The 57,671-nt window shown below is 43.9% G+C and carries 57 protein-coding genes (1 of these 57 only partly in view); 43 read left to right on the forward strand and 14 right to left on the reverse strand.

What is annotated here, in order from left to right:
* Positions 1-588: the 5' portion of a VOC family protein gene (locus IFO66_RS09745; RefSeq protein ID WP_192024964.1), read on the reverse strand. It extends 258 nt beyond the left edge of the window; the window shows 588 of its 846 coding nt (coding positions 1-588); it begins with the start codon at positions 586-588; its stop codon lies beyond the left edge, outside the window.
* Between the two features lie 304 nt (positions 589-892).
* On the opposite strand from IFO66_RS09745, the gene IFO66_RS09750 reads away from it, so the two are divergent.
* The 19 genes from IFO66_RS09750 to racE all read left to right on the forward strand — a co-directional run bounded on the left by IFO66_RS09750 (position 893) and on the right by racE (position 16,934).
* The gene (locus IFO66_RS09750) at positions 893-1,333 is read left to right on the forward strand and encodes a VOC family protein (protein ID WP_192024965.1); all 441 of its coding nucleotides are present in this window, start codon (positions 893-895) and stop codon (positions 1,331-1,333) included.
* 70 nt (positions 1,334-1,403) lie between these two features.
* Positions 1,404-2,003, forward strand: a complete 600-nt coding sequence (locus IFO66_RS09755) for a TetR/AcrR family transcriptional regulator (RefSeq protein ID WP_192024966.1) — start codon at positions 1,404-1,406, stop codon at positions 2,001-2,003.
* Positions 2,004-2,101: 98 nt separating this feature from the next.
* Complete coding sequence (locus tag IFO66_RS09760) at positions 2,102-2,566, forward strand: 2-thiouracil desulfurase family protein (protein WP_192024967.1); 465 nt, start codon at positions 2,102-2,104, stop codon at positions 2,564-2,566.
* A gap of 290 nt (positions 2,567-2,856) precedes the next feature.
* The gene (locus IFO66_RS09765) at positions 2,857-3,687 is read left to right on the forward strand and encodes a stalk domain-containing protein (RefSeq protein ID WP_192024968.1); all 831 of its coding nucleotides are present in this window, start codon (positions 2,857-2,859) and stop codon (positions 3,685-3,687) included.
* A 346-nt stretch (positions 3,688-4,033) separates the two neighbouring features.
* Positions 4,034-4,930 carry an AraC family transcriptional regulator gene (locus IFO66_RS09770; protein ID WP_192024969.1) on the forward strand — a complete coding sequence of 299 codons (897 nt, stop codon included), beginning with the start codon at positions 4,034-4,036 and terminating at the stop codon, positions 4,928-4,930.
* 118 nt (positions 4,931-5,048) lie between these two features.
* On the forward strand, positions 5,049-6,014 hold the full coding sequence (locus tag IFO66_RS09775) for an N-acetylglucosamine kinase (protein WP_192024970.1): 966 nt from the start codon (positions 5,049-5,051) through the stop codon (positions 6,012-6,014).
* Between the two features lie 36 nt (positions 6,015-6,050).
* A complete protein-coding gene (locus IFO66_RS09780; protein ID WP_028596381.1) occupies positions 6,051-7,361 on the forward strand; it encodes a 6-phospho-beta-glucosidase in 1,311 nt (436 codons plus the stop codon).
* A gap of 231 nt (positions 7,362-7,592) precedes the next feature.
* Entirely contained in the window at positions 7,593-8,288 is a 696-nt protein-coding gene (locus IFO66_RS09785; protein ID WP_192024971.1) for a hypothetical protein, read from the forward strand.
* Positions 8,289-8,497: 209 nt separating this feature from the next.
* Positions 8,498-8,908 carry a phage holin family protein gene (locus IFO66_RS09790; RefSeq protein WP_036605536.1) on the forward strand — a complete coding sequence of 137 codons (411 nt, stop codon included), beginning with the start codon at positions 8,498-8,500 and terminating at the stop codon, positions 8,906-8,908.
* Between the two features lie 133 nt (positions 8,909-9,041).
* The gene (locus IFO66_RS09795) at positions 9,042-10,001 is read left to right on the forward strand and encodes a methyltransferase domain-containing protein (RefSeq protein ID WP_192024972.1); all 960 of its coding nucleotides are present in this window, start codon (positions 9,042-9,044) and stop codon (positions 9,999-10,001) included.
* 139 nt (positions 10,002-10,140) lie between these two features.
* On the forward strand, positions 10,141-10,575 hold the full coding sequence (locus tag IFO66_RS09800) for a DUF86 domain-containing protein (RefSeq protein WP_192024973.1): 435 nt from the start codon (positions 10,141-10,143) through the stop codon (positions 10,573-10,575).
* Positions 10,576-10,667: 92 nt separating this feature from the next.
* On the forward strand, positions 10,668-11,324 hold the full coding sequence (locus IFO66_RS09805) for a helix-turn-helix domain-containing protein (RefSeq protein WP_192024974.1): 657 nt from the start codon (positions 10,668-10,670) through the stop codon (positions 11,322-11,324).
* A 625-nt stretch (positions 11,325-11,949) separates the two neighbouring features.
* On the forward strand, positions 11,950-12,393 hold the full coding sequence (locus IFO66_RS09810; RefSeq protein ID WP_337912848.1) for a GNAT family N-acetyltransferase: 444 nt from the start codon (positions 11,950-11,952) through the stop codon (positions 12,391-12,393).
* Positions 12,394-12,827: 434 nt separating this feature from the next.
* Positions 12,828-14,048, forward strand: a complete 1,221-nt coding sequence (locus IFO66_RS09815; RefSeq protein ID WP_192024976.1) for an amidohydrolase — start codon at positions 12,828-12,830, stop codon at positions 14,046-14,048.
* Positions 14,049-14,205: 157 nt separating this feature from the next.
* Positions 14,206-14,331 carry a hypothetical protein gene (locus tag IFO66_RS24080; protein WP_273015244.1) on the forward strand — a complete coding sequence of 42 codons (126 nt, stop codon included), beginning with the start codon at positions 14,206-14,208 and terminating at the stop codon, positions 14,329-14,331.
* A gap of 111 nt (positions 14,332-14,442) precedes the next feature.
* Positions 14,443-14,718 (forward strand): hypothetical protein, encoded by a 276-nt coding sequence (locus tag IFO66_RS09820; RefSeq protein WP_192024977.1) that lies wholly within the window; start codon positions 14,443-14,445, stop codon positions 14,716-14,718.
* A gap of 276 nt (positions 14,719-14,994) precedes the next feature.
* The gene (locus IFO66_RS09825; RefSeq protein WP_192024978.1) at positions 14,995-15,462 is read left to right on the forward strand and encodes a hypothetical protein; all 468 of its coding nucleotides are present in this window, start codon (positions 14,995-14,997) and stop codon (positions 15,460-15,462) included.
* A gap of 68 nt (positions 15,463-15,530) precedes the next feature.
* Positions 15,531-15,893 (forward strand): YtxH domain-containing protein, encoded by a 363-nt coding sequence (locus IFO66_RS09830; protein ID WP_192024979.1) that lies wholly within the window; start codon positions 15,531-15,533, stop codon positions 15,891-15,893.
* Positions 15,894-16,124: 231 nt separating this feature from the next.
* Positions 16,125-16,934, forward strand: coding sequence for a glutamate racemase (gene racE / locus IFO66_RS09835; RefSeq protein ID WP_028596366.1), 810 nt, complete (start codon positions 16,125-16,127; stop codon positions 16,932-16,934).
* A gap of 93 nt (positions 16,935-17,027) precedes the next feature.
* Here the strand turns inward: racE and IFO66_RS09840 are convergent, their stop codons facing one another.
* Positions 17,028-17,573, reverse strand: a complete 546-nt coding sequence (locus IFO66_RS09840) for a GNAT family N-acetyltransferase (RefSeq protein WP_192024980.1) — start codon at positions 17,571-17,573, stop codon at positions 17,028-17,030.
* Between the two features lie 113 nt (positions 17,574-17,686).
* Entirely contained in the window at positions 17,687-19,021 is a 1,335-nt protein-coding gene (locus IFO66_RS09845; RefSeq protein ID WP_192024981.1) for a YncE family protein, read from the reverse strand.
* Positions 19,022-19,258: 237 nt separating this feature from the next.
* Between IFO66_RS09845 and IFO66_RS09850 the strand changes: the two genes are divergently transcribed.
* From IFO66_RS09850 to IFO66_RS09870, 5 genes are all read left to right on the forward strand, one after another.
* The gene (locus IFO66_RS09850) at positions 19,259-20,467 is read left to right on the forward strand and encodes a M14 family metallopeptidase (RefSeq protein ID WP_192024982.1); all 1,209 of its coding nucleotides are present in this window, start codon (positions 19,259-19,261) and stop codon (positions 20,465-20,467) included.
* A gap of 144 nt (positions 20,468-20,611) precedes the next feature.
* The gene (locus IFO66_RS09855; RefSeq protein WP_192024983.1) at positions 20,612-20,857 is read left to right on the forward strand and encodes a YkvA family protein; all 246 of its coding nucleotides are present in this window, start codon (positions 20,612-20,614) and stop codon (positions 20,855-20,857) included.
* A gap of 89 nt (positions 20,858-20,946) precedes the next feature.
* The gene (locus tag IFO66_RS09860) at positions 20,947-21,171 is read left to right on the forward strand and encodes a YuzB family protein (protein ID WP_036605534.1); all 225 of its coding nucleotides are present in this window, start codon (positions 20,947-20,949) and stop codon (positions 21,169-21,171) included.
* A gap of 245 nt (positions 21,172-21,416) precedes the next feature.
* Positions 21,417-22,094, forward strand: a complete 678-nt coding sequence (locus tag IFO66_RS09865; RefSeq protein WP_192024984.1) for a hypothetical protein — start codon at positions 21,417-21,419, stop codon at positions 22,092-22,094.
* A gap of 182 nt (positions 22,095-22,276) precedes the next feature.
* Complete coding sequence (locus tag IFO66_RS09870; protein WP_192025087.1) at positions 22,277-22,561, forward strand: hypothetical protein; 285 nt, start codon at positions 22,277-22,279, stop codon at positions 22,559-22,561.
* 74 nt (positions 22,562-22,635) lie between these two features.
* Here IFO66_RS09870 and IFO66_RS09875 read toward each other — a convergent pair whose 3' ends face one another.
* Together IFO66_RS09875 and IFO66_RS09880 are read right to left on the reverse strand one after the other, a co-directional pair.
* Entirely contained in the window at positions 22,636-24,597 is a 1,962-nt protein-coding gene (locus IFO66_RS09875; protein WP_192024985.1) for an LTA synthase family protein, read from the reverse strand.
* A gap of 46 nt (positions 24,598-24,643) precedes the next feature.
* Positions 24,644-25,804 carry a THUMP domain-containing class I SAM-dependent RNA methyltransferase gene (locus IFO66_RS09880; protein ID WP_192024986.1) on the reverse strand — a complete coding sequence of 387 codons (1,161 nt, stop codon included), beginning with the start codon at positions 25,802-25,804 and terminating at the stop codon, positions 24,644-24,646.
* Between the two features lie 84 nt (positions 25,805-25,888).
* Here IFO66_RS09880 and IFO66_RS09885 point away from each other — a divergent pair, with 84 nt between their 5' ends.
* The 3 genes from IFO66_RS09885 (at position 25,889) to IFO66_RS09895 (ending at position 29,439) form a co-directional block, all read left to right on the forward strand.
* On the forward strand, positions 25,889-26,533 hold the full coding sequence (locus IFO66_RS09885; RefSeq protein ID WP_192024987.1) for an O-methyltransferase: 645 nt from the start codon (positions 25,889-25,891) through the stop codon (positions 26,531-26,533).
* Positions 26,534-26,674: 141 nt separating this feature from the next.
* A complete protein-coding gene (locus IFO66_RS09890; RefSeq protein ID WP_192024988.1) occupies positions 26,675-28,009 on the forward strand; it encodes a sodium-dependent transporter in 1,335 nt (444 codons plus the stop codon).
* 77 nt (positions 28,010-28,086) lie between these two features.
* Complete coding sequence (locus IFO66_RS09895; protein WP_192025088.1) at positions 28,087-29,439, forward strand: sodium-dependent transporter; 1,353 nt, start codon at positions 28,087-28,089, stop codon at positions 29,437-29,439.
* Positions 29,440-29,567: 128 nt separating this feature from the next.
* Here IFO66_RS09895 and IFO66_RS09900 read toward each other — a convergent pair whose 3' ends face one another.
* The 4 genes from IFO66_RS09900 to IFO66_RS09915 all read right to left on the reverse strand — a co-directional run bounded on the left by IFO66_RS09900 (position 29,568) and on the right by IFO66_RS09915 (position 34,568).
* Positions 29,568-30,779 carry an MFS transporter gene (locus IFO66_RS09900; RefSeq protein ID WP_192024989.1) on the reverse strand — a complete coding sequence of 404 codons (1,212 nt, stop codon included), beginning with the start codon at positions 30,777-30,779 and terminating at the stop codon, positions 29,568-29,570.
* A 122-nt stretch (positions 30,780-30,901) separates the two neighbouring features.
* Positions 30,902-32,002 (reverse strand): Ger(x)C family spore germination protein, encoded by a 1,101-nt coding sequence (locus tag IFO66_RS09905; RefSeq protein WP_192024990.1) that lies wholly within the window; start codon positions 32,000-32,002, stop codon positions 30,902-30,904.
* Positions 31,999-33,168, reverse strand: coding sequence for a GerAB/ArcD/ProY family transporter (locus IFO66_RS09910; protein ID WP_192024991.1), 1,170 nt, complete (start codon positions 33,166-33,168; stop codon positions 31,999-32,001). The genes IFO66_RS09905 and IFO66_RS09910 overlap by 4 nt, the downstream gene beginning before the upstream one ends.
* Complete coding sequence (locus IFO66_RS09915) at positions 33,168-34,568, reverse strand: spore germination protein (RefSeq protein ID WP_192024992.1); 1,401 nt, start codon at positions 34,566-34,568, stop codon at positions 33,168-33,170. The genes IFO66_RS09910 and IFO66_RS09915 overlap by 1 nt, the downstream gene beginning before the upstream one ends.
* Positions 34,569-34,888: 320 nt before the next feature.
* On the opposite strand from IFO66_RS09915, the gene hemE reads away from it, so the two are divergent.
* From hemE to IFO66_RS09945, 6 genes are all read left to right on the forward strand, one after another.
* Positions 34,889-35,947, forward strand: coding sequence for a uroporphyrinogen decarboxylase (gene hemE, locus IFO66_RS09920; protein WP_192024993.1), 1,059 nt, complete (start codon positions 34,889-34,891; stop codon positions 35,945-35,947).
* Between the two features lie 21 nt (positions 35,948-35,968).
* Positions 35,969-36,916, forward strand: coding sequence for a ferrochelatase (gene hemH, locus IFO66_RS09925; protein WP_192024994.1), 948 nt, complete (start codon positions 35,969-35,971; stop codon positions 36,914-36,916).
* 60 nt (positions 36,917-36,976) lie between these two features.
* Positions 36,977-38,434, forward strand: a complete 1,458-nt coding sequence (gene hemG, locus IFO66_RS09930; RefSeq protein WP_192024995.1) for a protoporphyrinogen oxidase — start codon at positions 36,977-36,979, stop codon at positions 38,432-38,434.
* A gap of 194 nt (positions 38,435-38,628) precedes the next feature.
* The gene (gene moaA, locus IFO66_RS09935; RefSeq protein ID WP_192025089.1) at positions 38,629-39,630 is read left to right on the forward strand and encodes a GTP 3',8-cyclase MoaA; all 1,002 of its coding nucleotides are present in this window, start codon (positions 38,629-38,631) and stop codon (positions 39,628-39,630) included.
* A 6-nt stretch (positions 39,631-39,636) separates the two neighbouring features.
* Positions 39,637-41,121, forward strand: a complete 1,485-nt coding sequence (locus tag IFO66_RS09940; protein WP_192024996.1) for a molybdopterin molybdotransferase MoeA — start codon at positions 39,637-39,639, stop codon at positions 41,119-41,121.
* A gap of 52 nt (positions 41,122-41,173) precedes the next feature.
* The gene (locus tag IFO66_RS09945; protein WP_192024997.1) at positions 41,174-41,653 is read left to right on the forward strand and encodes a DUF1579 family protein; all 480 of its coding nucleotides are present in this window, start codon (positions 41,174-41,176) and stop codon (positions 41,651-41,653) included.
* 126 nt (positions 41,654-41,779) lie between these two features.
* Here IFO66_RS09945 and IFO66_RS09950 read toward each other — a convergent pair whose 3' ends face one another.
* From IFO66_RS09950 to IFO66_RS09960, 3 genes are read right to left on the reverse strand one after another with little or no spacing between them, the layout of a single operon-like run.
* The gene (locus IFO66_RS09950) at positions 41,780-42,925 is read right to left on the reverse strand and encodes a GNAT family N-acetyltransferase (protein WP_192024998.1); all 1,146 of its coding nucleotides are present in this window, start codon (positions 42,923-42,925) and stop codon (positions 41,780-41,782) included.
* Positions 42,900-43,835, reverse strand: coding sequence for an N-acetylmuramic acid 6-phosphate etherase (gene murQ, locus IFO66_RS09955; protein ID WP_192024999.1), 936 nt, complete (start codon positions 43,833-43,835; stop codon positions 42,900-42,902). Before murQ ends, IFO66_RS09950 begins: the two co-directional genes overlap by 26 nt.
* A 5-nt stretch (positions 43,836-43,840) precedes the next feature.
* Positions 43,841-44,788 (reverse strand): N-acetylglucosamine kinase, encoded by a 948-nt coding sequence (locus tag IFO66_RS09960; protein WP_192025000.1) that lies wholly within the window; start codon positions 44,786-44,788, stop codon positions 43,841-43,843.
* A 198-nt stretch (positions 44,789-44,986) separates the two neighbouring features.
* On the opposite strand from IFO66_RS09960, the gene IFO66_RS09965 reads away from it, so the two are divergent.
* From IFO66_RS09965 to IFO66_RS10005, 9 genes are all read left to right on the forward strand, one after another.
* Entirely contained in the window at positions 44,987-46,189 is a 1,203-nt protein-coding gene (locus IFO66_RS09965; RefSeq protein WP_225445647.1) for an anhydro-N-acetylmuramic acid kinase, read from the forward strand.
* Between the two features lie 103 nt (positions 46,190-46,292).
* Positions 46,293-47,507: an exo-beta-N-acetylmuramidase NamZ family protein gene (locus IFO66_RS09970; protein ID WP_225445648.1), complete on the forward strand. Its 1,215-nt coding sequence runs from the start codon at positions 46,293-46,295 to the stop codon at positions 47,505-47,507.
* 62 nt (positions 47,508-47,569) lie between these two features.
* Entirely contained in the window at positions 47,570-48,922 is a 1,353-nt protein-coding gene (locus IFO66_RS09975) for an ABC transporter substrate-binding protein (protein ID WP_192025001.1), read from the forward strand.
* A gap of 200 nt (positions 48,923-49,122) precedes the next feature.
* Entirely contained in the window at positions 49,123-49,998 is an 876-nt protein-coding gene (locus IFO66_RS09980) for a carbohydrate ABC transporter permease (RefSeq protein ID WP_225445649.1), read from the forward strand.
* 21 nt (positions 49,999-50,019) lie between these two features.
* Positions 50,020-50,853 (forward strand): carbohydrate ABC transporter permease, encoded by an 834-nt coding sequence (locus IFO66_RS09985; protein ID WP_192025003.1) that lies wholly within the window; start codon positions 50,020-50,022, stop codon positions 50,851-50,853.
* A 12-nt stretch (positions 50,854-50,865) separates the two neighbouring features.
* A complete protein-coding gene (locus IFO66_RS09990) occupies positions 50,866-51,972 on the forward strand; it encodes an ABC transporter ATP-binding protein (RefSeq protein WP_192025004.1) in 1,107 nt (368 codons plus the stop codon).
* 83 nt (positions 51,973-52,055) lie between these two features.
* Complete coding sequence (locus IFO66_RS09995) at positions 52,056-52,733, forward strand: DUF2189 domain-containing protein (protein WP_192025005.1); 678 nt, start codon at positions 52,056-52,058, stop codon at positions 52,731-52,733.
* A 39-nt stretch (positions 52,734-52,772) separates the two neighbouring features.
* Positions 52,773-53,621, forward strand: a complete 849-nt coding sequence (locus IFO66_RS10000; RefSeq protein ID WP_144988106.1) for a MurR/RpiR family transcriptional regulator — start codon at positions 52,773-52,775, stop codon at positions 53,619-53,621.
* 240 nt (positions 53,622-53,861) lie between these two features.
* Complete coding sequence (locus IFO66_RS10005; protein ID WP_192025006.1) at positions 53,862-54,488, forward strand: hypothetical protein; 627 nt, start codon at positions 53,862-53,864, stop codon at positions 54,486-54,488.
* 267 nt (positions 54,489-54,755) lie between these two features.
* Here the strand turns inward: IFO66_RS10005 and IFO66_RS10010 are convergent, their stop codons facing one another.
* Entirely contained in the window at positions 54,756-55,169 is a 414-nt protein-coding gene (locus IFO66_RS10010) for a hypothetical protein (RefSeq protein ID WP_192025007.1), read from the reverse strand.
* A 187-nt stretch (positions 55,170-55,356) separates the two neighbouring features.
* On the opposite strand from IFO66_RS10010, the gene IFO66_RS10015 reads away from it, so the two are divergent.
* Positions 55,357-56,448, forward strand: coding sequence for a ThiF family adenylyltransferase (locus IFO66_RS10015; protein WP_192025008.1), 1,092 nt, complete (start codon positions 55,357-55,359; stop codon positions 56,446-56,448).
* Between the two features lie 76 nt (positions 56,449-56,524).
* Here IFO66_RS10015 and IFO66_RS10020 read toward each other — a convergent pair whose 3' ends face one another.
* Complete coding sequence (locus IFO66_RS10020) at positions 56,525-57,322, reverse strand: molybdenum cofactor biosynthesis protein (RefSeq protein WP_192025009.1); 798 nt, start codon at positions 57,320-57,322, stop codon at positions 56,525-56,527.
* Positions 57,323-57,671 lie beyond the last annotated feature (349 nt).

Here is a 57,671-nt window from a genome sequence, read left to right on the forward strand (position 1 = left end):
GCGATTTACCACTTTAAATCCAAGTCCTTTTATATAAAATTGCTCTGCTCTAGCTAAATCCGCAACATGAAGATGAATATGCCCCATAATCGTACCCTCTGGAAGGCCGCTCCATTTTCCCGTTTCATTGGTCATAAGCTCAGGGAAATTTAATGCCTCTGTTGTCATGGCCACGATATCATTATGCCATTCCCACGCATTAGGGTTACGATCAGCATAGATCTCAATTCCATTTCCGTCTGGATCAGATAAATACAGAGCTTCGCTTACAAGGTGATCGGCCGATCCAATCTGGATATTAAGCTCTACAAAGTGACGTACAACATGAGCTAGATCCGAGCGCTCAGGCAGCAGTAAGGCGAAATGATAAAGTCCAGTAGTTCTTGGTTGCTTCGGTAGAACGTGCTCGGGTTGCTCTATTTTTAACAGAGATGTTTTGCCGTCAGCAGTCAATTCTGCACTTTTATCAGACCGGTTTAGTACTTTAAACCCAATGACTTCTTGGTAGAAAGTAAGGGAGCGTTCTATATTTTGCACCTTTAGGTTGACTTGGCCTACAAAAGTGTTCGGTTCGCGATGGAATTGCATAATGATTACCTCCTTGTGTATATTTCATATATTCCGTGTATAGTGGCATTTAAAAATGGGTCCATTACAGGTCATATCTGCATGTGATCTACTTACTTTTAGTAATGAAATAACTATAACTTATAAAATGGATGTCGTCAAATACAAAAATAAGTTCGCTATGAATGAACCGAATTCCGATTTAATCTCCCCACGTGTGTTTGTGAAAGAAAAGTTAAACATATTTAAATAAATACATAATTTACATACATTCAGTATGTATGTTAAATTGAAATCATCCTAAATAGTGGAGGAGAATGCTCGTATGAAATTATCCAGCTTTTATCCTGTCCTTTTGTCCGAACAAGTTGCTGCAAGCTCTGTCTTTTACAGGGAGTACTTCGGTTTCGAGGTCGTTTTTGAGTCAGATTGGTATGTAAGTTTGCGATTGTCTAACGGTGATTGCTCGTATGAGCTAGCCATTATGGACCCTGCTCATGCAACGATACCTGCTGCTTTTCAACATAAAGTACAGGGCTTACTTTTAAACTTTGAAGTAGATGATGTGGACGCAGAGTATGAGCGATTAATTCAAACAGCGAAGCTGCCCCTTCACTCGGATATAAAGGATGAAGCGTTCGGTCAGAGACATTTCATCACGGCTGATCCGAATGGGGTATTGATCGATGTCATCACAATCATTCCTCCTTCAGAAGAGTTTGTAAGTCAGTATAATGAAAGCGTTTGGAAGGAAAGCGAAACATAAAGAAAATGAAACAGAACATAGATATATGTGGGGATAACATTATAAATCGAATGGAGATATCTATTAGGAAATGAAGAGAAACAAAGCAGATACGGATGAAACGATACGTCAGTTGATTGAAGTGGGCAGAGTCCATTTTACGGAGCATGGATATGCAAATACGTCTTTGGAATTGATCGTTCAGGAGGCAAAGTTAACGCGCGGAGCACTTTACCATCATTTTGGAAATAAAAAAGGATTGTTCCGCATCGTGCTTGAATCTGTCCAGGCAGAAGTTGCCGAGCATGTAGAGCAAGCAGCTTCCACGAGTGAAGATGTATGGGAACAGCTTCATCTTGGGTGCCGCGCGTTCGTCATAGCTGCCGTAGAGCCTCGGCGTAAACATATTATGCTTATCGATGGTCCATCCGTCTTAGGCTGGGAAGAATGGAGAATGCTAGACGGGAAGCATTCGATGCGTCTGCTGCGTGAGCAGCTTCACATGATGAAGGAACGGGGATATATCCAGCCTGTCTCTATCGATGCGATTACCCATTTTCTATCAGGAGCATTAAATGAAATCTCACTGTGGAATGCGCAGCATTCGGACTCGGAGCAATCGATGGATGACACAATGGAAGTTATTTCCCTGTTCTTAGAAGGATTTAAACGGAGATCGTCTAATATGTAGATAATGTCATGCCGCAGCTTGTCTATACGATGATAAGGACCTATATCGTCTTGGAACAACAACACGGCATATCGAAATAGGCGAAAGAGGTATCCAATATGATCATGGTTAGTTCTTGTCTTGCAGGCTTGGAAGTCAGATATAATGGTACTCATTGTTTACATGATAAGGTAAAGCAGCTAGTGGAGAATAATCAAGCTGTAACGGTATGTCCTGAGCTTATGGGAGGGTTACCGACACCGCGAGAGCCAGCTGAAATTGTTAATGGTGATGGCTATGATGTGTTAAATGGATTGGCTATCATTCGGGATCGTGCCGGCGTAGATGTGACTGCTGCTTATATGGAAGGGGCTATGCGAACACTTGAGTTGGCGCAACAACTTCAAGCTACGTTTGTTGTACTGAAGGAGAACAGTCCATCTTGCGGCAGTTCCAAGATTTATAATGGCAAGTTTATAGGTGAGAAAATAGCGGGGAACGGAATTACCGCTGCTTTGTTGAAGAAGCATGGCTTTAACGTTATATCTGAAGATGACTTTGTGCAGATGCTGGATGAACTTTAAGTAATATAGCGTGTACCTTTTATAGCTTATAAGGTTTACCTTTTCATTAAGATGCGCAATCCTAGTTGAAATAACGAACAGGGGCAAAGATATTTCTTTAGCCTCTTGTTTTTATGCTTGTTGATAGAATTGATCCAATATTAAAATAGTCTAAATGGATCAAAAAGTAATGGAAGAGAAGGAAAAGTCTTGTATTTTATCGGTATCTATCGCAAAATATAAATATTACATATGAAAATAATAGAAATTATGTTCTATTTTAAAATTGTACAAAAGGGGTTAATTCGCTCATGAAAATGGTCAAAATGAAGAAGTCTATTTTTATCGCAACTATGGTTTCTGTAAGTCTTATGTCTGGTGCAGTAGCTGTCGTTGCTTCAAATGGTATGGAGAAAATTTCGGCGTTCCTGAATCATAAAGTGCAATTCAAAGTAGATGGGAACGAGTGGACACCTAAAAGTGATAACGGTAGCAAATTGGCTCCTGTTGTATATAAAGGGACGACTTACTTGCCAGCGCGTGCAGTTGGTGAGGCTGTTGGTGCTGAAGTGAAATGGAATGGTACTACGCAAACGATTACGATTAATACAGGCAAAGGTTCTACGGGTGGTACTTCTACACCAACTGAAAAGCCTACTAAGCCAGTTGAAGTTCCACAAGCTAATGGCATTATTAAGCTAGGCAATAAAGAAGAGACAACGAAAAAAATGCGTGAGCAAGCAGTGACGCTTATTAAATTGTATGGTGAAGCGCTCGAAACAGGCAGCACGAAAAAGTACGATGATTATATTACGAAAATTACAGCTGACAAATACCCGGACTCTCCAATTCGTAACGGACATCAACATTACAAAGATATGTTCAAAAAGAAAGTGGACGAAGTAATCGCTGCGAATTCCAAAGAAAAAATTGCAGACTATGCAAAAGCAATGAAGGCAGTTACTTTGGATCAAGTTGAAGTATTTACTATCGGTGATAAGAGCGAATACAGCCAAACTTTCTCCTTTAAGTACTTCCCTAAAGGCTGGACTGCGTTCAGCAGCACCTATGTATACTTCGAATTCGGTGCAACAAAGTATAAAAGCTCAGACTTTGAATTGTTTGCTGCATATATTAACTAATAGGGCTTGGTATTTCTAGTAAACCTTATCAGGAATGAACTCGTGATTCATTGACATAACCTAATAAATAGGTAAAAAGTCTCCAATTCCGCTTGATTCGGAACTGTCGCTGTCTTACAATCAGCGCAGTCAGTTCCTGAACAGTGGTTGGAGGCTTTTTGTCGATCCAATGACATGAGAATTGAATTGCTTCCCATGTGAATTTACGGTATAAATAGTTTCATTATCAGCTGTTGCATGACTAGGCTTTCTCTTCTTATGAAAGAAAGTTAGTTTATAAAAGAGGATAAGTCGTATTTATATCGAACTCGTGACATAGGATGTGTTTGAAAGGAGTGGCTGTTGAATGGTAAGACCCCATATGATAGAGCGTGATAAAATCCAATTCAATAACCCTTCATTCCCTTTAATGGCAACGACGACAGAAGGAGTAAGCCCTGGATTCCAGCGGCTTCATTGGCATGTCGCAATGGAGATGAATTATATTCGCCAAGGTTCCGGGTATTACTTAATTAATGGTATCAGGGTACCTTTTAAGCAAGGCGATTTGATCATGATAAATGGAAATGATGTTCATCGTGCATTCGAACAGGAGCAGCTCGTGATGGATGTTATTTTATTCGAACCTTCCTTATTAGCAGTAGATCTGAAATATGACCCAGACATCTTGCGTCCCTTCCGTGAAATGGGGGTGTCGTTCTCTCCAGTTGTTGAGGGTGAACAGTGGGGATCTACAGACTTCATTCATCTTTTTAAAGCGATAATGGATGAAATCATGGATGAACGACCTTCCGCATTGACCCTCGCCCGCGCCTATTTGCTGCAGTTTCTCGCACTTGCCAATCGTCATCTAGCATTATCTGAAGTTCCGCTTGCCCCCGTGAAGCACCGAGGAATGAATGCGATAAAGGAAATTATTCATACGATGGAAATGAATATGGCTTATCCTTGGACGCTTGGTGAATTGGCGGATCTCGTGCATTTAAGCCCGTCACGCTTTAGCGCGTTATTCCAACAAACGGTAGGTACGTCACCGATGGATTATTTGATTCAGCTTAGATTGACCCAAGCGGTTTATTTACTAGAATCGACGGAGCTTAAAGTTATTGATATTGCAGAACGATGCGGCTTCCGTAACTTATCTAACTTCAATCGATTGTTCAAGCAGCATATTGGAACCTCGCCAAGTGATGTAAGACAACATTATGAAGGCGGTACCAATTTTGTAGAGACAGTAAGATAGTATCAGTCATCGAAAGTATAGTAGTAGTTTTGCGATCTGCAACGGTGTATCGTTAGCAATAGATAAATTGATTTAGAGCTAACGATTACTGACTCTAGGTACGACAGGAGAGAGAACGATGGGCATTTTCTTGGGTGTAGACGCAGGTGGAAGCAAGACGCATGCTGTCCTCACCAATCACAATGGTATCGTGCTTGGCAAGGGGCTTGCGGGCAATGGTAATCATCAGACTAATCGCCAAGCAGCAGAAATTAACATTCGTCAAGCTTGTGAGAGTGCGTTGAAACAAGCGGGTATTACACATGAGCAGGTAGACTATGCTTACTTCGGTTTGGCTGGAGCGGATCGTGAAGTAGATTATGCAGTATTGCGCCCAATGATAGCAGGTTTGGGATTCCCACGCCATGGTATTACATGCGATACGATGATTGGTATGAGAGCAGGCACGAATCAAGCGCATGGTGCAGTTATTATTTGTGGGACAGGATTCAATAGCGCTGCCCGGAATAGAGCAGGAGAAGAACTGCAATATGGTGGTTTTGGATATAAATACGGAGATGGTTATGGAGCAGGTTCGAGCTTGGCGATGCTCGCATACCGTTCCGTTATACGAGCGTGGGATGGACGCGGGCCTAAGACGGCACTTACAGATTTGGTACTCCGCCATATGAATATAGGCAGTGTTCAACAATTATTTGATGACGTATTGGATCAGAAGATTTCCATTCCGCTTGATTTAGCCAAAACATTGTTTGAGGCTGCTGAAGCAGATGATCAAGTAGCCATTGATATTTTAACAGCGGAAGGCGAAGAGCTCGGCAATGCAGTCGTTGCCCTTATTCGCCGGTTGAATATGACAGAAGATAAGTTTGATATCGTTTATATTGGCAGTGTTCTGAATAAAGGAAGAGGCACTTATTTGACAAATGCGATTGAAAGAGTTGTTACTCAGCACGCACCGCAAGCACGCTGTGTTCGACTAACGGCAGATCCAGTGGCCGGTGCGGTAATGAGTGCGATGGAATGCGCTGGACTAACATTGAGTGAAGATATCGAATCTCGTATGAAATCACTAACATTTTAAACATATTCTAGTGTACATAATGAGGAGGAGAGCTGGATGACACAACGTCCTGGGTTGAAGATTGCAGTTATTGGTGGAGGTTCATCGTATACACCGGAGATCGTAGAAGGGTTTATTCGCAATTATGATCAAATGCCGATTCGTGAATTATGGCTTGTAGATATTGAGCAAGGCAAGCACAAGCTAGATATCGTAGGAAACTTGGCTAAACGCATGGTCGAGGAGTCTGGACTTCCAATTGAGGTTCATCTTACACTGGATCGTCGTCAGGCGATTAAGGATGCTGACTTCGTATCTACGCAAATGCGTGTCGGATTGCTCGAAGCTCGTAAGAAAGACGAACATATTCCGATCACGCACGGTGTAATCGGTCAAGAGACGACTGGTCCAGGCGGCATGTTCAAAGCGCTTCGTACCGTTCCTATTATTCTTGATATTTGCCGTGATATTGAAGAGCTTGCACCAAATGCTTGGATGCTGAACTTTACGAATCCTGCTGGTATTGTAACAGAGGCAGTGGCGAAGTACAGCCGTGTTCGCTCGATTGGTCTTTGCAACTCTCCAATTAACGTGCAGAAGTTCTTAGCTGCGCAATATGAAGTATCTGAGAAAGATGTATTGCCGGAATTCGTAGGAATTAACCATCTTCACTGGGTAACTTCTTGTCAAGTTAAGGGCGAAGAGAAGCTACCTGAAATCTTGTCCGGCGGTATGGCATATACGGCGAAGAATGTGCCAACGGTAGGCTGGGATGCAGATTTCTTGAAGTCACTTGGCGGAATTCCAACTTATTATTTGAAATATTTCTACATGACAGACTATATGTTCAACGAAATGAAGGAAGCGATGGAGAAGAACGGTACTCGTGCTGACGTCGTAAGCCGTGTAGAAGAAGAGTTGTTCGAGTTGTACAAAGATCCAAGCTTGCGTGAGAAGCCGAAGCAGTTGGAGCAGCGCGGTGGTGCTTACTATTCTGAAGCAGCGGTGAATCTGATGAACTCGATCTACAACGATCGTAAAGATATTCAGACGTTGAATGTTGCGAACGGTAACATCTATGACTTCCTGCCAGCTGATGCTAGCATTGAAGTTAACTGTGTCGTGACGGCACAAGGCCCAATCGCTCTTCCTCCGCGTAATGTACCTGAGCATGTAAAAGGCTTGATGCATGCGGTGAAGGTGTATGAGCAACTTACGATTGAAGCAGCGATTACGGGAGATCGTGGTATTGCCTTGCAGGCGCTTGTTCATCATCCACTTGTTCCTTCAATTGAAGTAGCGAAGAAGCTGTTGGATGAGATGTTGGAAGCGAACCGTGAGTATTTACCCAATTTCTTTCGTGAATAGAGCGGGAAGATAGTTTATATATAATAGCGAAGTAGCGATTATTTTTGAATGTTTGCTACTTGAAAATAAAGAAGGCATCTTGCGAATGACGGTGGTGATTAATGGACTCTGTCATTCTGTAGGATGCCTTTATTAAGTTTAAAGAATGTGTTTCATGCTCATTTAAATTGCAACAGATCAGAATTAAATAGTTTATATTCTTTATCTTGCAGACAAGGAGCAGGATGCTAGATGAAAAGTAGATTCTCGATCATTATCTTACTTGTTCTAATCGTAGCAACCATGCCTGCATGTGGGCAAAAACCTAGCACAGCCCCAAAAGAAGAACCCGGTCCATTTTACGGAATGGTTTCGGTGGCTACTCATTATATGGCGCTTGAAGAGCTTGCGTATGATGCTGAATTCATTGTAGAAGCGGAATGGACGAATAATAAGGAGCATATTAACGTATCAGGGGCAAATTTTGAGCTTAATGACCTCTACATCAAAAGAGTATTAGAGGGCGATCCCAAGTTAGCAGGTCAAACCATTAAAATTGTTGGAATAGGTAAACTTAATTCAGCTCCGCACACAAAGAGTGTGCTTTTCTTAGTAAAATATGATGGTCCAATTACACAAGAGGCGTATGCTGTCGTTGGATATTATCAAGGGATATTTGCAATAAATGACGATAATGAAGTCGTCTATGATGCAGACAAATATGGTGGGGTTAAGCATTTTCAAGGAGCTTTAGAAGGGCTAAGTATGGAGTCCTTTGAACAAAGGATACAAGAGGCTATTAAGAACGCTAAACCTTCCATGTGGAATAAACCGTCATTAAGTGAAGAGGAGCAGAGGCGAGCCGAAGAAGAAGGTCATAAGCTGTATTTGGAAGATAAGAAACGACTTGATGAACAGCTGAAAGAACGAGAAACTTTAAATAGGTAGGGCAAGATTACTATTAGACGATAATGAATAAGCCTTTTGAATAGAAGTAGCCTATTCCTTTATGTCGTACATGGTGTAGGCTTTTTTGCTATGCATCTTTGCTAAGAAAATATCAGGTGTACAAGCTTCATTCCCTAGTCGTCCTGCCGTGTCAGCACTGGACAAGTCGAATACAATATATCATCCCTTAGAGATAAGGAGGAACAGGGATGAACCAATTAGCAGTGAATACGTTTGCTGGTGTAATGGGCGGGATTCTTACCTTTTTGTTTGGGGCGTGGGACCCGTTAATTACCCTATTTATGCTAATGATTTTGATTGACTATTTGTCCGGTCTTGCAGCTTCCGTTCGAGAGGGGAAAGGATTAAGCAGTAATGCCGGATTCTGGGGTCTGGCCAAAAAAGCGCTCATGCTGCTCATTATTGGGATGGCGTATCATATGGATTTGCTTTTTGGAACGAATGGATTTAGAGATGGAGCCATTTGCTTTTATATGGTGAATGAGCTGCTAAGCATTACAGAAAATTATGGGCGGCTCGGACTTCCTCTCCCAGATCGCATTAAGCAAATCATGTCTGTTCTCAAAAAGGATGACAATAAAAAAGATGCCGACAAGTGAGCCTATCGATAGAAAGCGGGCAAGGTTGTTCGCGGAAAAATACGGGCTACAAGGCGGCTGTACAAACTGGTCTTATGTGTAGCGAATAGACTGTATTAAATTCTATAGCTGCGATTGAAGGATGTGAAGACCGGTGAGGATAGACTTGGGTTGTGGACGGAATAAGCATTCTCATTGCATAGGCATTGATAAGCATCCATATGAAGATGTTGACCTCGTTCATGATTTGAACGATGGGATTCCGTTTCCCTCGAATCATGTACAGTTTGTAATGGCATCACATGTGCTCCAATATGTGAATGATCTGACATATATTATGCGTGAAATTTATCGGGTGAGCCAAGATAGGGCACTCGTTTGTCTTGTCGTCCCCTATGCACATGTAAGCTCGCATGTTACCCATCCTCATTATCTGCATTTATTTAATGAACATTCTGCTCGTCATTGGTCCCCTTATTCGAATTCAATGTTAGATGAGGAGGATTTTATCCACCCACTTAGTGAAAACTGGTCTTTGCTTCTATCGAATAATGAGACAGGTTCAGAGGAAAATATAGATTTGCGGCTGCTGCGAATGGAGTACTTCTACTTTCCTGAATATCAATGTCTCTATGATGAAGTAGAACTTCGACGGTTAAGGCAGTCCCAGATGAATGTAGCTTACCAGCTTATGCTGCATTTACTAGTCATTAAAAGTCCCATTCAAGAAAGAGAACTGAGAGAGTGGTCTCATCGCGAGCTAGAGGAGCCACAAACTGTCACGGAGCAGCGTCTGGACGGAAAGAGGCATGCGGTGGAAGCTGAGCGGCCATTTGAGGTAGATGTAGATGGGCGGAAAGTTCAAATGAACAAGGATCAGGTGACTTTGCAAGAGGAACTGCGCATAGACGAACGATCTGTAAAGCAACAGGTAGGGCAGCAAGAGGAAAAAACAGGCAAGAGCGCGATAGCAGCAGGGCCTTCCTCGACAAATTCCAATTCTGTAAAGCGACGAATGGCTGCAAACAGGCGTGTAATGGAGCGATCTGATAGGAAACAGTCACGAACGAAGAAGAATGCTCGGGCACAAGGGAATAAGTCTCGTCGCAAATAACCATCACAATGAATTCGTCTAAAGGATAAGGATGACAGTGAATCCCCAAGTGTGGTTAAATAATAATTAGAGGCAGAAAGGGCTTTCATTTGCTGAAAGCCCCTTTTTGATTCACTATGACTCGTATGGGGGCTGTGCTATGTATTACGTAAATCGTCAACAGATTGATAATCGTTTGGATCAAGCCCAATTGCTAGAACAGGCAGTAGGCAGCTTAACATCGAATTGGAGCGGTTCAATTGTAGATCATTTGGCCCAAGAACGAGCTTTACATATTGCTATTGAGATTGTTACTGATGTCGGCTCGCTATTGATTGACGGCTTTATTTTGCGGGATGCCAGCAGTTATGAAGATATTGTAGATATTGTTGCTGAAGCGGGAGCGATGGATGAACAATTGCATCAGGTCTTGATTCAATTAGTAGCTTTGCGTAGACCTCTTGTTCAGGATTATGAGAAGTGGAAGCGCGATGATATACATCCGTTGTTTAAAAATTTAGATGTTACGATGCGTCAATTCAGCGAAAGTGTACATCGTTTCTTACAGAAGGAATTGCCTGCACTGCAAGTGTAATCCGCAGTTATGTAAGATGTCATAGAATTTACAAGATGTATGATATGCGTTACAATGACGGTACTAAATGACCGTTAAAAAGGTGAATGCCAGTGAATCGAGCGCAACAGAAACCGTCAACGCGTAATTTGCTGCTCATGCTGCTTAAGAGAAACGGCCCGATGTCTGCGGCTCAGCTTGCAGAGCGTTTGGGGTTAACAGAAATGGGCGTCAGACGCCATCTTCATCAAGGGCTCGAAGAAAATGTGCTGGAAACCGTACAGGTCAAACAGCCTATGGGTCGACCCTTGCAGTTGTACCGCATCTCTGCACAAGGCGATGAGCAGTTTCCGAAGCAATACCATCAGTTGCTATTGGATTTGCTGCATGAGGTAGAATCGAATGATAGCGATGAGGATAATAGCGTACAACAGCTGTTTGAAGGTCGACGCCGTTCTTTAAAGCGCAAATATGAATCTTCTATGATAGGTAAAACGTTCGGAGAGCGTGTTCAACAGCTTAGCAGCATTCAGGATGCGGGCGGATATATGGTAGAAACAGAGCAGTTGTCCGATGAAGAATGGCTGCTGCATGAATATAATTGTCCAATTGCTCAAGTTGCACAAGCGTATGAATATCCTTGTCATTGTGAGTTGGAACTGTTCCGTGAGTTGCTTGGAGCTGATGTAGAGCGGCTTGAGTGTTTAGCGAAGCAGGGCAGTAGATGTACGTATCGGATACGTACATTGGAGTCTTCGTCAGATAGCTAGACTAGATTAGCGAGATGACTTAGATGACTGAGGGGATGTATCAAGGGCTTGGGTACGTGTGGGATGAATAGGATTACCCAGTATACTAGCCAACATGTTAATTTAAAAATGAACCAGCTTTATGTTTTATTGGGAGTCAAGTAATTGTTTATAAAGCTCTATAACTAAATAATTTAATACATTGTCAAACATTATATAGGGTTAAAAGGAAAGGATGGATGAACAGGGGGATTACCTGCCTACATCTATCCTTTTCAGATTGATGTTGAAAGACAAAAAAAGTTGGGAATTAAAAACTCGATCCATTAGCTGTGGGTCGAGTTTTTTGTTACACTAAATAATTTAAAAAAGGGTTTTACCTAATAATTGCGAAATATGTTAATATAATTACAAATGATTTGTAAAGCAGTAGCAATTACTTTGTTGATTCAGATGTATATAAAAATTATTTTATCTATTATGTAGTCACGTCAGATTTAAGCTGTTTACAACGCTAAGAAAAGAATATTTACCAAACGACGCTTTGGGGACATTTTAATTAACAGAAGAAGGACAATACCTTACTCTGTTCAAATTCTATAATGGTAAAAAAGTATTTTCGAAGTTTGGAAGGTGATATTTTTTGGTGGAGTTAAGAACAATTAATAGGGACAATTATAAAGAATGTTTAAACTTGCATACAACTGATGCTAATGTGGAATTTGTAGACCCTGTAGCGTGGTCATTAGCCGAAGCGTGGGTGTTTTCTGATGATTCACGCCCCTTTGCAATTTATGCCGATAATGTGATGGTGGGCTATGTTTCAATGTATATTGGCGAAAATAACCCCCAAATCATAAATTTTATGATAGATAGCCGTTTTCAAAAAAGAGGCTATGGATCGGCAGCGGCTAGGCTCTGTGTTGAATATTTGTGCAAAGAATACAATGCAAGTAGGATTTCCTTACCAGTTAATCTAGGAAATATACCCGCACAAAAATTTTGGAGCAACTTAGGCTTTGAATTATCAGACGATATAGAGGATGGTTATATTTATATGCGGTTGTACATACAAGAAAAATATGTCTGAGCATATAAAAATGGAGCCGATTTCCCTAAACGGGCGAGATTGTTTCATAAGCGTTTTTGTTTCAATAACGGGGTGCTTTAGTGCAATAAGGATTTATAGCGTATACAAAACAAACGTAAATAACGTTCCCAAACGCAAGTTTGGGCATACACCACACCATTAAGCTACGAATGTTGTTAAAACAACGTTTCGTGGCTTTTCTTATGAACTTTGTTTATAAATGTAATGTGCTTCTATTTAAATAAGTGATACATCGATACGCGGCGCGGATAGGGTGAACTGTTGAATTGTAGTCGCATTCATTTACGATTAGCGTATACGTTAATCGATATGATCGTAATATGATATCCGTATGTTTCTATCGTTCCAAGATGTGCTAATCTCATAGATAGAGTCATTTTCACGATCCTGCATACAGAAAGGCTGAGACAGCAATGAGCGCATACGCATATTGGATAACGAACGTTCGTTTAGACAGTGGCTTCCAAGAAGATGAAGATGGTGTATTTCACACCTTGTCAGAACTTGTTCATCTTTTTATTGAAAATGGAGTGATTCAGCAAATTGTAACCGCTGACCGTCAGTTGGAGAGCGAATTGCCGAGGCGCGATGCCAATGGAAAGCTGGCCTTGCCATCTTTTCAAGAGAATCATAACCATCTGGACAAGACTTATCTCGGTTACGGCTGGAAGTCATGCAAGCCAGTCAAAAATTTGATTGAGCGCTTGGATATGGAAGCAAAGGAATCCATTTTGCTGTTAGACTCTGTACAAACACGAGCAGAAGCGATGTTGGAGCTTATTTCTTCATTTGGAGCCACACATATTCGTACGCACGTTAATATTGATCCGCATGTAGGGTTGAAAAATCTCGAAGGCGTTCGCCGAGCGCTGGATACGTACAGTGATCGCATGACGGCAGAAATCGTGGCATTCCCGCAGCACGGCTTGCTGCGCTCTGATGCGGGAGCATTGATGAGGCAGGCGATGAGGGAAGGTGCAACTCATGTCGGCGGCTTGGATCCGGGCGGTGTAGATGGTGATATTGAGAAATCGTTGGGGCTGATGATGGATATAGCGGTGGAGGCGAATGCAGCTGTTGATATTCATTTGCATGATTCCTCTACGCTAGGCTTGCATACGATGAAGCGCATTGCTGACTTGACGGAGGAAGCTGGATGGCATAACCGGATGGCGATTAGCCATGCATTTGCATTAGGGGATGCACCGCAATTACAAGTGAACGACATGATTGACCGCTTTGCTGCGCTTGGTGTCTCGATTATGACAACTATTTCCAGCAGCCGTCCTATCCCGGTACCGCAAATGCATGAGAAGGGGATTACCGTTGCGCTCGGATGTGATGGCTTCTACGATTCGTGGGCTCCTTTCGGAACAGGCGATGTGTTGGAGAAAGCAACCTTGCTTGCAGAGCGCTATCGTTGGATCGACGAGCGTTCTCTTACAGGCGCGTTGACTTTTATTACAGGTGGACGCAAGACACTGGATGAGCAGGGTAATCGCCTATGGCCGCAGGTAGGAGACCAAGCAGATATGATCTTCTTTGATGCTACTTGTTCGGCAGAAGTAGTAGCGAGAAGACCGGCGCGTAAGGCTGTCATGTTCCGAGGTAATGTTGTAAGGGGAACACTATAGCACTGTTGTACATAGCATCATAGAACATGCATGAAATAAAGATATCTAATCCGAAACCTGTCCGCTATCCGTACATATTGGGTGCAGGCAGGTTTTTTTGTACAGTAAAAGAAAGAATACTAATGAGAATGCTATTCTGGAGGATTCTATGAGAAAAATGATAGAGTATAGAATTGTTGCATTGGCCTTTGGCTTTGCTGGGGTCAGCATAGGATCGGTAGCTCTTCTTTTAATTTCAGGTTATTGGTTTGACTCTATCGCTGCTGCACTAGTTAGCGTGTAAATTTATCAGTCTTTATGTATTTTTAAATATCCAAGTATTGTTGTCATTTGCTCCGGTAGTATATTATGGTCTTATGTGATTATAAGTACTAAAGTACTAATGGAGGTCCAAGTGAATAAACTCATAGAGATTTTCATCGCTGTCTTAATTTTTAGTTTTGCTAGTGTTTGTCTAGTATCTTTATCGTATCTTGTAATTGGCGGTTTTCTATATGGCAACTATATCGCGAAAACGTTAAGCCTCGGGGTCATTTGGGGCATCGCTGCTTTAGGTATTAAGTATTTGCCATATAAAATGACTCGCTATGCTAAGGCACTTATTGTTAGTGTTTTGCTCGCCATTAGCATTTTTTCATACATCTACCCGCTAGTTGATGACCAAATGTAACGTAATTGTATGCGCGTGCCCCATTCCATTTTAGTAGACGTGTTTTGTGCTGCTCCACATTTTTGTATCCATTCTTCGCTATTCATTTTCGTTATTATTTCTAATCATCTCTCCCCACTGTGAAGATAGTTCATATGGACAATCTACCGATACGACACCTTTTCTATGCCAAAAAGTTTTTTTCCGTTCCCTTGTGTCAAGCCAAGCCCAACCTTCTTATACTGTCATTATGACATGGGCATTCGCCCGTCAAGACCGTTGTTAAGGAGGGATTCGATGAATTGGTTCATTGCTATCGTGCTGCTGTTCTCTGTCATTGCAGCCGCTGCTGCTCTGTTACTGCTGGACCGTGTAATGAAGTTTATGCATCGTACGGAGCATATGCTTGTTGAGCTGCATAAAGAAACGCTGCAGTTGATTCAGCAAGGGCGAGCGATTACCGAGCGAGGGCAGCATTTACTGGAGACGGTAGAGCGTGTAAGTCAAGAAACCGCTTCGTGGAGCGATACATCTTCACGTATACGCGGCTCGGTTAATCATGTCCATGAACAGGTGGATGGCTGGATTACACGTACGATGAATACGTTAGATAGCGCCTATGACGCCCAACAACATCGAATCCATGATTTGCTGCGCTGGGTAGATACCGCAGCAGGGTTGTACGCCAGTGTGGCTGCACGTCGTTCGCCGCCGAGTAAGCCTGAGCGAACGTCTGATGAGGTGGATGCAGCAACCAAACCATAACAACCGGTTCGTTGGACATATGCTTGTCGGGATGAATGACGGAGACAACAGCGAGGAGGACGTTGAATATGGCAAAGGGCACAAAGCCATTTTGGATTGGGGCAATTATTGGTACAGTGGTAGGATCGGTATCCGCTTTATTGTTTGCGCCAAAGTCTGGACGTGAGTTAAGAGAAGATATTGCGGAAGGTGCCAAACAGATTGGAGAGCGTACACAAACGATTGCTAAGCAAGTTGGTGAGTCAACGAATGAATTTATTGAGGCTTCCAAAAATCGAATTGGCGAAGTGAAGCAGTCGATTTCGGAATGGAAGCAATCTAGACTCCAAGTATCTTCTGTAGTCGAAGAGATTTCGGATAACAAGGAAGCGGATGAATCTCCATGTGGTGAAGAAGTGTGCGAGAGCGACAGTGCTTGTGAGTCCCAATAAATCATTTTCGTAACAAGTAATTGGATCCAAATAGCTTTGGTATTGGCTAGCGCCGATGTCAAGGCTATTTGTTTTGGATTCCGCTCGACTTGAACCTTGTCCCGGTATCAGTTAAGATCAAGGTACGTTTTACAAGGACTGTACATATGGTGTACCATACCATCCGCATAAGCGCTCGCGGAAGTTCTAGCATAAGTCAGTCAAACAAGAAATGAAGGAAGCGGTGTATTCGTGCAGCAAGCTATCGCAATGTTTGATTCGGGGGTTGGCGGGTTAACCGTTGTTAAGGAAGTTATGAGACAGCTCCCGAGGGAAAAAATTATTTATTTTGGTGACACGGCTCGTACCCCATATGGTCCTCGCGATGCAGACGAGGTACGGTTGTTCACCCGACAAATTGTCGACTACTTAGCACAATTCGATCCAAAAATGATCGTAATAGCCTGTAATACCGCGACAGCAGTTGCCTTGGAAGAAGTAAGATCCTACACAACCGTTCCGGTTGTAGGGGTGATTCATCCGGGAGCAAGAGCAGCAATATCAGCTTCGCAATCCGGCCATATTGGTGTAATTGGAACAGATGGGACAATCCGCAGTGCGGCTTATGAATCGGCTCTTAAGCGGTTATCTCCTCATGTGAAAGTCTACAGCTTGGCTTGCCCATTACTGGTGCCGCTAGTAGAGAAAGGGATGTTCCGAGATTCCAGCACGTACAGAATTGTAGCTGATTCTCTTGAGCCGTTGAAGTCAACGCCAATTGATACGCTCATATTAGGCTGTACGCACTACCCATTTTTAACAGATCCAGTCCAAGAAGTAGTAGGTTCTCATATACAGCTTATTAATTCAGCAGAAGAGACAGCAAGAGAAATAAGCACCATTCTTCACGATAAGGGACAATTGGCTCATGAGGAAGACCACCCGATTCATCAAATGTTCTGCAGTGGCGATCCGAGTATGTTCCAGTATATTGCGAAGCAATGGCTAGGCGACCAATTGGAATCCATTCCTGTCGTTTGGCAAGTACCGAACTTTTATTAATGGAGCCCATTTATGTGTATGTAAAGAAGAGACTTCTAGGAGGCAAGTTCCTAGAAGTCTCTTCTTTTGTTGGGTGATAGCAGGTATCGCAGTTTAACGTTCCCCTTTCCAGCGGGGGGGAGCAGTTCGAACCATGCGAACGATGGAGCCGAGATCTCTGGTATTCGAAGGTCGATATTTGCGATCATGAACGTAGCCACAATTGGTATACGTGCGAATAGCATTTGTATTTGTAATTTTGACAAATAACTCGACCCAGCGTAGGGAGAGCATCTCAATCCCGAAATCCGTTATGCCTCTTACGATTTCTTCCCCGTATCCCATACCTTGAGCATCAGCCTCTCCGATGAAGACACGACCGAATTCGGCTGTTCGAGAAAGCTTATTTATGCGATATAAAGATCCAGCCCCGATTGGCTTATCTTCGTTCAACACGACGGCGACGAACATCATATCATCCTCGCGTTGACGGTAACGTTCATACCAGGTTAGCTGCTGCCTGGGCTCGATGGTAAGGTCATCTGGGAACCATTTCCGTATATGGTCGTGACGGCGCCATCTGAGTACAATCTCGAGATCATGTTCCGTCAAAGGACGGAGCAGAAGACGGGAGGTCAAGACTCGATAAGAATGATCCACGCTCATACCTCCTCTTGTAACTTCTAGAACGTTCAGATAGGCCTCAACACTGAACACGATGGTTGCCTCATCTATGCGTTCTGTATCATATTCACTAAGCTGCATCATTCGTGCTAGACGATAATGTTCGAGAAAGCGACTCGTACAGGCTGAAATCCAGTAGGAAGGGGAAGCGTTTGAAAAGTATTAGTACGTCGATTCCAAATAAGAACAGTACTTTCAAAACCCCAGTTACTCACAATATATACCTCCCAGCCGTCAGGAGTGACGCTAATATATTCAGGCGGACCACTTGGCACGATAATATCTGGGAATAGGCGGGGAGAAGCTGGACTTTTGACATTTAAACTTACGATCCCGTTGTAATTAGACATAGCTGCGAATAATATGGCGCTATCGTAAGACATGCTTAAGCGTCTAGGAATGTAGGTAGATGATTCAGGTGAATGCTCCAACATAATGGGATTAAGCAGTGTATTGGTTTCCGTTTCCATGACCTGTATTTCCCCGGGCAAGCCTTTAGCTGCAACATATACGTATCGCCCATCTGGACTGCACACGAGATCGACAGGTGCACTGTTATTAGGGGTGCCAGGTAATAGTGGGATAGTTGCAATTACGGAGTAACTTGCTGCATCAATGACGGAAATGGTGCCCTCATCTTGATTGGCTACATACAAACGGTTATGTGTTTCATTGAAGCTTATCGCAACGGCGTTATCGCCTACAGGTATGGTGGCAGTATTTCCGCTGACGATGTCGAATACGGTAACGGTACTCGTAGGAGAGTTGTTGTTAATAGCAAATATTCGAAGCCCGTATGGCTCGTCCGTCTCGATTGCTATCGGTTCAACACCAAGCTTTAGCGTAAGGGGCCACAATTGATTACCGCGTGTATAGATAGTCGAGCCATTATCTGTCCCGCTGTTTGACGTATATACGAATGTGCTGTATTTGGAAGTAGTGATGTCTAAGGGGACAGCATGTTGAGGGAGTTGAATGGGACTGCCCACAATTTGATGCGTATCACGATCAATAATAAGAACCGTATCATCGCCGCTATTTGCAACATAAGCATATTTCGGAAATCGCCCATGCAAAGGGATACGATGATGGTGTTTTACAGTAGCAAGCTTATTTTTCAAAATGAATGTGGCAAATATCGAGTTTGGCTGTTCGCTAGTGGTAGTAATTTTTACGCCTATCCAATCACCGGTTATTGCAGTGTTCAGCAAGTTGAAGCAACAATCCTTTGTTGCAAAGGGCTGTAACACAATGATGTGCTGGTAATAGACATCGGCTTTGGATGGACCAGTTGCAGTGTCGAGTTTATACAATTGTATATGTGCTTCCACAGGCTCATTGGATTGATTCATCAGCTGTAAATCTGCCCAACAGACTCGGTCGTCACCAGAGGCGACATACGTATTTAATTGATACACGTACATGGCAGGTCCTCCCGTTAGAGTCGCGCTTCTTTCCTATATCTTATGTAGAACAAAGGACGGTGAATTGGACGTTCCTGCTAGCTTGTGGGAAAAGAGGCTAAGCGCCTTGTTGTTGATGTGTACATAGACGTTCATTCCGACAATGGAATGGAGAATGGCAATTGCGGTGATGGTGCAAGCCTTTATATGCATAGAGTTTACTAATAAGAACATAGATGCAGAAGGGAGAAGCGTCTTATGAGCACCCTTTATATGGTACGAAAAGGTGACACGCCTTTGCGTATCTGTCTGCGCTGTGGAATTACGCTGGAAGCATTGTTAGCGGCTAATCCCACTGTGAAGGTCAGTCCTTATTTAATACCTGGGCAGCATTTATTCATACCTGAACGACCACCTGCCATGTACACGGTACAGGTTGGTGATTCGTGGGAGTCGATTGCATGGAGGCTTGGTATATCCGAACAGTTGCTTAAGGAAGCGAACGAGTCTGTTCGCAACTGTGAGCTTGTGCCTGGACTGTGCATTTCATTAGCTTCTGCGATACAACCTTCAGATTGGCGGGCTAGAGCAGAATATGGCCCGCTTGAGTTGGAGCAGGATGTAAAGTATGTACAGCGTACTTTTCCTGGAATCGTACACGTAGAATCGATTGGTAACAGTGTATTAGGAAAGGAAATACTCGCTATTCGGATCGGAGAAGGGCCACGGCGTATCCATGTAAATGGTGCTGTTCATGCAAATGAATGGCTTACGTCTTCCTTGCTCATGCAGTTTGTGGAAGACTACGCTCGTTATTTGCAATTAGGTCTGTGTTGGGGAAGGTGGAATGCTGGACTGGCTAGCGAGCATACTTCAGTCTGGTTCGTACCAATGGTGAACCCGGATGGTGTAGAGCTTGTACAGGAAGGGGTTAGCGGGCAGCATTCGTGGGACCACAGCCTAGTTGAATGGAATGAGGATGATCGTAGGTTCGATCGTTGGAAAGCGAATATCCGAGGAGTTGATTTGAACGATCAGTTCCCTGCTCATTGGGAGGAAGAGCGAGCGCGTAGGGGAGTATTTGAGCCATCTGCCATGAATTATAGTGGCGAAGCTCCATTGACAGAACCAGAGGCATGCGCCCTGTATCGAATGGCGGAAGAGAAACAATTCGCGATGGCGTTAAGCTTTCATTCCCAAGGCAGGGAAATCTACTGGAATTATCGAGATTATGAGCCGTCAGAAACGGAAGCTTGGGCCAAAAAACTGGCGCGAGTGAGTGGTTATCGAGCCGTGAAGCTGACAGGGAGCGATGCGGGCTTTAAAGATTGGTTTATTCAGCAATATCGTAAGCCAGCATTTACGATTGAGGTTGGATATGGGATCAATCCGCTTCCGTTATCACAGTTTGGCAGTATTTATCACGAAGTGTGTGCTATTTTGAAGGAGGTGCTGTTGCCAGAGTAAGTAACGTGAAACTAGATTCATAGTGTCTTATATGCTTGTAAACGAAATAAAAAGGTGCACGATACGACAACTTACTCACCATTCCATTTGCATGTGACGAATGCTTCGGTATACACTAGGGTTACTAATAAGGAGGTGTATACGATGGCAAGTCGTACGCGCTCATATGGGCGTCTATGGAGTTTGTTCCGAGCGGCTCCCAAGATGCTGACTTCACGTAAAGTTCCGTTTAGACTCAAAGCAATTTTCGTCGGTGCTGTCGTTTTGTATTGGCTTCTTCCTGATTTCATGCCATTTATTCCGATCGATGATATTGCATTTACAATGATTGTTATTCCTTGGTTCACCAAAAAAGCGGAGCAATATGATCAACCTAAGCATTTGCAATGACAAGAATGGTTGCGTCATTGAAGATGTTCTCGTACAATATAGGTTGTCTGTCTTATTGAACAATATAGGGAACAATCGGAGTGACTACTATGTCTAATAATGATATTCGTATCTGTGATAAATGCCGTCATATTAAAATGAAAACTTTTTTACCTAAAGTAGAAAAGCTTGATCCGAATACAGAAGTAAAAGTAGGATGCAAGTCCTACTGCGGCCCTTGTCAGAAGCGCGTGTTCATTTATATTAACGGTCGTTATATAACTGGTGCTACGGAAGAAGAGGCTATCGAAAAGGCAAAGCAGTACGTGAAATAAAGTGGCTAGCAAAAGGAACGGAACATAATAGTAATCGGACAAACGAGTGAGTATAGGGTTCAGCCCTTGCTGACTCGTTTTTTTGTTTGTTTGATTTTGAGGTGAGGATAAGAAATGGTGATTTACAAAATGGAAAAGTGTTACAATATAAATCGAGTATTAACATGACTTACGTCTGTAAATAACAATGAATTAGTCTGAACCGTAGAACATGTTTAATCTGGGGAAGAGGAGATGAGCTTAATTTGAAAATGGTTGAAGGCTTCATACGAATTAAATTATCGGTCTTACTCGCCATGATTACACTGCTGAGTGGAATGTTAAGCAGTTGCGGTCTGTTTAATGAGCATACTGCTGATAAGGATGAGATTGCTGTTATTGATGTAGATAAGTCTCATGATCATGCAGCTACATTCAAGGCACTGTGGATTGGGAAAGTTGGGACTTACAGCTTGAAGCTTCACCGTGCAGACCGCAGTTGGGTTGATATTTGGGTGGAAGGATATAAGAAGGGGAAGAAGCTAGAACAGCCTTTACTAGCACTTTCCTATGGTCGATATCCTCATGAAACCTATGATGGAAAAGTCGGTCTGGTGTGGATTTATGGAGCCAATAACAAGGATATGATAAAGCTCTATTCGGAAAGCAGCAGCGTTGGTATGGTGGCAATCGACCAATTTATTGGTGACAAGTCTGAAGCAGGACGGACAGGATGGGAATATACATTGGGTGAAGATGGCCTCTCTTTAAAGCCGGGAGAAACAGCTCTTATTGGTTCCTTCCGTATGAACAAAGGCAGTTTAAGAACAGGATATGATTGGAACGATCCTGAAGCTGTCCAAGAAATGATTCAATCGAATGACACTGTTATGCTGTTAAAAATAAAGGTCAGAGAAGAAAAAAGCAATACACACCATCGTTAACTTCATCGTTAATCGTTTCACTCTTCACAATTCGCTTAGCAGAATGCCAATCATGCCTTATGGATATAAATATCCCGTTCTGCACAAGATGAAGAGGGTAGTACGAACGACGAAAGGTCGAGTCATATTTACTGCATGTATTCTGTGTATTCATGACTTGAACGGAGGAGGCTATACCATTGGTGAAAAGGTACGATTCCAGTTTGCAAGCGCAGAATCCGATTTCACAAGCTCAGAATTCCGTTGAGAAAGCTCACCATGCTGTATCTCAAGCATTAACGCATCCAACGGATCAATCTGTGCTGCAAGCCCAACAATCGTTGGCGCACGCAGACCAATCTGTGACACAAGCACATGCAAGTTTGAACCCACAAGCCGTTGAGTTGGCTGAAGAAATGCTTGGTGAAGAACATACTCGCTTGGATAAGTTGCTCGGCAGTGAGCAATGGGACAATCATCGCTCTTAAGCTGTGCAACAAATAAAGGATGCCCCTAAGTCGTTAGACAAGGGGCATCCTTATATCTTGCATAAATGCTGCTGCTATTGAGCAGGACGAAGTTGTGGAATTACGTTTCGTGTAATGACAAGATCAGATAGCTTGAGTCGCAGCTTCGCTTCATCATGAAGCGGCCTACACGGCTCAACATCAACAAGTTCTCTTGTCTTATAATCATAGCACTTGCCATTTTGGAACACGCCATCTGCAGACGGCACAAAGAATACATTGCCATTCGTTGCTGCGCCCGTTCGAAGCACGACTAAACGTTCGCCTTCCGCTTGCAGATTGCTGCCCATATAAAAATTGGAAGTTGGATCAATTCCGAGCCAATGCAGTAGAGTCGGCGCGATATCCATTTGACCCGTTACTTGATTGTATACGCCTGCTTCAGCTCCATCTGGTAAATGTACGATAAGCGGAACTTGATTTTTCATCTCCAGCATATCAAGATCACTTATCTCGTGTCCAAGAAGCTGTGCTAACGGCTCGCGCTCAAGGATAGAGTTATCATGATCGCCGTAAAACATGAAAATCGTATTGTCCCAAAGCCCTCTCTTCTTCAAATCCTCGATCAAAGTTCCAACTGCTGCATCTACGTAATGAATGGAACGCAAGTATTCTCCGAAAATCGTCTTATCAAATGGTGCTACATTCAATGCAGTATATGTATCTGGCATTGTATAAGGATGATGGCTCGTAAGTCCAATCATAAATGCGTAAAATGGCTGCTTTTGCTCTGCAGCTATACGCTCAACAGATTGACGGAAGAAGGAGGTGTCTCCGAGTGACCATCCTAAGGGCTCATCCATTTCGTAATCTTTCTTGCTCATAAAGTAGTCGTAACCGAACTTTTCGTACATCACATAACGGTTCCAGAAGCTTCCTTCATAAGCATGGAAGGCTCCTGTCCCATAGCCATTTTCCTTCAGAACACCCGGTAATGCATCATAGGTATGATCCGGATAGCGGATAAATACAGAACCGGTTGGAAGCGGATGCAAGCTCGTTTGAACCGCAAGATCTGCATCTGAAGTTCTACCTTGTCCCGTTTGATGGAAGAACCGATTCATATACATGCTATTTTTAAGAAGTGCATTAAGATTCGGTGTAATCTCTTGACCATTAATCGTCTGATTAATAACGAAGTTCTCGAAAGCCTCTGCTTGAATAACCATGACGTTGCTACCTTTGTATTTACCGAAAGTAGAGCTTGGACCTTTTAACATAGGGGCATGGTTATCGAACCATTCCTTAGTTAGCTGCTTCTCTTCTTCTGTAATCGACTTATCTGCGAACCAGTTCTCTTTCGCGTACCGATAAATATCGTAACCATGGAATCCATATAGTCCTGTTATATTGTATACAGCAGGGTTCCACCAGTTGGAAGCGAGCAATCCTTTTGCCCACGTGCTTGTGGCTTTTTGAATGGGCATATACAGCATGATGGAACCAATTACTAACGTTAGTGTACCGATGCTGAGTCGCATCCATATGATGTTCTTTTTGTTTCGAATGGAATATTGCAGCTTTTCCTTCCGTTCTTGCTTCATCAAGCGGAATTGTATGATGTGGAACGGAATAAGAATAAACCAGTCGATGAAGTAGACGATATCTCCCCAGTAGATTAGGGATGCAATGCTGCCACCAAGTGCGCTTACTTGTCCAGCCTGCATGAGAACAGGTACGGAAATAAAGTCTTGGAAGTAACGGTAATATACTAAATCTGAAAATAGCAATAACGTAAGAAGTACGTTAAGCACGATGAAGGTGATAGGCCGCCAATGCCTTGGCAGCCACCATGTCCAGCCTCCCAATAGGAATAAAGCGCCTAACGTCACATAAATATCACTGCGATCCGTAGCCATATTTGGAATAGCCAACGTATCATTTAATATGATGCATTTCCACAGCATGACGCCAAGAAAAAGGATGAACGCAATACCGCTTATCGTCATCCAACGTGACGTTTTTAGTGTGGAGAATCGAAAGTTACTACTCGACATATGAGCAACTCACATCCGTTTCTAGTCATGTCTCTGTCTCTATTGATTAGTTCGTCGTTGTGTTTTTGTCCTGACGAGGAGGCAACGGACCGAAATACTGATAAAATTGACATTCTATATTACCGTTAAATAGCTTTCTGCGCTTGTCCGCTGGACGTCCGATATAATGTTCGAACTGTTTGCTCGGGCTAATGCTGAACATCGACCAGGTAGGCAGCGACTTCATGATGAATCCTAGCTGACGAATCAACTTTTCTACTTCAGCTTGTTCACTTAGACGTTCACCGTATGGCGGGTTGGTCAAAATAATTCCGTACTCACCTTCAGGCTTCACTCTATTAAGCGCACCGACTTTGAATTCAATTTCTTTACCAAAACCAGCGCTCTTAGCTGCTGCGCGTGCCAATTCAATAGCTTCAGGATCAATATCAGAGCCATACAATTGCAGCTCGATATCATCATTAACCGCATCGAATGCTTCATCACGTGCATCTTCCCAGTCGTCTTTGGAAATAAGTGGCCAGTGCTCGGAAGGGAAGGAACGGCGTAGGCCTGGAGCAACATTCCATCCAATCATAGCTGCCTCAATAAGAAGCGTGCCTGTACCACAGCAAGGGTCTACGAGCGGACGAGATGGATTCCAACGGCTTAGCAAAATGAGTGCTGCTGCCATCGTTTCTTTTAATGGAGCTTTACCAGCAAGCTTGCGATAGCCGCGCTTATGTAAGCTCGGTCCAGTTGTATCAAGCGTAATGGTCGCAATATCATTAAGCAGGGATACTTCAATACGGAAGTATGCGCCTGTTTCTTTGAACCAATCGATATGGTAGTTTTCCTTCATTTGTTCCACGACAGCTTTTTTCACGATACCTTGGCAGGCAGGGACACTAGACAGCTGTGATTTGTGGGAACGGCCTTCTACTGGGAATTCACCGTCAGCGGGAATCCACTTGTGCCAAGGAATCGACTTCGTTCCTTGGAAGAGCTCTTCGAACGTACGAGCAGGGAATTGTCCCATATTAATGAGGACGCGATCAGCTGTACGAAGCCATAGGTTGGTACGGCATACGTCTAGAGGTCCCCCTGTGAAATGGACTTTACCATTTTCTACTTTTACATCATCATAACCTAAATCTTTCAGTTCTCTCGCAACAATCGCTTCAAGTCCCATAGGGCAGGTTGCGATTAACGACCAAGGTCGCTCCATCTGTTATTTCACTCCGATCTGCTTGTCTAACTTGTGTTCATACGGGTTCCATCATATCATAATTAGAGGAGGTTGTGAAAAAGGATGACGAATGAACATTTGCAAACGGTTGAGACTTATCTTGACAGCCATTATGAGGAAGATAAGCAATTAACAAGTATTAAACAATCGATAGCGGAAGCTGACATGCCTGCGATATCTGTGGCTGAAGGATATGGGCGCCTGCTGACGCTGTTAGCTCTTAGCTCCAAAGCAGAACGCGCATTAGAAATAGGTGCGCTTGGAGGATATAGCGGTCTTTGTATTTTGCGTGGATTAACATCTGGTGGTAAGCTTACTTCCTTAGAATTGCGCGCGGAATATGCTGAGCTTGCTCACCGCAACTTAACAGCAGCAGGTTATGGAGAGCAAGTAGAGTACCGTATCGGTGAAGCACTTGACTCCCTTAAGCTGCTTGAGGAAGAAGAAACTCGGTTTGACTACTTCTTTATCGATGCAGATAAAGAAAACTATGCAAATTACTTAGAATATGCGATTCGTCTTGCACGTCCAGGCGCTATTATCGCCGTCGATAATTTGCTGCTTCAAGGTCGTACAATGAACCCAGAGAAACAGGGGCCTTCTGTACAGGCGATGCGTAAATTTATTGATAATATGGCGCATGATGAGCGGCTCGAGAGCGCAATGATGCCTGCTTATGATGGGTTAGCAGTTGCAATCGTAAAATAGTCTTTACAATCAATAGGAATGATCAAAAAGTTGTTTCTGGGAAAAGATATATCCAGAAGCAACTTTTTGTATTATTTTCACTCTAAAATCCAGCCTAGCTTGTGCTATAATGATGCAATATGTAAATGGAGGCAATGCACGATGAAGTCAAATGAACAATGGACTTCCAAGCTCGGGTTTATTCTGGCGACAGCCGGTTCTGCCATTGGCCTAGGGGCAATATGGAAATTCCCGAACGTGGTGGCCACTAGCGGTGGTGGCGCATTTTTTCTTGTTTTTATGTTATTTACTTTTGGGATCGGACTGCCGTTATTGCTAGCGGAGTTCGTCATCGGAAGAAGTACTGGTAAAGAGGCCGTATCTGCCTATAAAGAGTTGGCTCCGAATTCGAAGTGGCACTATGTCGGATATCTCGGCATGATCCTATGTAGTATCTTGTTGTCGTTCTATAGCGTTGTAGGCGGATGGATCGTCTTGTATACGATTCGAGGCTTCACGGGTCAACTATTATCGCCCGGTGCAGATTATGGACAGCTCTTTACAGATACAGTATCGAATCCATGGATTGCGGTCTTGTCACAAGGCTTGTTCATGTTAATTACGACTATGGTTGTCGTCAAAGGAGTGAAGGGCGGAATTGAAAAGGCAAGCCGTATTATGATGCCGGGCTTGTTTATTCTTTTCGTCATCTTGATTATTCGTTCACTGACGCTGCCGGGAATGGCAGCAGGACTGGAGTATTTCCTTAAGCCTGACTTCAGTCGTCTTAGCTCGGAAGCGGTCCTTTATGCGCTAGGGCAGTCTTTCTTCTGTCTGAGTGTAGGTGCATCATGCATGGTTACGTACAGCTCGTATTTAGGTAAGAATGAACCGCTAGGCAAGCCAGCCTTGTCGGTTGTGAGCTTGAATGTAATGACATCGTTAATGGCAGGTTTAGCAATTTTCCCAGCGCTATTTGCACTCGGAATGAAGCCAGTAGAAGGACCAGGGCTGCTATTTATGACATTGCCAGCGATGTTTGAGCAGCTTCTTTATGGAGAGTTTTTTATTGCCATCTTTTTGGTGCTATTTTTATTCGCGACCTTGACATCAGCGTTTTCTTTGTTAGAAATTGTCGTTGCTGCCTATTCGAAAGGTGATTCGAATAAGCGAGTCAAAGGCAGCTGGTGGATAGGGCTTGGAATCTTTCTATTGGGTGTTCCTTCTGCGCTGTCATTTAGCGGGCATCCGCTGTTTATTTGGGGGGACAAGCCTATATTTGATTGGGCGGATTTTGCCGTATCAAACGTCATGCTGCCAATCGGAGTATTTTTAATTTCTCTATTCGTAGGCTACCGTTTCCCTAAGCAGCGTCTTGAGCAGGAATGGGCCTATATTGCGCCAGGTTGGCGTATGGGGATGCATGCATATTTATTTATGCTCCGCTACGTACTGCCTATTATCGTTCTTATTGTTTTTGTAAATGGCATTTTGTAGGCACGTTAATCACGCAGCGAGGTAATGGATGAGGCCAGTCCACATCTTAGATTTGGGAACTAGGGGGCTGTCTGGTGATGGTAGAAAAAGAACAATGGACGTCTAAACTTGGGTTTATTTTAGCAACAGCAGGATCGGCGATCGGATTAGGCGCTATATGGAAGTTTCCGAATACGGTAGCTACAAGCGGCGGCGGTGCCTTCTTCCTGATGTTTATCTTATTTACACTGCTAATCGGGTTCCCACTGCTTATGGGGGAATTCTTTATCGGCCGTAGTACAGGCAGAGAGGCGCTAACTGCTTATAAGAAGCTGGCTCCTCGCACGAAGTGGCATTGGATCGGTTACCTTGGAATGGGAACTTGCTTCCTCCTTCTGTCCTATTACAGCGTAATAGGCGGATGGATCGTTATCTACTTTGCAAAAAGTATAGCGGGTGGTTTGCTGCATAATGGGGTGCCTTATGAGCAAATGTTCCAGTCGACAGTAGCTGATTGGAAAATGGTATTGCTTGCACAGCTCAGCTTTATGCTCATTACGATGGTTGTTGTTGGGCAAGGGGTAAAGAAAGGGATTGAACGCTCTAGTCGCATTTTGATGCCCGGATTGTTTATTCTATTCGTCGTATTGATCATTCGTTCGTTGACACTTCCAGGGATGCAAGAAGGGATTCGTTACTTCCTAACACCGAACTTTGCACAGATTGATGCGAAAACGATTCTGAACGCGCTTGGACAATCATTTTTCTGCCTTAGTGTAGGTGTGTCGGTTATGGTGACCTACAGCTCCTACTTGAGCAAGAAGGAGTCGTTGACACGTTCGGCAGTCTCGGTAGTAGGATTGAATGTATTAACCTCATTCATGGCAGGATTGGCGATCTTCCCAGCGTTATTCGCTTTGGGCATGACGCCTAGTGAAGGGCCAGGATTACTGTTTATTACACTTCCAGCTGTATTTGAACAAATGTACGGCGGCGGCCTATTTATAGCTCTATTTTTGGCATTATTTTTGTTCGCGACATTCACTTCCGCATTCTCGATGCTGGAGATTCTTGTTGCAGCTTATTCGAAGCCAGATCAGCCTGCTCGCTCACGCAAACGCTTGAGCTGGTTGTTCGGCGCTATTATATTTGTCGTTGGTATCCCATCTGCTTTATCATTTGGGCCTTGGGCGGATGTACAATGGTTCGGCAAGTCGATCTTCGATCTAGCGGACTTTACAGTATCGAACGTGTTGATGCCGATTGGTGTTCTATTAATCGCTGTATTCGTAGGATACCGATTCCCGAAGGACAAGCTATTAGCGGAGTTGGAAAGCGAGCCTGCATGGTGGCGTAAAGGATTGGCGGTTTATATGCTGCTTATTCGTTACGTCATTCCATTCGTCGTGCTGCTTGTATTTCTTAACGCATTAGGGCTGTTGCCTGTATAAAATAACAAAAGGATTGACCCTGTACCATGGTGCGGCGGTCAATCCTTTCTTTTTGCGACTTTATTTCTTACATATGTTCTAACAAATGACTAACGTCCAACTTGTGGCCTTCACGTTCTTAATTGGTATTACGGACGGAGTGAAGAACGTGCCTTGCCATACAGGGAGAAACGAACCCATCCCATGTTAACGAGCAGCAGTATTCCTGACATGATGAAAATACCTTCGATACCAAACGTACCTGCCAACAGACCTCCGACTATCGGTCCTACCGCATTTCCTAGTGCCAACGTGCTCGTGTTGAAGCTGTACGCTCGGCTTTCCATTCCTTCTGGCGTGAAGCGATTAATGAGTGCATTTACAGATGGCAATAATCCTCCCATAAAGCACCCGAATAAGAATCGAATCGCTACCAGTTGCCAAACATTCGTTACAAATGCTTGCGGAATCAAGGTACAAGCTGCGCCGATAAGGGAAAAGGTTAACACTTTATTAGCTCCAATTTGATCACTCAGCTTACCTAGCAGCGGTGAGCAGATCATATTGGATAAGCCTGTGACGGCACCTACGAAGCCAGCCATAAAGGCTAGGTTCTCTGTTGTACCATGCAGCTTCTGCACGTACAGCGGGAGCAACGTCATTGGGCTAAGCATAGCGAATTGAAGTAAAAAAGTTACCGCAAACAATGACGTCAGCTGCGGGATTTTGCTAAGCTTCCTAAAGCCCTCCATGACAGAAATTTGCGGCTTATCCATCGCTTTTTGCTTGTCAAACGATTCTTTAATAAAGAACATCGCCATCATCGATGCGAAGAACAATAGGGCACCTGTAATGTAGAAGATTGGGCGATAGCCGATGGTGTCAGCCAACAATCCTCCAATGAGCGGTCCTAGAATCGTCCCGGCGACGCCGCCAGATTGGAGTGTGCCCATCGCAAATCCCATTCTTTCTTTGGGCGTCGTCGTAGAGACAAGCGCAACTGCGGCTGGATTGAAGCCAGAGATAGTTCCATTCAGCATACGAAGGAGCAGTAGATGCAAGGGTGTGGCTGCGAAACCCATAAGCACAGTAACGAGCGCCATACCGAATCCTGAGCGCAGCAGCATCACTTTGCGTCCATACTTATCAGCAAATTTGCCCCAAATCGGCTGAGCAATAAAGGATGTGACAAAGTTACCTGCAAAGATAATACCTGCCCACAGCGCGATGCTGTTAGGATCTGTCAAGCCGATGTCACTCTGTAAATACAAAGGTAAAAAGGGAACGACCATCGTCATTCCGGCCATAACTAGAAAGTTTCCGAACCATAAAATGATTAGATTCAGTTTCCATTGCTGCATGTGTGATTCACCACTTTCTAAGGCCACCATCCGTCCGATACCAGCAACTGGAACTAGTATACCACATTCTCAACAAAATGCAGGAACACTCTTTTCGTAAGTAAGTTTGAAAAAATCCATCGTTATATCTTATTTTCTAAATTAAACTTCACTTTGCATTGAATTTCAGCCTGTTTAAACATTTCTGGCCATTTTGCATCGTCCCACTCTTCATAAGCCATCTTATTCCGCACAAACATGCCAAATCCAACGGGATCTGCTTGTAACTGTTGAAGTTTGCGAATCGTGTTCGTAATCTGTTTCTCCATGGCCTGCTCCACTTGTGATTTTTGTACCTGCTGATCAGAAGTAAGTTCACTGAGTGTTGTATCAAGTGTTCCTTTCACATGCAGGGTGATTACTATTTTTGGAACGGGTTTCGTTTCAAGCACCTTAATCGTACGTTTCGACACTGCATTTTGCATGGTCATCGGGATCGGTGAGTTTCCTTCCTCTTTGTCCAGATGAATAAACGTATTGAACTTAGGACTACGCATCATAAGCATGTAGAGCGTTTCTTGTTCGCTTAGTGTACCTACCCATTTTCCTTGTTTGCTAAATACGGCGGAGCCAGACAATGAGGCGCTTTTGCTTTTAATTTTGACAATAAAACTGTATGGATCAGCACCGTTCTCGATATAATCACGTACAAAATTAAATACTGTAGAAATGGATATTTTGTAAAAGTTTTGCATCTTGATTACTAGTCGATATAGGTTGAAATCAGTGACATCTTCCCCTAATTTTAAAAAGTCTCTTGCTTCTCCTTCATAGACCATCAGTCTAGTCGTAATAGGGAACTTAGGCTGCAGCAGTAAATTGGAGAGAGCTGGGATCACGAGTCCTTCCTCTGCTAACGCTTTACCGACAATGATGTTGCGTACTTGGCCAACGACTAACGTGAATCGTGTCTGCATGATGAAATGGTCATAAGCTTCTTCGAAGTTGCTAGCTCTATAAGCCATGTAGACAGCCTTAGCTTTACCATCTGCTTTCAGTTCAGCGAAAGTAATGCCAAAGAAATATTCATTTGGTCGATCTGACTTATCAATGGTAACCGTTTGAATAAAGCCGCTCATATTAATGATGCGCTTCGTTTGACAGCTGGTAAGCAGTAGAGAAGCACACAATATGACTACGAGAAGCGTCAGAAGGGATCGCAAGTATAGTCGATTGTGATTCATAGTTGAGTGACTCCTTCTGATGACGATGAAGAAGACGAAGCTGGTGCAGGGGAAGTCCCTGCCTGATTAGCGGTACTGTCACAATTTTCTGTATCCGTACTGGCTTTGTTGTCTTTGTAGGGCAAAATGAAATACAGCAGCGTAAATATAACGATGATACATACAAGTATGATATTGCTTATACTAAACAGCAATTTAGAATCATCAAAGTTGAACGGAACGTAGCATAAAGCAATCATAATTACTCCAGCAATAAGTAAATTTTCTTTATGACGGTCTTTTGTTTGCAGCGTCTTCAATCCTTCCAATCCACTCCAAGTATAGACGGAAGCGGTCAGGATGGCTGAGAAGACGAACGTAATGAACAGCAAGTCTGTAATATATTCGAGTGCATTAATTTGCGTAGCTCCATACAATCTCAGGACGACAAATCGCACATCTTGAATTTGTTCAACAGGGAGCAGCCCTTGCGCAAGGAAACAATACATCGTGTAGTAGGTCCCTATAACAAAAGCGGAAAGAGCGGCATAGGTTATCCATTTTGAATTTTTTTCTAAATAAGGCGTCATAAACATAATCGTCTCATAAGCGAGAAAGGCACCGAGTATGTCGATTATGCCGTTAAAGGATAGGTGTCCATTTTGTAGAAAAAAGGGTGTGTATCGTACAAACTCAATGTCATTGAATTGCAGCAGCTCAAAAAATACAATCCAAAAGGAAAACAGGTAGTACAGAACCGATGTTTTTGTGATTGTATATAAGCCATGTGCTGCTGTAAATAAGACAACTACTAATATAATGATCGAAATCGTACGTATGTTTACGCTCGGATCGCTTGTAAACTGAAGAACGCGAGCATAAGCATTCGCTAAATTGAAGGAGATCACCCAAAATAAAAGGCTGGGTATAACGATCAAAATAGTAGCAATGGGCTTCGGGAAATGCGTATGAATGATCGTCCAAATAGAAGCATTTTTATGCTTCTTGCTCCCTTTATAGATCAAATACATATGGCCAATAACAAGTGCTGTATATGCATAAAGCATCACCCAACTGTTTGTTCCAAATTCTTTAGTGACAAGAGAAGGCAGCTGGAAGAAAATAATCCCTCTTACGATCATGAACAGCAATATAGCAAACGCATAGCCTTTGATAGGTGTGTTCATTACGATCGACCTCCTCTACGAAAATAACTTTTTTGCACAACAGACCTAGGTCGCTTCTCTTTGCTCCAGAAGAAAAAATCAGCAAAATAGGATAGGTCAATATACTCCTTGTTCAAGGAACGCAAATGGCATAATCTCGTTATGATCAAGGACATAAATATTACGATTCCGAAATATCCCATCAGTCCTGCGAGAATAATGTTAATGAAGCGCAGTGCACGCATGGACGTTTCCAATGTATAGTTCGGTATAATAAAAGAAGCTAATGCACTGCTTGCAACGGCTACAATAAGGACGTTTCCAGTCAAGCCAGCTTGAACGATGGCTTGTCCAATAACCAAACCACCTACGATACCTATCGTTTGAGCTATTTTTGTAGGTAGCCGCGCACCCGCCTCTCGCAAAATTTCGATAACACCTTCCATAAGTAATGCTTCCATCATTGGTTCGAATGGTACGCGCAAGCGAGAAGTAATCATCGTTTCCAACAGCGTTGGTGGGATGAATTGATAATGATAGGTAGTAACCGCGACGTAGAAAGCACTTAACATTAAGGTTAACGTGAACGCAAATAAACGAAGGGCACGGATGAATCTACTGAAATGCCAGCGCTCGTAGTTATCACCAATCACTGCAAAAAAATCTAAAAAATTTACAGGCGCTACAACGACCGTCGGACTATTGTCAGTTATGACAGCTACTTTTCCGTTTAATAAATATTGGGTAACACTATCCGGTCGCTCTGTTCCAATCCATTGTGGAAACACGGCAAAAGGCGTATCGTCCAGCTGTTTAGCGACCTCGTTACCGTCCAGTACTTCTCTCATATGTAAGTTTTCCATCCGCATGCAAGCTTCGCTAATTACGTCTTCTTCGGCAACTCCTTCCACATAAAACAAGTAGGCGTAAAAAGGAAAGTCTTTACCTATGTTATATTTAATTCCTTTTAATTTGGGTGTGCGAATTCGACGGCGAATGAGAGAGGCGTTAATTTCAGCACTTTCCACAAAAGCATCATGAGGGCCTGTAATTACATTTTCCTTGGCAGAGCTTTGAATGGATCGGAAGCTGGCAGCACCAGAACTAATCATTGCCACTTGATTGTTGTAAACGCCGACAATATCACCATTAACGATATGCTCTGAAATTTTCGAGAGAATATCTTGTTCGTTATGACCTTGCAGCGGATTCCATACAGACATGAGCCGTTTCAGTGCTGCATCAGAATCACTATCTTGAGCGAAGGCAGTAATTACTTGATGATATTCATTTTTGTTTAACAGATGGTGAATATACATGACCGTCATTTGACCGCCTAAAATAGTTTCGACTGACAAATCATTCACATTCTCAAACAGGTTTTGGGTGAGTTTAACCCAATCGCTTTGAACCACTGACATGCTTTGGTTCCTCCTCTCTATTTCCATTTGTAGGAGTTAGCATGTACCAAAGGATTGGGAACTATGTGTTAGAAGTCCATATTTTTGCAGTTTATTGGAGAAAGAATAACAGGAAATGTCATGGCTTGACGCACTTTGTCAATAGATTGTCATAGCTTTCAAGCGCAGTATAGTTGTGAGTGAGGGCAAAAAGGGGCATAATGGAAACGTTACAATATCACTATGGGATATTACGATTGCGTTAGATTTATATGAAACAATTGAAAATATGTACGATGTATACAGAAAAAACTACTCATGTTAGACGGGGGTTGAGGAATATGACTAATTCCAATTATAATGACCGATTTTTACGTGCATGCCGCAAACAGCCGGTGGACCGATTACCAGTATGGTACATGAGACAAGCAGGTCGTTATGACCCTGAATACCGTAAAATTAAGGAGAAATACAGTCTTCTCGAAATATGCCAACAGCCTGAGCTTACTGCTGAGGTTACGTTAATGCCTGTTCGTAAGCTAGGTGTTGATGCTGCTATTCTATACTCGGATATTATGAATCCTGTAGCTTCGATTGGGGTTGACTTCGATATCGTAGCGAATGTGGGACCTGTTATTGCCGATCCGATTCGTTCGATGCAGCAAATTGAGAGATTAAAGCCTGTCGATCCTGAGGGGGATCTTGGCCATGTTTTGGAAACGATTCGTATTCTGGATCGCGAATTGAACGTGCCGTTAATTACATTTGCTGGTGCGCCGTTCACAATTGCAAGTTATTTGATTGAAGGCAGACCTTCCAAGTCTTATATACATACGAAAACGATGATGTATGAGCGTCCTGATATGTGGTTCGCATTAATGGACAAGCTTGGCGACATGGTTGCGACCTATTTGCGTTCACAAGTTAACAATGGAAGTAAGGCATTCCAATTGTTTGACAGTTGGGTAGGTTCTTTGTCTCCACGTGACTTCCAGACGTATGTGCTGCCAACGATTGAGCGCATTTTTGCATCTTTGTCTGATTTGGATGTACCCAAAATTTATTTCCCTGGCGTCAGCTCTGGTGAACTGCTTCCCTTACTTCACAATTTACAAGTCGACGTAGTCGGCCTTGACTGGCGTGTGTCGATTGAAGAAGGCAGAAGAAGGCTTGGCGATCGCTTTGCTGTACAGGGCAATTTGGACCCTTATCTATTAACAGGACCGATGTCCAAAATTCAAGAAGAAGCGAAGCACATTATGGATCTGGGCATGAAGCAGCCAGGTTATATCTTTAACTTGGGACATGGATTATTCCCAGAGGCTTCATTAGACAAGCTAAGACAATTGACAGAGTATATACATGAATATTCCAGTCAAGCGTTGTCAGCGAAATCTTAGGAGCTAGTAGGAGGGATAAACATGAGTGAGCGTCGTATCGGTGTCCTTGTCATGTCTTATGGCACACCGGAAAGTCTTGACCAAGTTGAAGCGTATTACACACATATTCGAAGAGGAAGTCCGCCATCGCCGGAACAGCTGGAAGAACTTCGTTCCCGTTATGAAGCGATCGTCGGCGGTGTATTTCCCCTTCGTCAACATACAAATGAACAAGTAAATGCCCTGCAAGCAGATCTGAATGAACGTACTGCGAATACAGGCATCACGTATACATGCTACCAAGGATTAAAGCATGCTGCGCCATTTATTGAAGATGGAATCGAAGCAATGGCACGCGATGGGATTCGCGAGGCAGTTGGCATTGTATTGGCTCCACATTATTCCATAATGAGTGTAGGCGGCTACTTGAAGAGAGCGCAGGAAGAAGCGGACAAGCATGGTATCACTTTTGTAGGTGTAAAGAGCTACCATCTGCATCCACAGCTTATTGAGGCGCTTGTGGAGCGCGTGGGTGAGCAGTTGGACGCTTATGAGCAGGAAGGTCAGAAGCGAGAGCAAGTGCAGGTGCTGTTCAGCGCGCATAGCTTGCCTGAGAAAATCGTTGAGATGAATGATCCTTATCCGGAGCAGTTGCTGGAGACGTCTAGAGCGATTGCTAAAGCTTCTGAGCTATCCGATGAGCAATGGCAGTTCACTTGGCAAAGTGCTGGACAAACGGGCATCCCGTGGCTAGGTCCTGACATTTTGGACACGCTTGAACATGTAGCAGGTGAAGGTCGTCCAGCCGTCATTTCTGCACCAATCGGTTTCGTATCCGATCATTTGGAAGTGCTGTATGATTTGGACATCGAAGCAAAACAGCGGTCAAATGAATTGGGTATTGGATTCAAGCGTACTCGTTCTTTGAATCAAGATATACGCTACATTCAGACGCTAGCCGATAAAGTAGTAGAAGCGTCGCAACCATAGTCTATTTACTTGCTTATTTACTAACGAAATCAATGGACTCGATGAAAGAAGGGACGCACGATGAGCGAATGTCAAGACATCGTCATCATAGGCGGCGGACTAACAGGCCTGTCAGCTGCTTACTACGCGATGGAAGCGGCTAAGGCAAGTGGTCAACATGTATCTATAACAATTGTAGAGAGACGATCAGAATTAGGCGGCAAGATCGATACACTCCGTACCCAAGGCTGTGTTATCGAAAAGGGGCCGGATTCTTTTTTGGCACGCAAGCTGCCTATGTACGACCTAGCCAAGTCGCTTGGCTTGGAATCCGAATTGGTCTCGACCAATCCTAACGCACGTAAAACGTACATTTTAGCAAATGGCAAGCTGCATCAGATGCCAGCAGGGCTCGTACTAGGTATACCTACTGAAATTAAGCCTTTTGTGAAGAGCGGATTAATTTCAATGGGTGGAAAAGTCCGTGCTTTGACGGATCTTGTGCGCAAGCCGCGTCAATCTACGGAGGACGAATCGCTGGGTCATTTTCTTGATCGGCGATTAGGTCCTGAAGTAACGGAGAACATTGCTGAGCCATTGCTAGCAGGCATTTATGCTGGAGATTTGCGCAAGTTGAGCATTCAAGCTACATTCCCGCAGTTTGCTCAACTAGAACGCCAGCATGGCAGTTTGATCAAAGGAATGATGGCGAACCGCAAGGCAGGCAATTCCGTGCCAGGACTTCCTGATGTGGTGAAGAAGACGACCTTCTTAACGTTCAAGAACGGGCTTAGCACGATCGTTGAACGTTTGCAGGAAGTGCTGCTGCCGTATGTTCAGCTGCGTTGTAGTGCTGGGGCGAGCGAGCTTCATAAGCATGAAGACGGGACGTACACGCTGAAGCTGTCTGACGGATCAGACATTCGGACGAAGCAAATTGTCGTCACAACGCCATCTTATGATGCTGCGCCATTGCTTAAGAAGCATATGGATGTCACGACACTGGAGCAAATTCGCAATGTATCGGTTGCGAATGTCGTCAGTGCATTTGACCGCAGCAAGCTGCCGAACACGTTGGACGGGACGGGCTTTGTTATTGCCCGGAATGAAGGGCGAGCGATAACAGCATGTACATGGACTTCGATAAAATGGACGCATACAAGCCCTGAAGATACGATGTTGATTCGCTGCTATATCGGACGAGCGAATGATGAAGAGCGAGTGGATTGGCCAGATGACGCGTTGAAACGGACCGTTCGAAATGAGCTAAAAGAGCTAATGAATATTGATATTGAGCCTAAGTTCATGGAAGTGACGCGCTTGCACCGTTCTATGCCGCAATATGATGTAGGCCATGTGCAGCGCATAGCGGCATTTAGACAACAGCTAGGTCAGTCACTGCCAGGTGTTGCTGTGGCAGGCGGCGCTTATGATGGTGTCGGTATGCCAGATTGCATTACGAGCGGTAGGAAGGCAGGCGAACAGGCTGTTGCTACATTGCTACATGGAACGGCTGATTCAAGTGTCAGCGTATCATGATCGTAGTTTTTTATTGAGAATAGGCAAGGAAGCAAGTGTTTTTTCATTTTGCATCCATTTCATACTCGTCAGTTGTCATATAAAAAGGTAATATAAATAAACAACAGACAGGAGAACACCGCTTGTAAAGCGCTGGTTGTTATCCTGTCTTTTTTGTAATCGTCTTCGAAGGGGAGTGGGTTAGCATGACGGCAATACCATCTACGCTTACGGACAACTACAATCGCATACATAACTATATGCGTATTTCCATTACTGATCGCTGCAACCTTCGATGTACCTATTGCATGCCTGAAGAAGGGATGACGTTTCTGCCGAACGAGCAGTTAATGACGGATGATGAGATTGTTCAAATTGTTCGTGTCGCTGCTAAGCTAGGTATTCGGAAAATAAGGTTGACTGGTGGCGAGCCATTGCTGCGTCCCAATGTGGTCAATCTCGTACAGGAGCTGTCACAAGTTGAGGGGATAGAGGATTTGGCGCTGACAACGAATGGACTGCTGCTCGCGAAAATGGCAGCTGATTTGAAAAAGGCTGGGTTGAAGCGTGTAAATATAAGTATGGATTCCTTGAAGCCTGAACGATTTAAACAAATGACAAGAGGCGGCAATTTAGAGCGTGTGTTAGAAGCAGTTGAGCGATGTACGGAAGTGGGACTAGCTCCTTTAAAATTAAATGTGGTACTCATGCGAGGATTCAATGAAGATGAATGGGATGACTTTATTCAATACACGATTGATCATCCGATTACGGTACGTTTTATCGAATATATGCCGATTGGTGGAAGGCAGCAGGGCTGGAAGCGGGATTTCATTTCGCTTGAGGAACGCTTGAAAGGAAGTAAATGGCATGACCAAGCCATTCCTGTTGATAAGCCTCGTCATGGAGGACCAGCAGCGTATTATCGTTTGCCTGGTGCAAAAGGACAATTTGGTTTAATTCATCCTGTAAGCGATCATTTCTGCGATACATGCAATCGACTCCGTATAACGGCAGATGGCTATGTGAAACCGTGCCTGTATTGGTCGGACGAGTTCCATTTGCGCCATCATATCGGAGATGATGCGAAGCTTGCTGAAGTGTTAATCCGATCCTTGGAGGCCAAGCCGCTTAATCATGAAATGGCGTATGAGCTGTCGGGTCAATCGTTGTCACATCAGCCTACTACGCGCACGATGTCACAGATCGGGGGTTAGCAGGGTATGACACAGGATAAAGAATCAGTTAAGCCAGTTATCGATGATGCAGCGGCAAATTTCATTCCGTCGATTACTGCGGCCACTGCTGCAATCAATATGATGAAGCATGATGTAAAGTTCAATCGAGAGATTATGCCTGTGCAAACTGCTCAGGCACTTGTGTTGGAGCGGGTTCAGCGTGGATTCATCGAATGTGTTCCGCTAGAGCAGGCATACGGTCGTCATTTAGCTGAAGAAGCTGTTTCGAATCGTCCTGTACCGCATTTTAGGCGTTCGATTATGGATGGATATGCAGTTATTGCAATGGATACATCCCGAACAGACACGTCGAATCCAATCATGTTACAAGTAATTGGTGAAGTTCCGTGTGGTTCGGTGTGGAATGGTGAACTGCGTCAAGGCCAAGCGATACGAATTATGACGGGTGCCCAAGTGCCTGATGGTGCGGATGCTGTTGTTCGCCTGGAGTGGACGACAACAGTAGAAAGTACTGCTGTTTGCGATGACTCAAATGATGAAATTTACGAAGTGCTTGCTAGGCCAGGGGATGCAGACGGTGATGTTTCTTGCTCAACATTACCGATGTCAGAAGTTGCACAACATGTTCAGTCTAGGCAAGTCATAGCCGTTCATCAAGCAGTAAAATCAGGAGAAGCGATTCATGGCATTGGCACAGAGATGCAAGCTGGCGAAGTGCTCGTTCAACGCGGTCAGCGCATAGGTGCTGGTGAAATGGGACTACTTGCGATGTTCGGTTATGCTCATGTACAAGTGTTTCGTCGGCCGCAGGTAGCGATTTTATCAACGGGAGAAGAGCTGCTATCCTTAGATGAGGAGCTAACACCGGGTAAAATATACAACTCCAATAGCTATATACTGCTCGCCCAAATCGAATCGGCAGGAGCAATCCCGCATTTGCTCCCGCACATTCCGGATGATATCCGTACGCTTCGTGAGCGATTGGATGAGGCGATGGAGCAGTATGATGTCGTGATCACGACAGGCGGGGTGTCTGTTGGTGATTATGATTTGCTCTATGAATATACGACGAATTGGGATGGAGATCTGTTATTCAATAAGGTGAAAATGCGCCCAGGTAGCCCAACAACAGTCGGTTTCCGGCACAGTAAGCCTTTATTTGCGTTAGCTGGTAATCCCGCAGCTTGTTATGTTGGCTGCGAACTATTCGTCCGTCCCACCTTGCTGCGCATGCAAGGCGTAGAGGAGCCACTGCCTAAGCCAATAACCGCTGTATTGACAGAGGCTTATCGGGTGCGCGATACGTTTGATCGATATGTACGCGCTGTATTGACGATAACCGATGAAGGGCATGCTGAGGTGCGTCCGACGAGAGCAGATATTTCTAGTGCAACGGTTTCGATTCGGGATGCGAATTGCTTATTCTTGTCACCTGCTAGCCAAGTTGGAATGGAAGCAGGGGCCTTGGTACAAGTATTTCCACTGGGTGGGCTGCAAGAGCTCAAGTGATATCAACAATTTCATAATGACAGCATTCGCTGTGTCAAAGGAGTGATGATAAGTGACAGAACATGATCATGGCAACGATTTAGAGAAGATTAGCAAGCCGAATTTTTTTCTTACGAATTTGAATGTGTTTGTAGGGAAATGGCGCACGGAAGGAATCGTAAAGGATCGAACGTCCGGGTCGACAATAAGGTTGAGGGCAACGGATACTTACGAATGGTTGCCGGGAGGCTTTTTTCTCATTCATCATGTAGATGGTCACATTGGTGTGGCTGAGGTCAAAGCCATTGAGATCATCGGTTTTGATGAGGCAAGTCAGATGTACTTCACACACTCTTTTGACAATCAAGGAAGCAGGGGTAATTATCAAGCCAACCTTCTGGATGCTGTCTGGACCATTACAGGAACATCAGAACGCTTCTCAGGTATATTTAGCGATAATTTCAATACGTTATCTGGAAGATGGGAACTTCTAAATGAAAGCTCGGAATGGGAACACTGGATGGATATCACATTGACGAGAATCGTATCATAAACCATAGAAGATATCCGAATCAGGCGCTGTCCTAATTCATTATAGAACGAAAGGGCAGCGCCTGTTTGCTATTGAACAACATCGTTTAGCTAAGCTATTAGTTACATGCATACTCGCCCCTCGTGTCTAAATATAATTTAGCCCGCTTGTTGAAGGTAGAGGAATAGGCAGCAGTTTATGAAGTGCAGCAGCCCACTCTTCTGTGAGTTTGATCTGTGCAGCTGGGGTGAACAGCAGCGATGTAAGCTGTTGTCCGCGTAGCCGTAGAGTAGGTAACTGCGGCAAGGACAGTTCATATTCATCATCGGTCACTAGATGGATAGTGAGTTGTGCACCGACCGATGCATCATGCTGCATCCAGTATGGGCGAATTTCTTCTACGAATTGCTCGATGTTTGCTATATAAACGGTACCCAAATTCTGCTCAGACGTCGAAGGTACACGATGTAGCACTTCTAACAGCTCATGTTCATGCCAGTTCACAGGCACTTCAAGTGTGGCAATGTCGCTGTTTATTGTGGCAAAAGCAAACAAGCTGGCAACGGCTGAAGCATCGCCCGCCCATTCTATAGCGAAGGGTGGCCTACGTGATTGAAGTGTGCCTTTAGGTACAGCCACAACCGCAAAAGCGGTAACTTTGCCGTTACGTTCTGCAACAAGTACTTGATGCTTTAGCTTCACGCATGAGGCGTATGCCTCGGCCTTTGTTAATCCAGCAAAATCCCATACGCTTTGCTCGTAGTGTACATCACGGCTTCGTGCAACCTTATGCAGTTGGAGCCATTCATAGGGTTTCATCGCCCGCAAATGGTATTGTTGGCTCTCTTTACTCGCTAAAATAGAATGTGCACAAGATTGATCCAAGAGCACTCGTGTCACGGCCCCAAATAGATGGCATGCGGCACGGGTATACAAGGAGCGCGTACCCGTCACGAGTAGCAAGGACGCACCTGCGTTCTTGACATGATCCTTTACGTTATCCAGCATGCTGCTAGCATAGCCTCGACCTCTTGCTTCTGGATCGATACAAACAGAACCAAGTGAGAACACATTTATAGCAGCAGGTCCAACTCGAAGAACGGCAGGCAGCAGCCCATTGAAACCTAGCAGCCTATCCCCTTCGAAAGTGCCGAATGAATGCCCATAGGTTGTGGAATACAAGTAGGGGAAGCCAGACTGCATCGGTACTTGTTCAGCATCTCGAAAAATACGATTAGCAAGTAGAATCGCTGCTTGCATCTCTTCCTCATTTAGGATGCGAATGTTTGTCATTTTCAGCCCTCCACAGGTTGACGGCTTCACGAATATAACCTTTTGTTTGGTCTAGTAGACGAGTAGCATCAGCAGCACTTACCTTCGCAACGATCATAACAATTGCCAATTTTACATGCCCATTTGCTTGTTCGTAAGCATGTTCAACGGTTTCATCATCAGCTGCTGTAGCCATTTGAACTAATCGCTTTGCGCGGCTAATCAGTTTATAATTGGATGGATTCAGATCGACCATTAAATTGTCATATACTTTCCCCATTCGAATCATCGATGTGGTCGTAAGCATGTTAAGGATGAGCTTTTGTGCCGTACCCGATTTCATTCTTGTGGAACCAAGAACAGTCTCTGGGCCGACTACTGCTTCAATCATATATTTGGCAAAGGGCTTCATCGGCGTGTTTGCATTGTTGGAAATGCCGATGACCGTCGCACCTAGTTGTTTGGCTCGTTCCATTGCTCCTAGCACATAAGGAGTACGTCCGCTTGCTGCAATGCCGATGACAACGTCGTTTGTTTGAATATGATGCGAGTCTACATCTCTGATGCCCAGATCCTTGCTATCCTCAGCGCCTTCAATTGCACGATATACCGCTTCATTGCCGCCTGCGATAATGCCCTGGATCATTTCAGGGTCTGTGCCGTATGTAGGCGGACATTCTGAAGCATCGAGAATACCGAGCCGCCCACTAGTGCCGGCACCAAAATAAAATAATCGCCCTCCAGCTTGAAAGCTTGCGACTATCGCATCTGCAGATTCAGCTATGACAGGGATAATAGAGGCTATAATACTGGGAACTTTAGCATCTTCCTGATTAATTAGCGTTAACATTTCGATCGTAGATTTTAAGTCTATATCTCTCGTATTTTCATTTTGCTGTTCTGTCGTAAGTTCCTTAATGAATGAGTCCATACGGGTTACCCCCTTTTATTCTGCTGTACAAGCAGCGCTGCTCCCCAAGCAGGCTGTTTCTCGGCGATTATAATCGTTGATGCTTGTTCAGATTGGTTCACACATTGCTTGAACGTGTCTACAAAAAGCGTGCTATGTTTAAAAATGGAGCCAGTAACAGCGATTGGTGCTTGTGTAAGCCATCTATCTTTCCTTCTCATGGCAAGCGTTAGCTGTGCCAGTTCTGTGGCAGTACGAACAATAATATGTTGAGCAGCTTCATCTCCATGATTAGCAGCATGTATACATATTTGCGCATATTGGGCAATATGCTGCTTGCGGATGGAGGCGCCATAAATGTAAGTGCGTAGTTGTTCGGGGGAATTAAATTGATGTTTGTCTAGCACAAGCTCCGTTAGCTTAGTAGGAGAGAGGACACCATCGTGGCTAAGCATAACGGCTTGGAGGGTTTGTAAGCCTATTTCATATCCGCTTCCTTTATCACCAAGAATGTGACCCCATCCTCCTGCCCGATAGCGTTCACCACTTGGAGTGATACCTACTACAATTGCTCCAGTTCCTGCGATGACAATCGTACCTGATTCCTGTCCCAATGCTGCTATCAGGGCAATTTCCGCATCATTTCTAATCACAATAGGCAGCGCGCTTCGCTTCAAATCCCATAGGCTTAGACGTTCATCATGCAGCAATGAATCAAGGAACTGCTGCTGTTCTTGAGAGGTACTTATTCCTGCAATGCCTAATCCAATACCTTTGCATCTTTCTGGGATTAAACCGCTTTCAACAATAAGTCTCTGAAAGAGAGCTGTGAGATTATCAATCGCTCCTGCAGATGTTACTGCATGGGGGTTAGTCGCGGCTCCTTCGATCTGTGCAAGGAGATTGCCAGCTGAATCCAGAACGATGGCTGTTGTCTTCGTGCCACCGCCATCTATGCCGATTACATACTCCATGACGTCACCTACTTTGTATGATATAGCAATAGTATAACCGAATAAGAATGATATTGTAAAATAAAAGTTTACATAAATAAAATATATATGAAATAATAAATTAAAAGTGTGGTTCATATTGCATACGTGATATTGCAAACGCGCAAAAAGAACTCCAGTTTATCTGCTCAACCATAGATCGGAATGAGGAGGACAGCAATGATGTCACAATCGGATGTACAAAAAATCGCTGGTAAAGCAGAAAAACTTATTATTGGTCTAATGTCTGGCACATCACTAGACGGAGTGGATGCAGCGCTTGTGCGCATGCATGGATCCGCTATGGATACAAAAGTTGAATTGCTTGCATATGAGTGCTTGCCATATACTGCTGATGAACGGGAGATGCTGAAGCGGCTATGCTCACCAGATACGTCCAACGTCCAACACATTTGCACGATGAATTTCTATCTTGCTCATCGATTTGCAGCAAGTGCACAGTCTGTTGCAGAACGCGCTGGCATACCCTGGCACGAAATCGATATCATCTCCTCACATGGACAGACGATTTGGCATGCACCTGAGGCTGATTCTTCATTACCTTTTGCTGTTCCGTCCTCGCTGCAAATTGGGGACATATCTGTCCTAGCTAAATTAACAGGCAAAATCGTTATCGGTGATTATCGTACCGCGGATATAGCGCTTCAAGGTCAAGGTGCTCCCTTAACTCCGTATGCCGATTATTTATTGTGCCGCCATCCATTTAAAGGGCGCATTACGCAAAATATTGGCGGTATCGGCAATTGTACGGTACTGCCAGCAGGTGGATTGACTGCAGACATCATTGCTTTTGACACAGGCCCAGGCAACATGTTAATTGATCAATCCGTTGTCGATGTTACACAGGGCAAGTGTTACTATGACCAAGATGGAGACATGGCTGCTTCAGGTCAGGTGCATGAACCCATTCTCACCGATATGCTTGCCCATCGGTATTTTCGCAAAGAACCAATGAAGACGACAGGAAGAGAGTTGTTTGGCAAGCAGTACGCGAATGAATGGATCGGGTGCATGAAATGTGAATCGTGTTCTCCTGCAGATATTGTGGCTACCTTTACTGCATTTACAGCGAGATCCATTGCCCAGTCGTATCGAGAATTTATATTGCCGAAATATGCGATCGCGGAAGTGATTGTATCGGGCGGTGGTGCGCGTAATCGTACGTTAATGGCCATGCTGCAGGACCAACTGCCTGAACAAAAAGTGATGATTCATGAAGAAATAGGTCTAGATGGAGATGCCAAAGAAGCGGTTGCATTTGCTATACTAGCAAATGAATGGATAAACGGCAATCCCAACTCCTTGCCACATGTGACAGGAGCTGTCCGTGCAACGGTGATGGGGAAGCTAGCTCTTCCGTAACGATCAATATTGTATGCTTCTAATTGAAATATAGTTACAAAATTTCATAATTAAATAAACCACTTGAAATATTATATCACTATCCTTATAATGATGGTACGTATTGGAAACGTTTTCACAATTCTGCGTTGTGCGCTATGAGGGGGGAGCTTCCATTAACAAAGTGCGAACAGGAGCGGATCAGCTATCTGCTATTGCCACTGATTTGCTTGCTGGTAAGAGATTCGGCCTGCTTACTAATCCTACAGGTATAAATGCTCAATATCGCTCAACGATTGATAGCTGCGCAGCGATAAGTGAAGGGAAGCTCACCGCATTTTTTGCTTGTGAGCATGGACTACGTAGCGAGAAACAGGCTGGCATACAATTCGAAGATGAGCTTGACCCGGTATATGGGCTTCCTGTGTACAGTCTTTATGGCAGCAACCGTAAGCCTACTACTTCTATGTTAGCAGATTTGGATGTACTGATCGTAGATATACAAGACTTGGGCATACGTTTTTACACCTATTTAACGACACTCATCTATGTCATAGAGGCATGTGCTGAACATGGGGTTACACTCATTGTGCTGGATCGACCGAATCCGCTCGGTGGCACCAAGGTTGAAGGTGGATTGCTTAATGAGCAGTACCGTTCGATGGTCGGAGCTTGGCGAATGCCGATGCTTACTGGGATGACGATTGGTGAATTCGCACGGCTCATTAATGGACAACGAGATACTCCTTGTGATTTGAAGGTCATTCCACTCCTAGGTTGGAATCGTAAGATGGAATATTCGGATACGGGCTTGCCGTGGCTTATGCCATCACCCAATATGCCGACAATCGATACAGTCCGTGTGTACGGAGGACATTGTTTATTTGAGGGAACGAACTTGTCGGAAGGACGAGGAACGACGAAGCCATTTGAGCTGATTGGCGCTCCATGGCTTCAGAGCGAGAAGCTGTGCAAGGTAATGAACGAACTGCAGCTGCCAGGTGTTCATTTTCATCCTTATACGTTCACACCTATGTTCTCCAAGCATCAAGGTGAACGCTGCCAAGGTATTTTTACTTACGTTACTGATCGTTCAACCTATCAATCTGTTGAAACGGGACTTCACCTTGTGCATTATGTCATGTTACTTCATGAACATAATTTTGAATGGTTGGGGAATGAAGCGGGTCATCCGTTCATTGATTTACTAACAGGAGACAATCGCGTACGCTTGCAGCTTCATGAAGCTCAGGGGCTGAACGAAATTGTGGAATCTTGGAGCCATGATAGTACGCAGTGGAGGGAAAGTCGCAAGCCATTTTTACTGTATGAGGAATAGGGAGTTACGACATCACTAAGTTATTTCATGAAGTCATTCACAATCGAATGGGGGAGTAACAAATGAAGTGGAATAAGGTCATGGCTATCTTATTGGCGGCAATGCTAGTTGTACTTTCTGCATGCAGCAGCGGTTCTAAAGACGGGGCATCTGATAACGTAGATGTCATTAAAGTATGGACGTATCCTGTTCACGGCAATTACAAGGATGATATCGCAAAATCGGTAGCTGAATTTCACGCAAAACATCCCAACATACGAATTGAGTATGAATTGTTGACTTGGGCGGAAGGTCCGAAGAAATTTGACGTTGCCTTGAATGCAGGCTCACCTCCGGACATTTATTATCATGGTGTTAGCGGACAATATGTGGATACAGGGCTCGCGCTGAATCTGGACCCTTATATGACAGATGAGATTGTAAGCGATTACTTGCCTGGTGTGCTGGATAAGGCAAAGATCCAAGGCAAGCAGTACGGTCTACCGATGTATCAGTACCAATGGGCATGGAGTGCGAATCAGCGTATTTTAGAGGAAGCGGGCATCGATTGGAGAAAGATTCAGAAAGAAGGCTGGACGTGGTCTGAATTCAAAACGGAAGCGAAAAAAATGGTGAAAGATCTCCCAGATGGCATTAAGCAGTATGGGATCGTAACGGATGCAACGACGACTGATTTCATTGAAATGTTGGCTCGCAGCAGCGGCTTGGTCGACGTTGTGGATCGCGATGGCAAGTTTATTTGGAACGATGAGCGGATGCTTGATACATTGAAGTTTATACGCTCACTCGTAGATGAAGGGATTATGCCGAAGGAAACGGCAGCCATTGATCCAGCAAAGCGGGTGGAATATTTCTATAACGGCAAGACTGGCATCGCGAGTAAAGGCTTGCCTTATTACGACGTAATGTTGGAAACACGTGCTAAAGATATTGATGCGGGCAAAGTAAAAGGCGAAAAGATTGAGCATGTCTACCTGCCTATTCCCTATAAAGATGGTGGCAAGTGGCAGGCAACGGTAGGTGGTGAGGGTTACGTAGGTTTCCGTCAAAAGGATGATAAAGGCGAACAGCATGCGAAAAATACGTTCCTCGTAATGGATTGGTTGACGAAAGGGGTTCATGGTGGCAACTCGGCTAGCGAGCTATGCGTACCGTTCGCTCGACAGTCTCAAATTGATGCATTCAAAGGTAAAGATAGTAGAGGAAAGCCGCATAACAAGATCGCAGCTGAAATTAATCAAAGTCATGGTGTTCCAAGCTCGGATTTATATGTAGATGCGAAAGTGTCTGCAAGTAAGAAGAAGTTTATTGAGCAGGCGCAAAAGCCGATGCAGCAAGCGCTCTTTAGTGGAAGCAGAACACCGGAGCAAATTTTCGAAGAGTTTAAGAACAAGGGTGAACAATTATTCCGATAGTAAGCTGTGAGTACGTGGATAGTAAGCAGTAGTACGAAATGTTGGTAAGCAGTTACAGCGGCTATAAATAGCTAGTATTAGCAAAGAGTAAGTCTAGTAAGCTTGATTGAAGCAGGTGCTAGCAGCTTTGGATGCTGCGCAGGTAGTGGTCTCATATGAATACGTTCATATGGGGCCTTTTTTCACAAGGAGGAGAACACATGGTGCAAAAGCTGCGGGATCATATGTGGGCGTATTTATTCATACTCGTACCCGTTCTGCTGTTTCTCGTCTTTACGCTATATCCGATTATTTCAGCATTCATGATGAGCTTCCAGCGGTATCATGTCCTGAATCCAGAATGGATTGGCTTCGACAATTATAAGACGATGTTTGCGGATTCGGTATTTTACAAATCACTATGGAACACGTTCTTATTTACGGTATGTACGGTGCCAGTAAATATCGCGATTACGTTTATGCTCGCGTATTTTATTTTTCAGCTGCGCTCGAAATGGCAGACCTTTTTCAAAGCGGTCATGTATTTGCCAGCGGTTGCTTCAGGCGTTACGATTTCGCTCGTATGGTTCGCTATGTTCGATCCGACGAAAGACGGGATGATTAACTCTTTTCTCGGCTTTTTGGGAATGGAGCCTGTGATGTGGCTGAGCCAAACGTCGACGGCGCTGTTCTCGCTCATGCTGATGACCTATTTAGGATCACACGGGGCGGGCATCATTTTATATTTGGCTGCAATGGGCGGCATCCCGAAATCGTTGTATGAAGCGGCAGACATCGATCATGCCAGCGGTTGGGCAAAATTCAGTAAAATTACGTGGCCGTTGCTCAAACCGACAACTCTATATTTGTTAGTAACAGGGGTTATTATCTCTTTCCAAGTATTTATAAGTGTCTATATGATGACACAAGGTGGGCCTGACTTTGCAACGACAACGATTGCTTACCTCATTTATCAGACTGCATTTATGTTCTATGAATTTGGATTAGCTTCGGCACAATCATTTGTGCTTACTGCAATCATTGTGGTCGTGTCTATTATTCAGTTCAAAATGTTCGCTACGGATATTGAATATTAAGCCCAAAGGAGGCATTCACCTATGCAGTCAAAAGGGAAAATCGCCGTTCTGGGCGTTTCTATTACGATGCTTGTCATGTGGGGAATCATTACGATCATTCCGCTGTATTGGATGATTATCGGTTCCTTTCAAGATTCCTATGCTGATGCTTCTATGAAAATATCGATGTGGCCGGAAGTGTGGTCATTCGAGCCGTTTAGCCGTTTCTTTGATAAAACGATGGCATGGCGCTGGTTGCTCAATTCCTTAATCGTTTCGTCTATATTGACGGTTACGAATGTATTCTTTGCTTCATTAGCAGGTTATGCATTTGCAAAGCTGCATTTTCCAGGGCGCAACACGATCTTTTGGATATTGCTGATGACGATGATGATTCCGACCCAAGTTACTTTAATTCCGCTCTATATTCTCGTAATTGATGTATTTAATTTGAAAGATTCGTATATGGGACTTATTCTGCCTTCCATCGTAAGTGTGGGCAATATTTTCTTAATGAAGCAGTACATGTCCACACTGCCTACGTCCTTAATCCATGCGGCACGTATCGATGCATGCAGTGAGTTCGGTATTTTCTACAAAATTATTTTACCAATGGCGAAGCCTGGATTGTCTGTACTTGCTATATTCTCGTTCGTCTTCCATTGGAATGATTTCTTCTGGCCGTTACTTGTCACGGAGTCGGAAGCGATGCGAACGATTCAGGTAGGGTTGGCTGGATTTAAGTTTGCGGATACGACGGATTTTGGAGCGATTATGGCAGGGGCAACGGTTGCTTCACTGCCAATGATTATTTTGTTCTTCGCACTGCAGCGCTATTTCTTGCAAGGCATTACGATTGGAGCCGTCAAAGGTTAGGGGGAGCTCACTATGGCACGAGTTGTATTTAAAAACGTAGAAAAAGAGTTTGTAGATGGCAACAAGGAAACTTTTGTTGCGGTAAAAGAGTCTAATTTTACAATCGAAGATAAAGAGTTTGTCGTGTTTGTAGGACCTTCTGGCTGTGGGAAAACGACTTCACTGCGCATGATTGCCGGTCTAGAGAAGCAGACACGCGGCGATATTATGATCGGTGATCGTGTCGTGAATAAGCTGCATCCGAAAGATCGTGATATTGCGATGGTGTTTCAAGATTACGCACTGTATCCGCATATGACGATTCGTGAGAACTTGTCCTTTGGACTAAAGAATTTAAAGCAGCCGAAAGATGTCATTGCGAAAAAAGTGAAAGACGCGTCTGAGGTGCTAGGTTTGGATCATTTGCTCGGTCGCAAGCCGAAGGAGCTAAGTGGTGGTCAGCGCCAGCGCGTAGCAGTTGGTCGAGCTATCGTGCGTGATCCGCAAGTATTTCTATTTGACGAGCCGCTGTCCAATTTGGATGCCAAGCTGCGCGTGCAAATGCGCGTGGAGCTTGCAGAGCTTCATAAGCGACTGGAAGCGACGATTGTGTATGTCACACATGATCAAATTGAGGCGATGACGTTGGGGCAGCGTATCGTTGTTATGAATAAAGGACAAATTCAGCAGGTTGCTTCGCCAACAGATTTGTACCAAAAGCCTGAAAATATGTTTGTAGCAGGTTTTATTGGCTCTCCGCCTATGAATTTTATTGATGTCACGTATGAAAATGGGAAGGTGACGATGGAGGGGGCGCAGTTTGTTCTACCGGAATATCGTCTGCAAGCATTGCGAGCCTATGAAGGCAAGAAGATCGTACTCGGCATCCGCCCAGAGCATCTGTTTGGTGAAGACATTACGATGGGCGTTCCTGATACGTATGCATTGACGTCCACGGTGCAGGTGGTCGAACAGCTTGGCTCTGAGAATCTCGTTTATTTCCGAGTAGGCGAGCGGATGGTCACAGCTAAGCTGCATCCCGATTCAGATGCAAGAGTAGGTCAATTGAAAAAGTTCCTGTTGGATATGAGTAAGGTGCATTTCTTTGATGTAGAGACGGAGAATCGCATACTGATGTGAGCAGCTTAGGTGTGGTGGATCTTATAAAGCAGCTCAAAAGTTATGCTTAAGGTGTCACAGCATGTAGTAAGAGGTGAGCGGTTATGAAGAAGTTAAGTGTAGTTATTGCTCAAACAGGAAGACAAGTTTATGAACATATTTTAAAGGTGCTCGGATATAGTCTTATCTGTTCTCTCGTTCTCGCACCTATGCTGTTACTTATGAATGTTGCCTTAGCTGTCATATGCTTCTCGCTCGTATTGTTTCCATTACTGTCAGGTGTGTTTTATGCGTGTCATCTTCAATTGAGCGGGGAAATGGTGACAGTTAGGCACATTGTCACAGGATTTCGCAAATTTTATGTTCGTTCCGTCGTATTTGGTCTATTTTTAACACTTTTCGTACTTATCCTAATTTCATCGTGGTGGTATTATGGAGATCAAGGAAATATGCTGCATTTCACAATCGCTGTATTCCAGACTTATTTTGTGACGATGGCGCTTATTTCACAGTTGTATACGATGCCGTTAGTGTACCGAGAAGAGCTGTCTATGTTTCAAGCGATGGGTAAAAGTGTGAAGCTGTTTTTACGGCATCCGCTGTATACGGTCGGCGCGTTTTTACAAGCATTGTGTCTGATGTTTATTTTGGCAGTAACGGTAGTGGGGTTTTTAGGGTTGTTCGTTGGTATGTTTGGTTATTACTTGAATTTGTTGACGGCGAATGTTCTAAAGGAAACGGAACCTCAACATGGTGCTCAGCCTATCCCTGCTGAAGGCTGAGGACAGCGAGTGTTGAATAAAGGTTGAAGGAGTAACGGTATGAACGGTGGATTAGTTCGATTACGTGAAGTGTTGGCAGATATTACACCTTCGGAGCGTAAAGTAGCCGAGTATATTTTGAGCCAACCGAAGCAAATGATTGGGATGTCTGTAGCACAATTGGCCGAGCACAGTGGCGGTAGCCAAGCGGCAGTTATACGTCTTTGCAAGTCTATGGGTCTTAAAGGTTATCAAGAGCTTATGCTCAAAGTAGCTGGCGATTTGCAGCAGGATGCAGGTACAGCAGGGTATCAAGAATTTCGACGTGACGATACGATAGAAATGATTATGGAGAATGTGTCGAACAACAATATTCAGTCGATCCGCGATACATTGAAAATACTAGAACCTGAATTAGTGACGAAAGCGGTAGAGGCGCTGCGACACGCGAAGCGCATTTATTTTTACGGTATTGGTGCTTCCTATTTGATCGCTTTGGATGCACAGCACAAGTTTCTTCGGATTAATAAGACGTGTTTTTCTTTTGCAGATGCCGATATGCAGCTGATTTCATCGCTGATGCTGACGGAAGAGGACGTAGCGGTCTGTATCTCTTATTCAGGAGAAACAACGGCTGTTGTTGAGTGTACGAGGCAGGCTAGAGCGCAAGGAGCAACAACGATCTCGATTACGAAATACGGAACAAATGCCGTGAGTTCACACGCGGATATTCCGTTATTTATTACATCAACCGAGAATGAGATTCGCAGTGGGGCGACCTCTTCTCGCATTACTCAGTTGAATGTGATAGACATTTTGTATCTAGGTGTGACGAGTCGAGACTATGATCAATCTCTTTTGTCGTTGGATAAGAGTAGAGAACTGATTAAGAAGATGAAGAAGCAGTAGTGGGTTGTAACACACCCTGTACGTAAATAAAAATCGTCACGTTCAGAATGATATACAATGAGGGCTGTTCCAACTTGTCAGTAATGACTTTGGGAACAGCCTATTTATTTTATATAGCACCTAAAGGAACTCTTTCAATCGATTTAAGAAAATGTTAAGTTTTTCCTACTTTTTATTTTATTAGTTTTCTCTATCTTATACCTAGGAACAAAAAATTCATAAATTCGAAGGAGAATTAGTATGAAAAAAAACCGTAAAAAAACATCCGTACGTTTGGCAGCTTTAGGATTGGCTACTGTAATCTCCCTTTCTGGAGCTTTAGTAGTAAGTGCAAATGAAAACGAGAACCCAACTCAAAAGACTGTAGCTCAAAACAATGAACTGTATGCAGGAACTTACAAAAAAGTCTCAGCTTCCGAAGCCCTTGCCGACAAGGATGTGAAGGCAAAAATCGATCAAGTCTATGCCCAGTTTCCAGAAACAAAATCTTATGAGATCGATGCTTATGAAGATGTAGTTTCAAAAAGTGACAGTGAGTATGATAAGTATGTGATTAGACTTGAAGAAAAAGATGGAGCGAACTTTTTCCACTTTGCAGTTGATTCGAAAACGGGGAACTTTAGCTATACCATACAATCATTGGATGCTTCTACAGTGCTATCATACCCAAATGTAAAATCCGGGGTAGATAAAATCCATGTCTCGCTTCCAGAATTAAAATCCTACGAGATTTCAAGTGCCTATGTTATAGACAACTTTGCAAGCAATTTTAGCAGATATAACCTTACGTTTACTAAAAAAAATACTGGACACTCTATCACTATTGGAATAGATGGGAAAACGGGAGATATTATCCCGGAGAAATAAGAAAGTTAATCCGCTAGCTTTGTTTGTAGGAAGTAGTGTTGTAGACTGAGCCTTTTGAGATACCAAAGGTGTTTTGGAGTGAGGCTATCTAAAAAGTCGGCTTAGACCGATTTTCTAGATAGCCTCTTTACGTTTTATCCCTACCATATGAAGCCCTTCTCGACCCCGGTTACCGCTACGGCTAAAGCTAGGATTGGTTGTCCGTCTAATAGCAAAAGGACGAAAATAATGTGTTAGGCTGGTATATTTGTTACTTGCTTCTCACTGTTACTTGCTAATAGAATGTAAATTCTTGATTGGGGCGAATATCATTGTTCCAGCACCGACACCAGCTTGAAAGTTTAGGAGATTCATCATGGACTTTGTATTGCGGTTGGTATGAATTCCTTGTCTATTTACCTGAGTTGCAGCTAAAGTTTCCGAGCTTTCTTTATTTTCGCCGTTCGGTTGCTCTGTACTTTGTTTTACTTCGGCCAGCAGAATTTTGCTGCCATCTGCTTGAACGAGGTATTGTCGGACATATCCGCCTTCTCTCGCTGTAACAAGCTTCCCTCTTTTTTCATTCTCTTTTTCTTCTTTTTGTTCTGCTTCTCTAAGGGAGGTTTCGAAACTATCGCTGCCTAGTTTTCTGCTTGTATGTGGACTGCTTTGCAGTGGTTTGTAGTGGGAGTCGATTCGCATGTTACAATAGTGCCTCCTTTATTTATTAATCCTATATTTGTAAATCCTATTTATTATAGTTATCGGCTTCAAACCTATGTAAGTTTATATATTGCCGTTGTAACATTAGTATGCTTTTCCATTCCGTTCATGTAAAATGATAGGCATCACAAATACATAATTACTCGCTAGAAAAAGAGGAGGCACAATGTTGCATAATTTGGTGGAGACTCAACTAAATGAGGAACAACGTACTCATTCTGCACTTCCTGCGCATCCTGATAGATATTCTCGACAAGAGCGTTTTACCCCAATTGGAGTAGAAGGTCAGCAGCGACTGAAGCAATCTCGTGTCCTTATTATTGGAGCAGGTGCGTTGGGATCGGCTACCGCTGAAATGCTCGTACGAGCTGGTGTCGGACGAGTCACGATCGTGGATCGAGACTATGTTGAGTGGAGCAATTTGCAGCGGCAGCAGCTATATACGGAATTTGATGCACGCGATAGGCTGCCGAAGGCGATTGCAGCTGAACAGCGTTTAAAGGCTATTAATTCGGAAGTAGAAGTTATCGGCATCGTGGGCGATGTTACATTATATGAATTGAATGAATGGGGCGCAGAACATGATTTATTCATGGATGCGACGGATAATTTTGAAACTCGAATGCTGTTAAATGATTATGCATTGAAGCATGGAGTTCCATGGATCTATGGCGCTTGTGTCGGTAGCTACGGGATGACGATGATGATAGAGCCAGAGGTTACACCTTGCTTGCGGTGCCTCATGGAAAGTGTGCCTGTCGGTGGGGCAACTTGTGATACCGCGGGTATTATTCCGCCTGCGGTGCAGATGGTTGTTGCTTATCAGACGGCTGAAGCGTTGAAGTGGTTAACAGGTAATCATGATGCCTTGAGGAGAAAGCTAGTATCCTTTGATCTGTGGACGAATCAATATACATCCATTGATGTTCGTTCCGCGAAGCGGGAGGATTGCCCATCTTGCGGAACAAACGCGACTTATCCGCAGTTGGAGGGGATGAACCAGCGTCGTACAGAGGTGTTGTGCGGCAGAGATACGGTGCAAATTCGCCCAGCCCAGCCAGTTCCTATGGATTTGGCGGCTTTGGCAGAGCGCATGCAAGCTGTGCACGATATGGCCGTACACAGCAATGCATATCTGGTATCGATTCAAGCGGATGAACAACATCGCCTGGTTGTGTTTAAGGATGGTCGCGTACTTGTGCATGGGACGAAAGAGCCCGTTGTGGCGCGTACACTTGTAGATCGATACATTGGCTAGTGCCAGTAGAGATCTCAGTAAGAAGCGATTCTTTGTAATTACGAACGGTAATAATCAGGATTTAGCAGGTTGTATTCTAGTCTTGTTTGTGTAGGTCGGCATGGTCCGTATGGTTAGCATTGTCAGCATGGTTGCGAGCAATTGGGTTCCAGTTCGGTTGATCAACCCAGAAGCTCCCATCGGACATTACTTCCTTTTTCCAGATCGGCACGATTTGTTTCAGGCGGTCGATAGCATAACGGCTTGCTTCGTAGCAACTAGCACGATGGGGCGCCGATACGGAGATAACGACACTTGCTTCACCAATACCGACAGTACCTAAACGGTGGGTGATGGCAGTGAGTGTTCCTGGCCAACGTGTTTCAACTTCGTCGCCAATCTGCTCCATGACTTGCAGCGCCATGGGTATATAGGCATCATATTCTAGCGTTAATGTTTGCTGATTGCCTGTTATTTCACGGGTCGTTCCTGAAAAGGTAATGGTAGCACCGTGATTCGGATGGGACACTTGGCGTTCAACTGCTTGGGCGTCGATCGACTGACGAGTTAGGCGGAAACGACCATTTGTGCTAGAAACGTCGTTATGGTTTGCTTGCGATACATCTTCCTCTGGCTGCGCATTTCCTTGTCCTCCAGAAACAGGAGGAATGATCGCAAGTTCATCTTCAGGTGTAACGATGCTATCATCTGGTGCGTACTGTTGATTGGCTGCCACGAAAGAGCGCATGATTAGCTCAGCTGCTTCTGGGTATTGCGCTGCTAGTGTTTGTTTAAGTTCAATGACACGTATAGTGTCGCTATCCGAGGGCAGCAGTAGTTCAGCTCGTCCAATACGTTCAGCGATGCTAGCAAAGCACTGGATGCGATAGTTCATGTTAGTTCCTCTTTTCTGAGCGTGTTGTGGCGTTCCTGTTCCTCTCTATATTTTAAAGGATATTGACATGATAGAGAAGGTGGAGAGTGAACTAGATGGTTAGGTGCTTTGAATATTTTTTCATCTATGATGTTTGATAGAGTTATATGGATGTTGATGTTCAATTGAATATTGGATGAGGTATAGCACCGTTGTAAATGGTGGTGCGAATGTGAAGTGCACATGAAATCCCCGGGTCATTCGCACCATATTTCTTCCATATTAATTCCATTTAAGGGAGTGTTACATGTTTGTATTGTGAAATAATTGGTTTTTACATACAATTTAAGTGATTACTTTGATATGGACT

This window comes from Paenibacillus arenosi (assembly GCF_014841135.1).
GTDB lineage: Bacteria > Bacillota > Bacilli > Paenibacillales > Paenibacillaceae > Paenibacillus_B > Paenibacillus_B arenosi.

Coding starts and splice junctions, on each gene's coding strand:
- IFO66_RS09750 (WP_192024965.1), top strand. CDS start 893: ATGAAATTATCCAGCTTTTATCCTGTCCTTTTGTCCGAACAAGTTGCT.
- IFO66_RS09755 (WP_192024966.1), top strand. CDS start 1,404: ATGAAGAGAAACAAAGCAGATACGGATGAAACGATACGTCAGTTGATT.
- IFO66_RS09760 (WP_192024967.1), top strand. CDS start 2,102: ATGATCATGGTTAGTTCTTGTCTTGCAGGCTTGGAAGTCAGATATAAT.
- IFO66_RS09765 (WP_192024968.1), top strand. CDS start 2,857: ATGAAAATGGTCAAAATGAAGAAGTCTATTTTTATCGCAACTATGGTT.
- IFO66_RS09770 (WP_192024969.1), top strand. CDS start 4,034: ATGGTAAGACCCCATATGATAGAGCGTGATAAAATCCAATTCAATAAC.
- IFO66_RS09775 (WP_192024970.1), top strand. CDS start 5,049: ATGGGCATTTTCTTGGGTGTAGACGCAGGTGGAAGCAAGACGCATGCT.
- IFO66_RS09780 (WP_028596381.1), top strand. CDS start 6,051: ATGACACAACGTCCTGGGTTGAAGATTGCAGTTATTGGTGGAGGTTCA.
- IFO66_RS09785 (WP_192024971.1), top strand. CDS start 7,593: ATGAAAAGTAGATTCTCGATCATTATCTTACTTGTTCTAATCGTAGCA.
- IFO66_RS09790 (WP_036605536.1), top strand. CDS start 8,498: ATGAACCAATTAGCAGTGAATACGTTTGCTGGTGTAATGGGCGGGATT.
- IFO66_RS09800 (WP_192024973.1), top strand. CDS start 10,141: ATGTATTACGTAAATCGTCAACAGATTGATAATCGTTTGGATCAAGCC.
- IFO66_RS09815 (WP_192024976.1), top strand. CDS start 12,828: ATGAGCGCATACGCATATTGGATAACGAACGTTCGTTTAGACAGTGGC.
- IFO66_RS24080 (WP_273015244.1), top strand. CDS start 14,206: ATGATAGAGTATAGAATTGTTGCATTGGCCTTTGGCTTTGCTGGGGTC.
- IFO66_RS09825 (WP_192024978.1), top strand. CDS start 14,995: ATGAATTGGTTCATTGCTATCGTGCTGCTGTTCTCTGTCATTGCAGCC.
- IFO66_RS09830 (WP_192024979.1), top strand. CDS start 15,531: ATGGCAAAGGGCACAAAGCCATTTTGGATTGGGGCAATTATTGGTACA.
- IFO66_RS09845 (WP_192024981.1), bottom strand. CDS start 19,021: ATGTACGTGTATCAATTAAATACGTATGTCGCCTCTGGTGACGACCGA.
- IFO66_RS09850 (WP_192024982.1), top strand. CDS start 19,259: ATGAGCACCCTTTATATGGTACGAAAAGGTGACACGCCTTTGCGTATC.
- IFO66_RS09855 (WP_192024983.1), top strand. CDS start 20,612: ATGGCAAGTCGTACGCGCTCATATGGGCGTCTATGGAGTTTGTTCCGA.
- IFO66_RS09860 (WP_036605534.1), top strand. CDS start 20,947: ATGTCTAATAATGATATTCGTATCTGTGATAAATGCCGTCATATTAAA.
- IFO66_RS09875 (WP_192024985.1), bottom strand. CDS start 24,597: ATGTCGAGTAGTAACTTTCGATTCTCCACACTAAAAACGTCACGTTGG.
- IFO66_RS09880 (WP_192024986.1), bottom strand. CDS start 25,804: ATGGAGCGACCTTGGTCGTTAATCGCAACCTGCCCTATGGGACTTGAA.
- IFO66_RS09885 (WP_192024987.1), top strand. CDS start 25,889: ATGACGAATGAACATTTGCAAACGGTTGAGACTTATCTTGACAGCCAT.
- IFO66_RS09890 (WP_192024988.1), top strand. CDS start 26,675: ATGAAGTCAAATGAACAATGGACTTCCAAGCTCGGGTTTATTCTGGCG.
- IFO66_RS09895 (WP_192025088.1), top strand. CDS start 28,087: ATGGTAGAAAAAGAACAATGGACGTCTAAACTTGGGTTTATTTTAGCA.
- IFO66_RS09900 (WP_192024989.1), bottom strand. CDS start 30,779: ATGCAGCAATGGAAACTGAATCTAATCATTTTATGGTTCGGAAACTTT.
- IFO66_RS09905 (WP_192024990.1), bottom strand. CDS start 32,002: ATGAATCACAATCGACTATACTTGCGATCCCTTCTGACGCTTCTCGTA.
- IFO66_RS09910 (WP_192024991.1), bottom strand. CDS start 33,168: ATGAACACACCTATCAAAGGCTATGCGTTTGCTATATTGCTGTTCATG.
- IFO66_RS09915 (WP_192024992.1), bottom strand. CDS start 34,568: ATGTCAGTGGTTCAAAGCGATTGGGTTAAACTCACCCAAAACCTGTTT.
- hemE (WP_192024993.1), top strand. CDS start 34,889: ATGACTAATTCCAATTATAATGACCGATTTTTACGTGCATGCCGCAAA.
- hemH (WP_192024994.1), top strand. CDS start 35,969: ATGAGTGAGCGTCGTATCGGTGTCCTTGTCATGTCTTATGGCACACCG.
- hemG (WP_192024995.1), top strand. CDS start 36,977: ATGAGCGAATGTCAAGACATCGTCATCATAGGCGGCGGACTAACAGGC.
- IFO66_RS09940 (WP_192024996.1), top strand. CDS start 39,637: ATGACACAGGATAAAGAATCAGTTAAGCCAGTTATCGATGATGCAGCG.
- IFO66_RS09950 (WP_192024998.1), bottom strand. CDS start 42,925: ATGACAAACATTCGCATCCTAAATGAGGAAGAGATGCAAGCAGCGATT.
- murQ (WP_192024999.1), bottom strand. CDS start 43,835: ATGGACTCATTCATTAAGGAACTTACGACAGAACAGCAAAATGAAAAT.
- IFO66_RS09960 (WP_192025000.1), bottom strand. CDS start 44,788: ATGGAGTATGTAATCGGCATAGATGGCGGTGGCACGAAGACAACAGCC.
- IFO66_RS09965 (WP_225445647.1), top strand. CDS start 44,987: ATGATGTCACAATCGGATGTACAAAAAATCGCTGGTAAAGCAGAAAAA.
- IFO66_RS09975 (WP_192025001.1), top strand. CDS start 47,570: ATGAAGTGGAATAAGGTCATGGCTATCTTATTGGCGGCAATGCTAGTT.
- IFO66_RS09980 (WP_225445649.1), top strand. CDS start 49,123: ATGGTGCAAAAGCTGCGGGATCATATGTGGGCGTATTTATTCATACTC.
- IFO66_RS09985 (WP_192025003.1), top strand. CDS start 50,020: ATGCAGTCAAAAGGGAAAATCGCCGTTCTGGGCGTTTCTATTACGATG.
- IFO66_RS09990 (WP_192025004.1), top strand. CDS start 50,866: ATGGCACGAGTTGTATTTAAAAACGTAGAAAAAGAGTTTGTAGATGGC.
- IFO66_RS09995 (WP_192025005.1), top strand. CDS start 52,056: ATGAAGAAGTTAAGTGTAGTTATTGCTCAAACAGGAAGACAAGTTTAT.
- IFO66_RS10000 (WP_144988106.1), top strand. CDS start 52,773: ATGAACGGTGGATTAGTTCGATTACGTGAAGTGTTGGCAGATATTACA.
- IFO66_RS10005 (WP_192025006.1), top strand. CDS start 53,862: ATGAAAAAAAACCGTAAAAAAACATCCGTACGTTTGGCAGCTTTAGGA.
- IFO66_RS10010 (WP_192025007.1), bottom strand. CDS start 55,169: ATGCGAATCGACTCCCACTACAAACCACTGCAAAGCAGTCCACATACA.
- IFO66_RS10015 (WP_192025008.1), top strand. CDS start 55,357: ATGTTGCATAATTTGGTGGAGACTCAACTAAATGAGGAACAACGTACT.
- IFO66_RS10020 (WP_192025009.1), bottom strand. CDS start 57,322: ATGAACTATCGCATCCAGTGCTTTGCTAGCATCGCTGAACGTATTGGA.